The organism is Acidovorax sp., assembly GCF_016783915.1.
Lineage (GTDB): Bacteria > Pseudomonadota > Gammaproteobacteria > Burkholderiales > Burkholderiaceae_C > Acidovorax.
On record NZ_JADHVT010000011.1, the window covers coordinates 1 to 56,284 of the forward strand.

55 protein-coding genes (1 of these 55 cut by a window edge) are annotated in these 56,284 nt (G+C 62.9%); 4 read left to right on the forward strand and 51 right to left on the reverse strand.

Annotation, left to right across the window (positions count from 1 at the left end):
* Positions 1–385: 385 nt before the first annotated feature.
* The 45 genes from ISS20_RS04150 to ISS20_RS04370 all read right to left on the reverse strand — a co-directional run bounded on the left by ISS20_RS04150 (position 386) and on the right by ISS20_RS04370 (position 46,905).
* On the reverse strand, positions 386–1,162 hold the full coding sequence (locus ISS20_RS04150) for an enoyl-CoA hydratase (RefSeq protein WP_099731277.1): 777 nt from the start codon (positions 1,160–1,162) through the stop codon (positions 386–388).
* Between the two features lie 77 nt (positions 1,163–1,239).
* Positions 1,240–2,112, reverse strand: a complete 873-nt coding sequence (locus ISS20_RS04155) for a thioesterase family protein (protein ID WP_192420784.1) — start codon at positions 2,110–2,112, stop codon at positions 1,240–1,242.
* A gap of 27 nt (positions 2,113–2,139) precedes the next feature.
* Positions 2,140–3,030: an alpha/beta fold hydrolase gene (locus tag ISS20_RS04160; RefSeq protein ID WP_291433982.1), complete on the reverse strand. Its 891-nt coding sequence runs from the start codon at positions 3,028–3,030 to the stop codon at positions 2,140–2,142.
* 213 nt (positions 3,031–3,243) lie between these two features.
* On the reverse strand, positions 3,244–4,443 hold the full coding sequence (locus ISS20_RS04165) for an acetyl-CoA C-acyltransferase (RefSeq protein ID WP_291433983.1): 1,200 nt from the start codon (positions 4,441–4,443) through the stop codon (positions 3,244–3,246).
* Positions 4,444–4,455: 12 nt separating this feature from the next.
* Positions 4,456–4,965, reverse strand: coding sequence for a DUF4442 domain-containing protein (locus ISS20_RS04170; protein ID WP_291433984.1), 510 nt, complete (start codon positions 4,963–4,965; stop codon positions 4,456–4,458).
* Between the two features lie 32 nt (positions 4,966–4,997).
* Complete coding sequence (locus tag ISS20_RS04175) at positions 4,998–7,400, reverse strand: 3-hydroxyacyl-CoA dehydrogenase/enoyl-CoA hydratase family protein (RefSeq protein WP_291433985.1); 2,403 nt, start codon at positions 7,398–7,400, stop codon at positions 4,998–5,000.
* Between the two features lie 67 nt (positions 7,401–7,467).
* Positions 7,468–7,905 carry a DUF2147 domain-containing protein gene (locus ISS20_RS04180; protein WP_291433987.1) on the reverse strand — a complete coding sequence of 146 codons (438 nt, stop codon included), beginning with the start codon at positions 7,903–7,905 and terminating at the stop codon, positions 7,468–7,470.
* A gap of 45 nt (positions 7,906–7,950) precedes the next feature.
* A complete protein-coding gene (locus ISS20_RS04185; RefSeq protein WP_291433989.1) occupies positions 7,951–9,747 on the reverse strand; it encodes an acyl-CoA dehydrogenase C-terminal domain-containing protein in 1,797 nt (598 codons plus the stop codon).
* A gap of 4 nt (positions 9,748–9,751) precedes the next feature.
* Complete coding sequence (locus ISS20_RS04190) at positions 9,752–10,480, reverse strand: TetR/AcrR family transcriptional regulator (RefSeq protein WP_291433990.1); 729 nt, start codon at positions 10,478–10,480, stop codon at positions 9,752–9,754.
* 149 nt (positions 10,481–10,629) lie between these two features.
* Entirely contained in the window at positions 10,630–11,292 is a 663-nt protein-coding gene (gene slmA, locus ISS20_RS04195) for a nucleoid occlusion factor SlmA (RefSeq protein WP_291433992.1), read from the reverse strand.
* A gap of 207 nt (positions 11,293–11,499) precedes the next feature.
* Complete coding sequence (locus ISS20_RS04200) at positions 11,500–12,951, reverse strand: sensor histidine kinase (protein ID WP_291434081.1); 1,452 nt, start codon at positions 12,949–12,951, stop codon at positions 11,500–11,502.
* 76 nt (positions 12,952–13,027) lie between these two features.
* Positions 13,028–13,720, reverse strand: a complete 693-nt coding sequence (locus ISS20_RS04205; protein ID WP_291433993.1) for a response regulator transcription factor — start codon at positions 13,718–13,720, stop codon at positions 13,028–13,030.
* Between the two features lie 160 nt (positions 13,721–13,880).
* Entirely contained in the window at positions 13,881–14,771 is an 891-nt protein-coding gene (gene argB, locus ISS20_RS04210; protein ID WP_291433995.1) for an acetylglutamate kinase, read from the reverse strand.
* A gap of 76 nt (positions 14,772–14,847) precedes the next feature.
* Positions 14,848–15,951: a glycosyltransferase family 4 protein gene (locus ISS20_RS04215; protein ID WP_291433996.1), complete on the reverse strand. Its 1,104-nt coding sequence runs from the start codon at positions 15,949–15,951 to the stop codon at positions 14,848–14,850.
* Positions 15,952–16,150: 199 nt separating this feature from the next.
* A complete protein-coding gene (locus ISS20_RS04220) occupies positions 16,151–16,855 on the reverse strand; it encodes a lytic transglycosylase domain-containing protein (RefSeq protein WP_291433999.1) in 705 nt (234 codons plus the stop codon).
* Positions 16,855–17,493 (reverse strand): acyltransferase, encoded by a 639-nt coding sequence (locus tag ISS20_RS04225; RefSeq protein WP_366827604.1) that lies wholly within the window; start codon positions 17,491–17,493, stop codon positions 16,855–16,857. Before ISS20_RS04225 ends, ISS20_RS04220 begins: the two co-directional genes overlap by 1 nt.
* Before the next feature lie 24 nt (positions 17,494–17,517).
* On the reverse strand, positions 17,518–18,510 hold the full coding sequence (locus ISS20_RS04230) for a methyltransferase domain-containing protein (RefSeq protein WP_291434001.1): 993 nt from the start codon (positions 18,508–18,510) through the stop codon (positions 17,518–17,520).
* Entirely contained in the window at positions 18,507–19,415 is a 909-nt protein-coding gene (locus ISS20_RS04235) for a hypothetical protein (RefSeq protein WP_291434002.1), read from the reverse strand. The genes ISS20_RS04230 and ISS20_RS04235 overlap by 4 nt, the downstream gene beginning before the upstream one ends.
* Positions 19,397–20,617, reverse strand: coding sequence for an ABC transporter ATP-binding protein (locus ISS20_RS04240; protein ID WP_291434003.1), 1,221 nt, complete (start codon positions 20,615–20,617; stop codon positions 19,397–19,399). The genes ISS20_RS04235 and ISS20_RS04240 overlap by 19 nt, the downstream gene beginning before the upstream one ends.
* A gap of 3 nt (positions 20,618–20,620) precedes the next feature.
* Complete coding sequence (locus tag ISS20_RS04245; protein ID WP_291434005.1) at positions 20,621–21,382, reverse strand: ABC transporter permease; 762 nt, start codon at positions 21,380–21,382, stop codon at positions 20,621–20,623.
* 59 nt (positions 21,383–21,441) lie between these two features.
* A complete protein-coding gene (locus ISS20_RS04250; protein ID WP_291434007.1) occupies positions 21,442–22,362 on the reverse strand; it encodes an NAD-dependent epimerase/dehydratase family protein in 921 nt (306 codons plus the stop codon).
* Entirely contained in the window at positions 22,362–23,585 is a 1,224-nt protein-coding gene (locus tag ISS20_RS04255) for a glycosyltransferase family 4 protein (protein WP_291434009.1), read from the reverse strand. The genes ISS20_RS04250 and ISS20_RS04255 overlap by 1 nt, the downstream gene beginning before the upstream one ends.
* 2 nt (positions 23,586–23,587) lie before the next feature.
* Positions 23,588–24,565, reverse strand: coding sequence for a glycosyltransferase family 2 protein (locus ISS20_RS04260; RefSeq protein ID WP_291434011.1), 978 nt, complete (start codon positions 24,563–24,565; stop codon positions 23,588–23,590).
* Positions 24,566–24,650: 85 nt separating this feature from the next.
* Entirely contained in the window at positions 24,651–25,598 is a 948-nt protein-coding gene (locus ISS20_RS04265) for a peptidylprolyl isomerase (RefSeq protein WP_291434013.1), read from the reverse strand.
* A 15-nt stretch (positions 25,599–25,613) separates the two neighbouring features.
* Positions 25,614–26,723 (reverse strand): hypothetical protein, encoded by a 1,110-nt coding sequence (locus ISS20_RS04270; protein ID WP_291434015.1) that lies wholly within the window; start codon positions 26,721–26,723, stop codon positions 25,614–25,616.
* Between the two features lie 156 nt (positions 26,724–26,879).
* Complete coding sequence (locus ISS20_RS04275; protein WP_291434017.1) at positions 26,880–27,914, reverse strand: hypothetical protein; 1,035 nt, start codon at positions 27,912–27,914, stop codon at positions 26,880–26,882.
* 189 nt (positions 27,915–28,103) lie between these two features.
* On the reverse strand, positions 28,104–28,541 hold the full coding sequence (locus tag ISS20_RS04280; RefSeq protein ID WP_291434019.1) for a hypothetical protein: 438 nt from the start codon (positions 28,539–28,541) through the stop codon (positions 28,104–28,106).
* A 91-nt stretch (positions 28,542–28,632) separates the two neighbouring features.
* Positions 28,633–30,762, reverse strand: coding sequence for a type II secretion system secretin GspD (gene gspD / locus ISS20_RS04285; RefSeq protein WP_291434021.1), 2,130 nt, complete (start codon positions 30,760–30,762; stop codon positions 28,633–28,635).
* Between the two features lie 349 nt (positions 30,763–31,111).
* On the reverse strand, positions 31,112–31,624 hold the full coding sequence (locus tag ISS20_RS04290) for a hypothetical protein (protein ID WP_291434023.1): 513 nt from the start codon (positions 31,622–31,624) through the stop codon (positions 31,112–31,114).
* A complete protein-coding gene (gene gspM, locus ISS20_RS04295; protein WP_291434025.1) occupies positions 31,621–32,178 on the reverse strand; it encodes a type II secretion system protein GspM in 558 nt (185 codons plus the stop codon). Before gspM ends, ISS20_RS04290 begins: the two co-directional genes overlap by 4 nt.
* Positions 32,175–33,176 carry a PilN domain-containing protein gene (locus ISS20_RS04300; RefSeq protein ID WP_291434027.1) on the reverse strand — a complete coding sequence of 334 codons (1,002 nt, stop codon included), beginning with the start codon at positions 33,174–33,176 and terminating at the stop codon, positions 32,175–32,177. The genes gspM and ISS20_RS04300 overlap by 4 nt, the downstream gene beginning before the upstream one ends.
* Positions 33,173–34,087 (reverse strand): type II secretion system protein GspK, encoded by a 915-nt coding sequence (locus ISS20_RS04305; protein ID WP_291434028.1) that lies wholly within the window; start codon positions 34,085–34,087, stop codon positions 33,173–33,175. Before ISS20_RS04305 ends, ISS20_RS04300 begins: the two co-directional genes overlap by 4 nt.
* The gene (locus tag ISS20_RS04310) at positions 34,087–34,698 is read right to left on the reverse strand and encodes a prepilin-type N-terminal cleavage/methylation domain-containing protein (protein ID WP_291434029.1); all 612 of its coding nucleotides are present in this window, start codon (positions 34,696–34,698) and stop codon (positions 34,087–34,089) included. Before ISS20_RS04310 ends, ISS20_RS04305 begins: the two co-directional genes overlap by 1 nt.
* Complete coding sequence (locus tag ISS20_RS04315) at positions 34,695–35,156, reverse strand: prepilin-type N-terminal cleavage/methylation domain-containing protein (RefSeq protein WP_291434030.1); 462 nt, start codon at positions 35,154–35,156, stop codon at positions 34,695–34,697. Before ISS20_RS04315 ends, ISS20_RS04310 begins: the two co-directional genes overlap by 4 nt.
* A complete protein-coding gene (locus ISS20_RS04320; protein WP_366827608.1) occupies positions 35,156–35,647 on the reverse strand; it encodes a GspH/FimT family protein in 492 nt (163 codons plus the stop codon). The genes ISS20_RS04315 and ISS20_RS04320 overlap by 1 nt, the downstream gene beginning before the upstream one ends.
* A 44-nt stretch (positions 35,648–35,691) precedes the next feature.
* A complete protein-coding gene (gspG, locus tag ISS20_RS04325; RefSeq protein WP_291434031.1) occupies positions 35,692–36,138 on the reverse strand; it encodes a type II secretion system major pseudopilin GspG in 447 nt (148 codons plus the stop codon).
* A 33-nt stretch (positions 36,139–36,171) separates the two neighbouring features.
* Entirely contained in the window at positions 36,172–37,383 is a 1,212-nt protein-coding gene (locus tag ISS20_RS04330) for a type II secretion system F family protein (protein ID WP_291434032.1), read from the reverse strand.
* Complete coding sequence (locus ISS20_RS04335; RefSeq protein ID WP_291434034.1) at positions 37,376–39,094, reverse strand: ATPase, T2SS/T4P/T4SS family; 1,719 nt, start codon at positions 39,092–39,094, stop codon at positions 37,376–37,378. The genes ISS20_RS04330 and ISS20_RS04335 overlap by 8 nt, the downstream gene beginning before the upstream one ends.
* Positions 39,095–39,163: 69 nt before the next feature.
* Positions 39,164–40,114, reverse strand: coding sequence for a glycosyltransferase family 2 protein (locus ISS20_RS04340; RefSeq protein ID WP_291434036.1), 951 nt, complete (start codon positions 40,112–40,114; stop codon positions 39,164–39,166).
* A gap of 71 nt (positions 40,115–40,185) precedes the next feature.
* Positions 40,186–41,379 carry a DUF1972 domain-containing protein gene (locus tag ISS20_RS04345; protein ID WP_291434038.1) on the reverse strand — a complete coding sequence of 398 codons (1,194 nt, stop codon included), beginning with the start codon at positions 41,377–41,379 and terminating at the stop codon, positions 40,186–40,188.
* Complete coding sequence (gene rfbC, locus ISS20_RS04350; RefSeq protein WP_291434040.1) at positions 41,376–41,921, reverse strand: dTDP-4-dehydrorhamnose 3,5-epimerase; 546 nt, start codon at positions 41,919–41,921, stop codon at positions 41,376–41,378. Before rfbC ends, ISS20_RS04345 begins: the two co-directional genes overlap by 4 nt.
* A gap of 6 nt (positions 41,922–41,927) precedes the next feature.
* Entirely contained in the window at positions 41,928–42,812 is an 885-nt protein-coding gene (gene rfbA, locus ISS20_RS04355) for a glucose-1-phosphate thymidylyltransferase RfbA (RefSeq protein ID WP_291434042.1), read from the reverse strand.
* A 14-nt stretch (positions 42,813–42,826) separates the two neighbouring features.
* Positions 42,827–43,717, reverse strand: a complete 891-nt coding sequence (gene rfbD / locus ISS20_RS04360) for a dTDP-4-dehydrorhamnose reductase (protein WP_291434044.1) — start codon at positions 43,715–43,717, stop codon at positions 42,827–42,829.
* On the reverse strand, positions 43,714–44,808 hold the full coding sequence (gene rfbB, locus ISS20_RS04365; RefSeq protein ID WP_291434046.1) for a dTDP-glucose 4,6-dehydratase: 1,095 nt from the start codon (positions 44,806–44,808) through the stop codon (positions 43,714–43,716). The genes rfbD and rfbB overlap by 4 nt, the downstream gene beginning before the upstream one ends.
* Positions 44,809–44,919: 111 nt before the next feature.
* Positions 44,920–46,905, reverse strand: a complete 1,986-nt coding sequence (locus ISS20_RS04370) for an SDR family oxidoreductase (protein ID WP_291434048.1) — start codon at positions 46,903–46,905, stop codon at positions 44,920–44,922.
* A 227-nt stretch (positions 46,906–47,132) separates the two neighbouring features.
* Here ISS20_RS04370 and ISS20_RS04375 point away from each other — a divergent pair, with 227 nt between their 5' ends.
* The 3 genes from ISS20_RS04375 to ISS20_RS04385 all read left to right on the forward strand — a co-directional run bounded on the left by ISS20_RS04375 (position 47,133) and on the right by ISS20_RS04385 (position 49,453).
* Entirely contained in the window at positions 47,133–47,738 is a 606-nt protein-coding gene (locus ISS20_RS04375) for a phasin family protein (RefSeq protein WP_291434050.1), read from the forward strand.
* Between the two features lie 219 nt (positions 47,739–47,957).
* Complete coding sequence (locus ISS20_RS04380; RefSeq protein ID WP_291434051.1) at positions 47,958–48,620, forward strand: TetR/AcrR family transcriptional regulator; 663 nt, start codon at positions 47,958–47,960, stop codon at positions 48,618–48,620.
* A 56-nt stretch (positions 48,621–48,676) separates the two neighbouring features.
* The gene (locus tag ISS20_RS04385; RefSeq protein WP_291434053.1) at positions 48,677–49,453 is read left to right on the forward strand and encodes a hypothetical protein; all 777 of its coding nucleotides are present in this window, start codon (positions 48,677–48,679) and stop codon (positions 49,451–49,453) included.
* Positions 49,454–49,754: 301 nt separating this feature from the next.
* Here the strand turns inward: ISS20_RS04385 and ISS20_RS04390 are convergent, their stop codons facing one another.
* A complete protein-coding gene (locus tag ISS20_RS04390) occupies positions 49,755–50,522 on the reverse strand; it encodes a type III pantothenate kinase (protein ID WP_291434055.1) in 768 nt (255 codons plus the stop codon).
* A 179-nt stretch (positions 50,523–50,701) separates the two neighbouring features.
* Here ISS20_RS04390 and lysM point away from each other — a divergent pair, with 179 nt between their 5' ends.
* Positions 50,702–51,190 (forward strand): peptidoglycan-binding protein LysM, encoded by a 489-nt coding sequence (gene lysM, locus ISS20_RS04395; protein ID WP_291434057.1) that lies wholly within the window; start codon positions 50,702–50,704, stop codon positions 51,188–51,190.
* 76 nt (positions 51,191–51,266) lie between these two features.
* On the opposite strand, the gene ISS20_RS04400 is transcribed toward lysM, so the two are convergent.
* The 5 genes from ISS20_RS04400 to glyS all read right to left on the reverse strand — a co-directional run.
* The gene (locus ISS20_RS04400) at positions 51,267–51,683 is read right to left on the reverse strand and encodes a rhodanese-like domain-containing protein (RefSeq protein WP_291434059.1); all 417 of its coding nucleotides are present in this window, start codon (positions 51,681–51,683) and stop codon (positions 51,267–51,269) included.
* Positions 51,684–51,698: 15 nt separating this feature from the next.
* A complete protein-coding gene (locus tag ISS20_RS04405; RefSeq protein WP_291434061.1) occupies positions 51,699–52,661 on the reverse strand; it encodes a SprT family zinc-dependent metalloprotease in 963 nt (320 codons plus the stop codon).
* Between the two features lie 10 nt (positions 52,662–52,671).
* On the reverse strand, positions 52,672–53,445 hold the full coding sequence (locus ISS20_RS04410; RefSeq protein WP_291434063.1) for a lysophospholipid acyltransferase family protein: 774 nt from the start codon (positions 53,443–53,445) through the stop codon (positions 52,672–52,674).
* A gap of 64 nt (positions 53,446–53,509) precedes the next feature.
* Entirely contained in the window at positions 53,510–54,127 is a 618-nt protein-coding gene (gene gmhB, locus ISS20_RS04415; RefSeq protein WP_291434065.1) for a D-glycero-beta-D-manno-heptose 1,7-bisphosphate 7-phosphatase, read from the reverse strand.
* 47 nt (positions 54,128–54,174) lie between these two features.
* On the reverse strand, positions 54,175–56,284 hold the 3' portion of the coding sequence (gene glyS, locus ISS20_RS04420; protein ID WP_291434067.1) for a glycine--tRNA ligase subunit beta. It continues 32 nt past the right edge of the window; the window shows 2,110 of its 2,142 coding nt (coding positions 33–2,142); the start codon falls outside the window, past its right edge — the gene reads right to left on this strand; the stop codon is at positions 54,175–54,177.

Genomic DNA, 56,284 nt, shown 5'->3' on the forward strand with positions numbered 1-56,284 from the left:
GGGGTGAGCATGGGCGTCGGAGCGCCCATGCCTCGTGCTCTGACTCGCCGCGGATGTCTGAACGAAGCTGCACCGCAGCGCAGTGAGTTCCACGGCGCACCCCGCAACCGCCCCGCCGCAGGTCTGCCCCTTCGCACCGCGAAGGGGCCGCAGACTGGGGGTCGCCTTTTCTTTGGTGACTTTCTTTTGGCGAAGCAAAAGAAAGTTACTCGCACGCCGGGCGACTCCCGGCTCCCGCACTTCACACGGGCATGCAGTAGCCACCGCCAAAACAAGCTTCGGTAGGCCAACCCGAACGGGTGGGGCGCGAACGAGCTATAAAAACAATAGCTGCCAGCGCTTTATTTACAAGCGCCAGCAGCCAAAATACCTCAAAACTAGCGAATCAAACCGCGCTGAAATCAGGCTTTCTCTTTTCCATAAAAGCCGAGAACGCTTCCCGCGCTGCAGGCTCACGCAACATGCGCCCAAAGCTCTCGCCCTCTTCCGCCATCACCTCCAGCACCTTCGCTGTCTGCCCGCCCTTCATCAACCGCTTGGTTTCGATGAGCGACGACAACGGCTTGGCAGCCAGCTTCTTCGCCTGCGCCTGTGCGACGCCATTGCACTCGGTGGGCGGCACCACACGATTCACCAGCCCCACTTCCAACGCGGCCTCGGCCATGAAAGGCTCGCCCAGCAGCAGCGCTTCCGCAGCGCGGTGGTACCCCAGCATCTGCGGCACCAGCAGGCTCGATGCGGCCTCGGGGCACAGGCCCAAATTCACGAACGGCATGGAGAACGCCGCGTTGTCGCCCGCATAGACCAGGTCGCAATGGAAAAGCATGGTCGTGCCGATGCCCACGGCCGGGCCGCAGACCGAAGCGATCACGGGCTTGGGGAAAGTGGCGATGCCGCGCAGAAAACGGAACACGGGCGAGTCCTGCGTGGCAGGCGGCTGCTGCAGAAAGTCGCCAATGTCATTGCCCGCGCTGAAGATCGCCACGTCGCCCTGGAACACCACTACGCGCACGCTGGCATCGGCCTTGGCGGCATCGAGCGCATCGGCCATGGCGGCGTACATGTCGCGCGTGATGGAGTTCTTCTTGTCCACGCGGTTGAAGGTGATGGTGGTCACGCCCGCTTCGGAGTGGACGAGGATGTCTTGGGTGGCTTCGGTCATGGTGGAGGTGATTCCGGGTCTGATGGATGGGGACGAGAGGAACGATGCACGGCGGCGCAGAGCCACCGGTCCGCGCACTATTCCTTGTAGTAAACGATCTGGTGGCTGGTGGCGAGCATGGTGCCTGCCTCGTTCCAGAGCTGCACGGTCTGGTCAAAGAATCCGTTGCGGAACTCCTGCCCGCGCGCCTGGCCGAGCAGGAAGCCCGTGCCCGTGGCCTGCAGCTGCTCTGCTGTGGCGTGAAAGTACACGGTGATGGACACCGTGCCCGCAGGCACCTGGCGCGCACGGCGCAGCCACACGCGGGGGAAGAACACATCGGCCAATGCGGACAGCGCCACAAAGTCGAGCGGCCGCGGTGGTGTGTCGCGCATCCACAGCTGCGTCAGGCTGTGGTCGCCACTGCCGTCCCAGGTGCGCGGGATGAAGCCAGCGATGGGACGCATCTCGTAGCGGTTGAGCCATTCCACCGCACCCAAGGGGGCAACGATGGCTTTTTGCTCTGCAGGTGGGGGCACCTGCGGCATGGGCACATCGCCCACGCTCCAGGTCTCGCGGCGCACGGCCGTGACGGCGGTGGCCGTGGTAGTGACCACCTGCGCGCCGTCGGCACCGGCCTGCAGGATCGACAGCGTCCAGTGCTGGGTGGAGCGATTGGTGCGAACAGGAGTTGCCTGCACCGTGAACGCACCAGCGGTCAACGCGCCCGCGTAGTTGACTGTGAGCGACAGCGGGTCGCCCAGCCGATCGGGGTGCTGCAAGATGGCCTGCAGCAGCGTGGCAGCGGTGATGCCGCCAAACGGGCCCACCATGTTCCAGTAGCCGGGGTGGGTCTGCCCTTCGTACTGGCCGGTCGCAGCGGACGAGGCAGTCAGCTGCAGCGCCTCGTCCAGCGGGTGGGCAGCGGAGGACGAAGACGCAGACGAAGAAGTGGATGAAGAGGAAGTCATGCTGCGAGTGTGCCGCGAAACGACCGCTCAGGCCGTCGTACCGGAGACTTCGCCGTGGGGCATTCCGCCACCGCCCAGTGCGGCCAGCGCAGCCGCTGCGCGCGGCCACAGGCTCTGCTGGAACTGGTCGCGAAAGAAGCCGAAATGGCCGATGCGCCGCACCTGCAAGTCAGCCGGGGTGATGCTCTCCACCCGGCGCTCGGTGTTGGCGTACAGGTTCACCAGGTTGTGCGTGCCGCGCAAGGTCATCAGCTCGTCGTCCGCCATCGACAGCGCCAGCACCGGGAACCGCACCGCGCCATAACTCTGCGCCACCGCAGGCCCCTCAGCCCCCACGCTGTAAGCGGGGTCCAGACACCAGCGCCGCCACTGCAGGATCACCCCCGCAGGCAGGTCGCCCACCTTCTTGAGCGTGCGCCCCGGAAAGTACCCGCACAGCCGCGTGGCCAGCGGCACCAGCACCCACCAGAAATACGGAACGATGCGCTTGAGCTGCGGAGCGTTGTCACGCCAGTAGCCGCTGCCTGCGGCCACGCTCAGCAGGCCAGCCACCTGCCCAGGCTTTTTCAGCAAGCCCGGCAACTGCGCGCCCAGGCTGTGGCCCAGCAGATACAGCGGCTGCGACGGCAACGCTGCCTTGGCGACGGAGATCACCGCCTCGTAGTCCTCGGCCCAATCGAAAAGATCCGCCTTCACGTCGCGCATGGCGCCCTGCAGCGAATCGCCGTGGCCTCGGTAATCAAACGTGGTGACCCGAAACCCCTGCTGCGCCATCCACAGCGCAAAGGCCTCGTAAAACGACTGCCGCACCCCCATCGCGCCGCCAATGACAACGCTGGCGCGCGGAGCGCCCTCGGGCTCATAGACACGCAGCGCCAATGACACTGCCCCGTTCACCTGCAAGGTTTGCTTGTTCATGTCTGTCTCCTTGGTTCAATGCCGATCTGCGCCAGCTTGAATGGAAAAGAAAAACAGGCAGTGCACTTCCCCCTGCCTTCACACCCCGCCCTCAAGGGCGTAGCGAGCGGGATCAGCTGCTAGGTGGACGGAGCACAGGAACCGGAACGTACTTCCTGTACGTGAGGATTCCGAGCACCGCCCAACGACGCAGATGGCCCGCGCAGTAGCCGGTTACAAAGCCTCGATGATGCCCGCGGCGCCTTGGCCGGTACCTACACACATCGTGACCATCCCGTACTTCAGCTTGTGCCGACGCAGCGCATGCACCACCGTCGCCGCACGGATGGCACCGGTAGCCCCCAGCGGGTGCCCCAATGCAATCGCGCCACCCATGGGGTTCACGTTCGCAGGGTTCAGACCCAGCGTACTGATCACCGCCAGCGACTGGGCCGCAAACGCTTCGTTCAGCTCGTACCAGCCGATGTCATCGCTCTTGAGACCCGCATAACGCAGGGCTGCAGGAATCGCTTCGATAGGACCAATGCCCATGATCTCGGGCGGCACGCCACGCGCGGCGTAGCTCACAAAGCGCGCGAGGGGCGTCAGGCCAAACTGCTTCACGGCCTTTTCGCTGGCCACGATCAGTGCACCCGCGCCATCGCTGGTCTGCGAGCTGTTGCCTGCCGTGACACTGCCGCGTGCAGCAAACACGGGCTTGAGCTTGGCCAGGCCTTCCAGGGACGTGTCGGGGCGCGGGCCCTCATCCAGGCTCACGGTGCGGCGCTTTTCCACCACTTCGCCGGTGGCGAGGTTGGGCGAACGCTCCACGATTTCGTAGGGCGTGATTTCGTCGGTGAACTCACCGGCCTTTTGCGCCTTGATGGCACGCAGGTGGGATTCGAGCGCAAAAGCGTCTTGCGCCTCGCGGCTGATCTTCCACTGCTGGGCCACCTTCTCGGCCGTGAGGCCCATGCCGTAGGCAATGCCCACGTTCTCATCACGCGCAAAGATTTCTGCGTTGAACGAGGGCTTGTTACCGCCCATGGGCACCAGGCTCATGGACTCGGCGCCGCCAGCGATCAGCACATCGGCCTCACCCACGCGGATGCGGTCAGCAGCCATCTGCAGTGCGGTGATGCCGGACGCGCAAAAGCGGTTCACGGTCACGCCGCCCACCGGGTGGTCGAACGCCAGGCCCACTGCAATGCGGGCCATGTTCATGCCTTGCTCGCCTTCGGGGAACGAGCAGCCAATGATGGCGTCTTCAATCGCCTTGGGGTCCAGCGTGGGCACCTGCAGCATCGCGCTCTTGATGGCTGCGACCAGCAGGTCATCGGGGCGGGTGTTCTTGAAATAGCCGCGGCCCGAGCGCCCGATGGGCGTGCGCGTGGCGGCAACGATGTAGGCGTCCTGGACTTGTTTTTGAGCCATGGTGAAACTCCTTCAATTCTTGGGGGGGCGGCTGGAAGGAACCCAGGCCCACGTAAATACACATTCGACCGGCTCCACACCGGCTTCGTCGGTCACGGTGACCTTCACCTGCACCTCGCCCTTGTCGCTGGCCCGCATGGCGGCGCGCTGCTCGGCGGTGAGCGTGGCCACGGCTTTGAGGCCGCCCGTGGCGCGCTTCTTGAACGCCATGGACAACTCCTTGGCCAGCGGCAGGCAGTCGTCGCGCACGTTCATGCCCACGGCCATGCCGGTGGCCGTTTCGGCCAGCAGGTTCATGGCCGAGGCGTGCACGCCACCGATGTGGTTTTGCACGCGGTGCTCGTTGGCAAGATGCACTTCGACACGCTCAGGCGTGAGCGATACAAACTTCACCCCGGCCGTGCCGGTAAAGGGCACGGCCCGGCGCAGGATGATGTTCTGAACGAAGCCGCGCATGAAGGCGGGGGCCTCGTCCAGGCGCATCAGCGAGCGCTGCAGTTTGTTGGGGGCGTGTTCGCTCATGTCGGTCAACCGGTGATCCATCGACGCTCGGATCAGTTGCGCACCGGCTTGCCGGTGGACAACATGCCCAGGATGCGCTCGTGCGTCTTGGGCTGGGCGATCAGGTGGCAGAACACCTTGCGCTCCAGCGTGAGCAGGTATTCCTCGCTCACCAGCGCACCTGCGTCCACATCGCCCCCACAGACCACCTCGGCGATCATGGCGCCGATCTTGAAGTCGTAGGCGCTGATGAAGCCGCCGTCACGCATGTTCACCAGCTGCGCCTTGATGGTGGCCAGACCACTGCGGCCCGCCACGGGGAACAGGCGCTTGTGCGGTGCACGCCAGCCGCTGGCGGCCATGGACTTGGCTTCGTTGATGGCCACGAACAGCAGCTCATCCTTGTGGGGCACGATCACGTCGCTGTCCAGCAGGTAACCCAGCTTGCGCGACTCCAGAGCGCTGGTGCCCACCTTGGCCATCGCGGCGGCAGTGAAACCTTCCGTCAGGAAGGGCAGCAGATCTTTGCTTGTCGAAGCCGCCATGTTCTCGGCCGCACGGCGGGCGATGTAGGTCAGGCCGCCAGCACCGGGCACCAGGCCCACGCCCACTTCCACCAGGCCGATGTAGCTTTCCATGTGGGCCACGCGCTTGGCCGAATACACGGCCAGCTCACAGCCACCGCCCAGCGCCATGCCATGGATGGCTGCGACGACAGGCACCTGCGCATAGCGGATGCGCATCATCAGGTTTTGCAGCTCCTGCTCGATGCTTTCCACCGCATCGGCACCGCCGACCATGAACGCAGGCATGGTGGCTTCCAGGTCAGCGCCCACGCTGAACGGCGCGTCGCCGGACCAGATGACCATGCCCTGGTACTCGGCCTCGGCCAGTTCCAGGCCCTCCATCAGCGCTTCCATCACTTCGGGGCTGATGGCGTGCATCTTGTTCTTGATGCTGGCGATCAATACCTGGCCGTCGAGCGTCCAGGTGCGCAGCGCCCTGGACTCGGCAATGGTCGTACCGGCGGTGCGCCAGTCGGGCAGGCTGGACTCACCCAGCAGGGCCTCGGGGAAGATCTGGCGCTCGTACACAGGCAACTGGCGGCGCGGGACAAACTTGTTCTGCGATGCGCTCCACGAACCTTGCGCGGTGTGCACGCCACCGGCTTCAGCTACGGGGCCTCTGAAGACCCACTCGGGCAGCGGTGCTTTGGAAAGGGCCTTGCCCGCGTCGATGTCTTCCTGAATCATTTTCGCCACGTCGAGCCAGCCCGCTTCTTGCCACAGCTCGAAGGGGCCCTGCTTCATGCCAAAGCCCCAGCGCATGGCCTGGTCCACGTCGCGGGCATTGTCGGCAATGGTGCCAAGGTGCACGGCAGCGTAGTGAAAGCTGTTACGCAGGATGGCCCAGAGGAACTGGCCGGGCGCGCCTTCGGCGTTGCGCAGCAGGCGCAGGCGTTCGGCGGCGGGCTTCTTGAGCATGCGGGCGTATACCTCGTCGGCCTTCTGGCCAGCGGGCACGTACTCTTCGCTTTCCAGCTCGAAGCGCATCACGTCGCGGCCGACCTTCTTGAAAAAGCCGGCCTTGGTCTTCTGGCCCAGATTGCCCAGTTCCAGCAACTTTTTCAGCACGGCGGGCGTACCAAAGCTTTCGTAGAAGGGGTCGGTCTCGATGCTCAGGTTGTCCTGCAGCGTCTTGATGACGTGGGCCATGGTGTCCAGGCCCACCACATCGGCGGTGCGGAAGGTGCCGCTCGATGCGCGGCCGAGCTTCTTGCCTGTGAGGTCGTCCACCACATCGTAGGTCAGGCCGAAGTTCTCGACCTCTTTCATCGTGGCCAGCATGCCGGCGATGCCCACGCGGTTGGCCACGAAGTTGGGCGTGTCGTGCGCACGCACCACGCCCTTGCCCAGGCCGCTGGTCACAAAGGCTTCAAGCTGGTCCAGCACTTCAGGCTGGGTGGTGGGGGTGTTGATCAACTCCACCAGCGTCATGTAGCGCGGGGGGTTGAAGAAGTGGATGCCGCAAAAGCGGGGCTTGATGCTCTCGGGCAGCACTTCGCTCAATTTGGTGATCGACAGGCCCGAGGTGTTGGACGCCAGGATGGCATGCTTGGCCACATGGGGAGCGATCTTGGTGTACAGGTCCAGCTTCCAGTCCATGCGCTCGGCAATGGCCTCGATCACGAGGTCGCATTCCTTGAGCAGGTGCATGTGCTCTTCGTAGTTGGCCTGCTGGATCAGCGCTGCGTCGTCGGCCACGCCCAGGGGCGAGGGCTTGAGCTTCTTCAGGCCTTCCACGGCCTTGGTGACGATGCCGTTCTTCGGGCCTTCCTTGGCAGGCAGGTCGAACAGCACCACGGGCACCTTCACGTTGACGAGGTGGGCGGCAATCTGCGCGCCCATCACGCCTGCGCCGAGCACGGCGACTTTTTTCACTTGGAATCGGGACATGGGTTGAGTTCCTGGTTGGGGCGCGGCGCAGCGCCTCTGGCGGTGCGCGCGGCCACGGGAATGGGGTTTACTGGACGCGGATCCAGGTTTGCGTGCGGCCGAACGGGCCGATCGAGCCGCGCACTTCGAGCTTCTTGCCGCCCTCGATGGGGGTCATGCGCAGGGTGTAGTTGCGGCCATTCTCGGGGTCGAGAATCTTGCCGCCCTCCCACACCTCTTTGCCTTCTGCCTTTTTGGCGCCACGGATGATCTCCAGCCCCAGGATGGGCTTGCCCTTGCGGTCGTCCGAGCATTCGTCGCAGACATCGTCAGGCTTGGCATCCTTGGTCAGGCGCTTTTCCAGCGCTCCGTGCAGCATGCCACTGCCGATGTCGCGGATGCGGATCTCGGCCTTGGCCTCACCGGTCTTGTCGTCGATGTTGCGCCACAGGCCTTCGGGCGTCATCTGCGCCCAGGCCGGAAGCGTACCCGCTACCAAAACAATAGCTGCTACCGCTTTGAACATGTGCGCTCCCTGGCAAAAAGGCTTGAAAACCGCATCCGGCACCAATCAGGCCAAGGCCAGATCGGTGTCCATCAGCACCTTGCTGCCAGCACGTGCGGTGCGCATCAGCGTGGCGGTTTCGGGGAACAGCTTGGCAAAGTAGAAGCGAGCGGTCTGCAGCTTGGCGCCGTAGAACGGATCGGTGTTGCCAGCGGCGATTTCGCGCAAGGCCACCTGGGCCATGCGGGCAAACAGGTAGCCGAACACCAGGTGGCCGGCCACGCGCAGGTAGTCCACGGCGGCAGCGCCCACTTCATCGGGGTTTTGCATGCCCTTGAAGCCGATCTCGGTGGTGAACTTGGTCATCTGGTCGCCCAGCATGGCCACGGGGTTGATGAACTCGGCCATCCGTTCGTTCACGCCCTCTTCTTCCACCAGCTGGCCGATCAGCTTGCCCAGCTTCTTGAGCGTGGCGCCGTTATTGCCCAGCACCTTGCGGCCCAGCAGGTCGAGCGACTGGATGGTGTTGGTGCCTTCGTAGATCATGTTGATGCGGTTGTCCCGCACGTACTGCTCCATGCCCCATTCCTTGATGAAGCCGTGGCCGCCGAAGACCTGCATGCACGCGTTGGTGCTGATGTGGCCGTTGTCGGTGATGAAGGCCTTGACGATGGGCGTGAGCAGAGCGACGAGTTCTTCGGAGTCCTTGCGCACCTTTTCATCGGGGTGGCTGTGCACCTTGTCGAGCAGCAGCGTGCAATAGATCTGCAGCGCGCGGCCGCCTTCGGCGTAGGCCTTGGCCGTGAGCAGCATCTTGCGCACATCAGGGTGCACGATGATGGGGTCGGCGTCCTTGTCCTTGGCCTTGGTGCCCGACAGGCTGCGCGACTGGATGCGGTCCTTGGCATAGGCCAGTGCGTTCTGGTAGGCCACTTCGGTCAGGCCCAGCGACTGGTTGCCCACGCCCAGGCGGGCAGCGTTCATCATCACGAACATGGCAGCCAGGCCCTTGTTGGGCTGGCCCACCATGGTGCCGATGGCGCCGTCGAGCGCAATCTGCGCGGTGGCGTTGCCGTGGATGCCCATCTTGTGTTCCAGGCCGGTACAGAAGATCGGGTTGCGCTCGCCCAGCGAGCCGTCGGCCTTGACGTGGAACTTGGGCACCACGAACAGGCTGATGCCCTTGCTGCCCTTGGGTGCATCGGGCAGGCGCGCCAGCACCAGGTGGACGATGTTGGCAGCCATGTCATGCTCACCGGCACTGATGAAGATCTTGTTGCCGGTGATCTTGTAGGTGCCATCGGCCTGGGGTTCGGCCTTGGTGCGCATCAGGCCCAGGTCGGTGCCGCAATGGGGTTCGGTCAGGCACATGGTGCCGGTCCACTCGCCGCTGGTCAGCTTGGGCAGGTACAGGGCCTTCTGGGCGTCGGTGCCGTGGGCGTGCAGGGCTTCGTAGGCGCCGTGCGACAGGCCGGGGTACATCGTCCAGGCCTGGTTGGCCGAGTTCAGCATCTCGTACAGGCACTGGTTCAGCACAAAGGGCAGACCCTGGCCGCCGTAGGTGGGGTCGCAGCTCAGCGCCGCCCAGCCGCCTTCGACGTACTTGGCATAGGCGTCCTTGAAGCCCGTGGGGGTCTTCACTTCGTGCGTGGTCTTGTTGAGCACGCAGCCTTCGGTGTCGCCGCTGATGTTGAGCGGGAACGCGACTTCGGCGGCGAACTTGCCGGCTTCTTCGATCACGGCGTTGATGGTGTCCACATCCACTTCGGCGTGGGGTGGCATCGCCTTGAATTCATCACTGACCTTGAGCACTTCGTGCATGACGAATTGCATGTCGCGCAGGGGCGGCGTATAGGTAGGCATGGGTTTACTCCTTGGATGTGGTGGTTTGGTTGGAAACTTTGCGGCGCGCCACTGTGGGTGCCTTGGCGGCCGCTGTTGGCGCGCTGTAACGCGCCAGAATGTTGTGAAAGCCCACGACGGCCCGGTCGATGGAGCCCGGGGTCTGCAGGAACCGCGCCTCGTAGTGCAGCGCGAGGATCAGGCCGTGGATCTCGAAGAGCATCTGCTCTTCCTTGGTGTCGGCACGCAGCTCGCCCAGTTCCTTGCACTGCTCGATGGCGCGGCGCATGGCGGCATGCCATGTCAGCACCGAGCTGGCGAGTGCATCGCGTACTGGGCCGGTGCGGTCATCAAACTCGACCGCGCCGCTGATGTAAATGCAGCCCGAGTCGATTTCGATGGAGGTGCGCTTCATCCAGTTGTCGAACAATGCCGACAAACGCGCCACGCCGCGTGGGGCGGACATGGCGGGGTAGAACACCTCTTGCTCAAAACGTGTGTGGTACTCGCGGATGACGGAGATCTGCAGCTCTTCGCGGGAGCCAAAGTGGGCAAACACGCCCGACTTGCTCATGCCGGTGACGTCTGCGAGCGCCCCGATGGACAGGCCTTCCAGCCCGATGTGCGTGGCCAGGCCCAACGCCGCCTCGACGATGGCAGCCTTGGTCTGCTGGCCTTTTTGCAGGGCGCGGCCGGTACCGCTGCGAGCGCGCGGGATGCGGGTGACCTGACGGGATTCGGGGGTGGAAGACATGGGCACGAATAAAAACGAACGTTCGTTCTATTCTGCAGCAAATTCCCCGCAGCCCCCAAGCCCCCGAAAAAAATAGGGAGACCCACCCAAACCGGCCGTTGCAGCCGCGCAACCCCCTTCATGACGCCCTGCCTCAAGGGCTCGAGCCGCTACAGCATCAACGCCAGGCTGGCTTCCAGATGCTCAGTAGGCAGGCGCCGGAAACCCGAGCGCGCATAGCCCTGCAGGCGCCCGACCACAAAGGCCGTCAGCACACTGGCTGCCACCTGGGCATCGACCGTGGGTGTGCTGGATGCTGCCGTGGTCGCCCGCAGGCACTGGCGCAAGGTGGATTCGATGCGGTCAAAAAACTGGTTCATGCGCTGCTGCAGGCGTTCGTGCTCAAACACCAGCGCGTCACCCACCATCACCCGCACCATTCCGGGGTTGCGTTCGCCAAACTGCAGCACCAGCGCCACGATGCGCGCCGCCTGGCGAGCGCCCGCATCGGCAGGCTGTGCGGGGTCGGGCACGTCGCGCCCGGTGATCTGCTGCACCAGCGTGAACACCGATTGCTCGATGAAATCGATCAAGCCCTCGAACATCTGCGCCTTGCTGGCGAAGTGGCGGTACAACGCCGCCTCGCTGACCGACAGGCGTGCGGCCAGCGCGGCGGTGGTGATGCGCTCGGCCCCCGGCTGCTCCAGCATGGCCGCCAGGGCTTGCAGGATCTGGATGCGCCGCTCTCCGGGCTTGGGCCGCTTGCGGGCAGCCACAACATCACCCGCTTCGGCGGTACTGGCAGGCTCGGGGAGGGGCGAGATTTCAGACATGCAGGACAGGGGCTCCGGTGGGGCCCTGCTCCCGGAGCGCATGCCACGGGGCATGGTCGGATCACAGCAGGGCGTGGATCACGATGTCACATCTTGCCGCAGCCAAGAGGGGCGGGGCCGCCACCTGTTTGCACAAGTCAATCGTGTATGGAAATGATTCTCGCACAGGCCCCAGGCCGGTCCAGACAGCCTGCGGGCCACGCACGGCTAGAGAGGAAACACCACCGTCACGAGCAGCCCGCGCCCCTGGGGGCCCGTGCCCAGCGTCAGTGCGGCGCGGTGCACCCGGGCAATCTCGTCCGCAATGGCCAGGCCCAGGCCCGTGCCCTCGCCTCCCGCGCCGGGTACGCGGTAGAACCGCTGCAGCACGCGGGTGCGCTCGGCCTCGGGCACGCCAGGGCCGTCGTCCTCCACCTCCACGTAGGGCCGGGGCGGGCCCGCGCGCCCCTGGCGCAGTCCGCAGCGGATGGTGACCACACCACCGGGCGGTGTGTATTTGATGGCGTTGTCCACCAGATTGGACAGCAGCTCGCGCAGCAGCCAGCCATGGCCTGTCACGTGAACCAGCTGCACATCAAGCCCCAGGTCCAGGCCCTTGCCGGTGGCGGCGTCCAAAAAGGTTTCCAGCAGCGATTCGCACAGGTCCTTGAGGTCCACCCGCTGCGGTGGCTGCGCGTCCAGGCTGCGGGCGTCAGCCCGGGACAGCGCCAGCAGCTGGTGCGCCAGCTGCGAGGTGCGGCGCGTGGCGTTGCGCAGCTTCTCGATCTGATCAACTCCTAAAACAATAGCACCCTGAGCACGATCTTCATGCGCTAGCGGCATTTTTCTATCGAAGTCCGGGAAAGACGTGCGTGGCGGCGCTGCCGCCTTGGCCATCATGGCCCAGGCCTCCACCTGGGCCTGCAAGCCCGCCAGCGGCGTGCGCAACTGGTGCGCCGCGTCGGCCACAAAACGCCGCTGCCCTTCGGCCTGTGCGTTGACCAGCGCAAACAGGCGGTTGAGCGAGTGCACCAGAGGCCGCACCTCGTCGGGCGAAGCGGCCTCGTCGATGGGGCTGAGATCGCGCGGCGAGCGGCGCTCCACCGCCTCGGCCAGCCCCACCAGCGGCTTGAACGCCTGCCGCACCGCCCAATGGATGGCAAAACCGGCCGCAATCAGCAGTACGAGGTTGGGCAGCAGCACCCTCAGGAGCAGTTGCTGCGCCCATTTCTGGCGGGGGTCCGACCCATCGGCCAGGGCCACCACCAGTTCGCCCGCCCCCGTGCGCCCGCGTTGCGCCGCCACCCGGTAGGTCACCCCGCCGAACTCCACGCTGTGGAACTCTGGGGCCTGTGTGGTGGGCACTGCGCCGTGTACCCAGCCCTCTCCGAGCAACAGGCGTCCCGATGTGTCACGCACGCTGTAGGCCGCAAAGCCCGCGTTCTGGCGCAAAAACTCTTCGATGGGCGGCGCAAGCAGCAGCAGCGGCGGGTCGTTGTCGTGGATGGGCGGCGCCAGCACCGAATCGGCCAGCGCGGGAAGCAGCCGCACCAGACGCTGGTCGTGCTGGCCAGCCGCCTCATCGGCCGACCGGTAATCCAGCCAGACCCCCGCCAGCACCAATACGCACAGGGGCAGCACCAGCATCAGCAGCAGCCGGGTGCGCAGGTCCGACGTCATGGCGCGCAGGCCGGGCCGCCGGGAGGGGGTTTTCCAAAGCATGGCGAAGCGGCGAAGTGGGGCGGAAAATTCCCGCTCAGGTTACCTGCAGTTCAAGCCGGTAACCAAAGCCCCGTATGGACCGCAGCGCCACACCATGGGGTTCCAGCTTGCCCCGCAGGCGCGAGACATAGACCTCCACCGCGTTGGGCGTGATCTCCTTGTCCCACCCAGTCAGCGCCTGCAGGAGCTTGTCTTTGCTGGCAGGCTTGGGGGCGTTGATGAGCAGGTATTCGAGTACCGTCCACTCGCGCGGGCCCAGTTCGATGACCTGCTCGCCCGACGGCGTGCGCATGCTGGCACGGCGCCCGGCCGTGTCCAGCTCCAGGGGGCCAAAACTCAGCACGGCGGTGGTGGCGGCCTGAGAACGGCGCAACAGCGCCCGCAGGCGCGCCAGCAGCTCAGGCAGCTCGAACGGCTTGACCATGTAGTCATCCGCGCCCAGGTCCAGCCCCTGCACCCGGTCGTGCAGCGCATCGCGCGCGGTCAGGATCAACACCGGCATGGCCGGACTCGCCATGTCAGGGCGGCGCAGGCGGCGCGTCAGCTCCAGGCCATCCATGGCGGGCAGCCCGATGTCGATGATGGCTGCGTCAAACGACTCAGCGCGCAGCACCTCTTCGGCCCGCTCACCACTGCCCACCCAATCCACCGCATACCCCGCATCGGTGAGCCCCAGCTTGATGCCGCTGGCCACCATCACATCGTCTTCGACCAACAGCAGGCGCATTTTTCAGTGACCTTGTGCAACGGATACCACCCATGTGGCCTGCAACTAGCGCGATCCAGGGCAGCGGGGGCCACGCAAGGGCCACCCCGCCGCGCCGGCTGCGTCTCCCTCCCTCGCAGCGTGAGGGGGGGAGGACGCCAAGCGGCTCAGGGGAAGCATCTCAATGACTACGAATCATGGTGCCGTAGGCCTGCTCGGTCAGGATCTCCAGCAGCATGGCATGGGGCACACGGCCATCGATGATGTGCACGGCGTTGACCCCCGCCTTGGCTGCATCCAGCGCGCCCGCGATCTTGGGCAGCATGCCGCCCGAGATGGTGCCGTCGGCAAACAGCTCGTCAATGCGGCGGGCCGTCAGGTCCGTCAACAGGTTGCCCGCCTTGTCCAGCACGCCCGGTGTGTTGGTCAGCAGCATCAACTTTTCGGCCCGCAGCACCGTTGCCAATTTGCTGGCCACCACGTCGGCATTGATGTTATAGCTCTCGTTGTTCTCGCCAAAGCCGATGGGGCTGATGACGGGGATGAAGGCATCGTCCTGCAACGCCTTCACCACGCTGGGGTCGATGGAGACAATGTCGCCCACCTGGCCCACGTCGTGTTCGATGCTGGGGTCCTTGCTGTCCACCATTTTGAGCTTCTGAGCGCGGATCATGCCGCCATCACGGCCCGTCAAACCCACAGCCTTGCCGCCGGCCTGGTTGATCAGACCCACGATGTCCTGCTGCACCTCACCGGCCAGCACCCATTCGACCACTTCCATGGTCTCGGCATCGGTCACACGCATGCCCTGGATGAACTCGCCCTTCTTGCCCAGACGGTTGAGCGCAGTCTCGATCTGCGGGCCACCACCGTGCACCACCACCGGGTTCATGCCCACGAGCTTGAGCAACACCACGTCTTCGGCAAAGTCGGCCTGCAGGGCCGGGTCCGTCATGGCGTTGCCGCCGTACTTGATCACCATGGTCTTGCCATGGAACTTGCGGATGTAGGGCAGCGCCTGGGCCAGGATTTCAGCCTTGTCGCGCGGGGCAATCGAAAGAAGGTCGGTCATGGAGGCGTGCCATCCGGAGAAAACTGTGAGGCGCAAATTGTGCCGCATTCGCCGGGCTCGCGAACACAAGAAGTGGTCAGTGGCGCAGCCAGTTAGGCACTTTGAACCGCACGATGGCCAGGTAGGCCATGACATAGCTGACCACAAAAAGCCCACAAAACGCCATGAGCAGGGGCGTGTTGTTCCAGAACAGCACTGCAGGCACCACCGTCAGCAGCGTGAAACCCCACAGATAAGGCGACGTACGGTTGTTGCGCATGAGTACCCGGCGGGACTCATCATCGTGAAACACCCCGCGCACAATGCGGCGGTAGATGAGCTGGTGGAAATGCAGCGCATCGGCCACACCCGGAGAAACACCCCGTACCGCCTTGCGGTAAATGGAAAAGATCGTCTCCCACACCGGGTAGATCAGCAGCAGCATAGGAAACCAGGGTGATACGTCCGCATTGCGCTGCACCAGCGAGATGCTGGCCATGGCGATCACCACGCCCCACACATAAGCCCCCCCATCTCCGGCAAACAACATGCCGCGCGGGTAGTTCCAGACCAAGAAACCGCCTGTGGCTGCGGCAGTGGATACCAGCAGCGCCGCCAGTGCCCGGTCACCCACCTGCAGCGCCACGTGCGCCAAAGCGAGGCACACGATCAAGGCAACCATTCCCGCCAGCCCGTTGTAGCCGTCGATGATATTGAAGGCATGGGGCAGGCCTGCGACTGCCAGCACGACAATGGCGATGCCAAGCCAGGGAGCGGCAACCAGGACAGCGTCGAGCCAGGGCCAGCCGATGCGGGGTAGGGTCAGATTCAACAAAACCACAGCAAAGACACCTGATGCGCCGGTCAGGATCAGCCTGTACCGGACGGAAAGACGCTGGGTCATGTCCTCTGCAATGCCTCCTATGGCGGCAGGCAGCAACACCACCAGCCAGCCGCCCACCCATGCCCCGAGCTTGAGTGAGCCCGGATCTCCCCACTGAAGAGACTGCAGTACCCCCAGTCCCCAGCTGCAACCAATGCCCACGAGGAGGGCAGCCCCTCCCAAGCGAGGAACATCCCCCAGATGAAACCGCTGAGGCATGCCATTGCCGTACACGGAAGCGTGGCTGCGCATCCATCGCACGATGTACCCTGCAGCCAACGCTGCGACGATAAATGCCACCACAGACAACCAGATCATGAGCAGCTGATCGTACCCGCACTCAGCGCATATACCTGCGACAAAGCACTAGCCAAGGCACGGCGTGACCATCTATTGACGCGCGATGCGCAAAATGAGGCGCTCATTGCGAAAGGAAGTGACGAGCAACTACTCACAAGCTATCGCACAGGAGCTTTGAACAGGAAATGCAAGAGTGAACGCGGATCCGGCCCACTCGCTACCGAAGCAGCGCACGATATAAACGCATTACTTTTGCGACATATTGCTGCGTTTCCGGGTAAGGGGGAATCTGCCGCCCATACTTCATTACGGCCCCCTCGCCCGCGTTGTAGGCGGCCAAAGCCAGCTCCTTGTCGCCGTCAAACATGCGCAACAGATCTGCTAGGTAACGGCTTCCAATCTGCGCATTCACCTTAGGCTCCATGGCTACATGCGCCCCTTCTGATGCAGGACGGGCCGCAACGCCATAGCGCTCGGCGGTGGCAGGCATCACCTGCATCAGGCCCAGAGCACCTTTGCGCGAAACGGCCTTCTCGTTAAACGCTGACTCCGCAGCCGCAACGGCGATCACCAATGCGGGGTCCAGCGACTGCGCCAGGGCAGCAGCTTCTAGGTGAGGCTTAGCAGCGTCATAGCCAGGAAACTGCAGCGCAGAGGGGTCTCGCCCCTTACCCTTGACAACCGTATCGGCCTTGACGGATGGGATCCGGCCGAGCCATTTAACGCCTCTGGAGGCAGACGGAGGAGACCCATTGCCCATGTGCACCACCCCATCTCCATCCACAAACTCCCATACGGCGTCTGCCTTGGCTGCGGGATGCAAGGCGCCCCACAATACAACGGACAGCGCTGCACAACGCAGACGAAGTATCACCCGCAGCCAACTACCCGCCTCCACCTGCAGCCAATCCACTTTACTCATCATCGTCCTCGATGCAGCACGCCGTGCCCCACGCTTTTCAGGCGAGACCAGACCCGCAGAAACCCGACCGAGTGCGCCTGGGGCTCGGGCCAGGCGTCTCCACGCCGTGACCGGATCAGCCGAGCAGGCATTCCGGCGGCTACCATCCCGGCGGGGACATCCTGCCGAACCAGCGCCCCCGCAGCCACCACAGCACCACGGCCAATGGTCACACCTTCCAAAACTATAGCGCCAGCCCCTATCCAAGCCCCATCTTCCACCGTGATTTTTGCGCGGGTGATCCGATTGCGCGCAATGATCGCATCTCCCTCGTCAATAGCGTGCCCCGCAGACAGGAGCTTGGCATGGGGACCAATCAACACATCTTCACCAATATCAAGCCCCCCTTCCCCTGAGAGGTAGCACCCCACATTCACAATGGTACGAGCACCAATACGGATTCCCACGAGGGGATCAGCCACTACGTCGCCCAGTACCAGGCGCGTGTGCGAATACAGACTGACTCCGTCGGCTAGACACAACACCCCTGAACGCTGGCCAAAGCGCATTACAGACACGGAGGGATCGATTCGACAATCTGCGCCGAGAACATCCACACCGGCATGCGCAAGCGTGAAATCAGGAACCCCTAGCAACATATTTGCCCCACCATGACATTCGGCTCAGGCTCGGCCCACGAGCCGACGCAAACGTCCGAACCACACACTCTCGCGAGACTCTGCCTCGACCATTTTGGCCGCCAAGTCCGCCTCCACCACCTTCTTTTGCGCGCGCAAGATCTCCATCTCGGTGCGCAACTCATTAATTTCGAGCTGCATCTGACCGATGATTTCTTTGGCTTCAGAAAAGGCTTTCTGGTGCTCAAGTAGTGACGCGCGCTCGCGCTGATGAACCACCGTCAGGGCCTGCAAATCATCACGCAGCTTGTCTGCGATACCACGGGTCTCAATCAACTCCCAGGCCGATGCATCCACTGACGGGGTCACCACCACCATCCACTGGTACACGTCGAAGTCCTGCCAGCCAGCGAGCAGCGCCTGGCGCTGATCACCTGACAGCGAACTCCAGTACCAAGCGAACTCACTGCACTCCACCGGCACCCGGTTGGCCTCCCAGACCCTGGGCGCCCACCCGCAGTCCAGCAGCGCCTTTTCGATGCTGCGCTTGGTAAAGAACCGAACATGGGTTCTGTCCAGTTGCCCTTTGTCTGAATAATCGAAAATACCATTGCGCATCGCCGCCACCACACCTGCATAAGCAATGTTGGGGACAGAAATCACCAAGCGCCCCATGGGGGTGACAAACTCGCTCAAACGATGCAGCACATCCTCGGGTTTTCTGAGATGCTCCAACACATCGCAGGCCAGCACCGCATCGAAACGCCGACCAGCGAGCGCTTCCAACCAGTCCGTGCTGTCCAGATTCCCGGGGATGACTTCCACCCCTAACGTCTTGAGGACCTCCAAAGCCTCGGGGTCGTTTTCCACCACAGTCACCCGATGCCCGCGCGCCAACAAGACACGGGTCATGGCGCCAGGACCCGGGCCCAACTCCAAGACCGAGCCGCCATCCGGCGGAACACGACGTAAGATCCGTGCCGCCCACTCCTGCCCGTCTGGCTCGAAAGCGTAGTCGTAACGCTCAACGTTGGTCATAGATTCCCCTCCGCTCCTGATGTCGGCTGCCACATCTGATCCCATAATCCCCAATGCCACCATGCCCAGGGCCTGGCTATGACGTCCTGTTCCAGGCGTTGAACGACGGTATCAATAGCCTTCCCAGGATTGTCCGGCAGCCGCTCGACAACCACCTCCAGGTGGGCCGGGCTTCGCGAATATGTCACCGCATGCAGCAATGGAACACCCGTGGACTGAGCCAGGCGCTCTATGCCGGTGGGCAGATTCAGCGCCCCCCCTAAAAAAGGATGACCACGCAAACGACCAAACTCGGGTCGCCATGCGTCGGCCAAAATCACCCACCCCTGGCCCGCCCGCAGGCTCTCGTGCACCGGGCGCAGGCCGTCACTCGTGGTGTGCCATCTTCCCCCAGTGACCTGGGTATAGCCGCGTATCTTTCGCAGCAGAAATCGACGCTGCGCCGACTGAAGCTCTGCATTGTCAAGCACTGGCATCGTCAGGACATTGGTGGCGACCCCCACTCGGGCGAGCGCTACCGGCGCGGTCAGTATCCGATCGAAGTGATTGAGCACCAAGATGAACCCCTTGCCCTGGCGGGTCAGGCTTTTCGCATACTCAGCCCCTTGCAGATCGATAGCAGGCCCCCCCCAGCGGCCCAGACGGTGGAACGCCATGGCGTCCACCATCTCCTGGGCCAGCATGGCCAGATGAGCCTTTGCCCATTGGGCGTACTCAGCGTCCGTGGCATGCGGGAACACCCGAGCAAAAAGGCTTTCCAGCCAGCGCAATAGATGTTCACGTTCCGAGGGGGATTCGCGACCTATCCGTCTGGCCAGCCGCCATGGCAAGGTCGTGGGCACACGAGCAATAGAGGGAAATAGCAGGTCCAGAGACCAATCACGCGTCATTCCACCAATACCCATTCATGCTCGAGCCAGGTCACACCAAACTCTCGGTGTTTTTGGTTTAGCACGGTAAAGGGCTGAATCAGCTCTGCCATGTCCAGAACCTGGATGCCTGAATCATCCAGAACATACACACTCCACAGGTATTCCCCAGACAGCAAAGACAACCGAGGAAATCGCATGCGAATCCGGTGAGTGCCGACGCCCTGGAGCGGCTTCTCTTCCGCCCGGAACTGCGTACTAGTGCCAAACACATTGTCCTTGTCCGGACGGACGATGGCAAACAGCACATGAAATGGCGCATCGGCGTAAGACTCGATCACGATCTCCACTGACATATCCTGAAACGAGTCCACCTGCGCAGGATTGACCCCATCCCCGGTCTCGATGGTCAGCCCCCCGATCTTCACCAGCGCCAGCGCCGACAACGGTGCAATCGACTGTTCCGCATCGTCTTTTTTTACGATCTCATTCGACTCGACACGCAGATGCGCATACCGACGCCGTTCATGCGATTCGTAGGCAGTCACCACGTCCTCGGTCGCTCCAATAGCCTGTATCCGCCCGCCATGAATCCACGCGGCGCGTTGGCACAGGCTTCGCACCTGGTACAGATTGTGGGAACAAAAAAGGACCGTCGCACCACGTTCACGCAGCTCCAGAATGCGGTTCAGGCTCTTTTTCTGGAAATGCAGATCCCCCACAGAGAGGGCCTCATCCACGATCAATACGTCGGGATCGATGGCCGTCGCGGCAGCAAATGCCAAACGCATGAACATGCCAGATGAATAGGTCTTCACAGGGCGCTCCAGCGTCTCCTCTGTCAGCTCAGAGAAGGCTGTTGCCCGGACGATGAATTCCTCCATGGCATGCCCCTCCAACCCATGGAGGGCAGCCATGAAACGGATGTTGTCATAGCCCGACTCCTCGGGATGAAAACCGGCGCCGAGTTCCAGAAGTGCAGCCACACGCCCCTCTTGCGTCACCTGCCCGCACGTAGGCCGGATAGTGCCCGCAGCAATCTTCAGCAGGGTGCTTTTGCCTGCGCCGTTCTCGCCGATCAGCCCGAACGTCTCGCCGGACTTCACCTCAAAATCGATACCGGTCAGTGCCACATGCACCCGGTGGCGCTGGCTACGTGTCACCCACTCCCACAATCTGTCCTGAGGACGGGCATACACCATGTAGGTTTTCTCGATACCCTCAAAGCGGATAGTCATGATTTACAAGGCCTCGCCCAGCGCGGACTTCATCGAACGGAAGAACCACCACCCACCACCGCCGAGCAGCACCACCCACACCGCCAAAGCCACTGGTGTACCTGGAGGCACAGGCATATGCAGCACGGTTCCCTGCACCATCAACACCAAACAGGCCAGTGGATTGAACAAGAACCAACGATGAAACTGCTCCGGCACCTGCGACAGCGGATACACGATGGGCGTCACGTAAAACCACAGCTGCAAGCCAAAAGCCACCATGGACCCCACATCGCGCCACAGGAAATGCGCCATGCTGAGCAACAAAGCAAGACCATAGGTCAGCGCAATCTGGGCCAGCACCAAAGCAGGCAGCCATGCGAGCGACGCATAGGGCCCCACGCCCTGCACTACCGACAGCACCAGCAACAGCCCGTATCCAATGCACAGAACCAGCAGACTCCCCCCGACCGACACAGCGGGCAGAATCTCTGCAGGCATGGGTTGCTTACGCAAAAAGTCTTCATATGCGGCCAAGCACCCTACGCCTCGACCGATGGCATCAGTGAACGGAAGCCAAACAGCCAGCCCCGCCAGCAGGTGCAACAGATAGCCGTTGTTCACATCAAGCCCGGGCACCCGCACGGCGAGCACCAAGCCAAACAGCACATAGAAGATCGCCAGGGAAGCCAAGGGCTGAACAAACGCCCAGGCAAACCCTAGCACCGACCCAGCATAACGGGTCTTGAACTCCCGCACCATCCAGTACCGCCACAGAACCCACAACTGGCGCGCGCTCCTGGGAGCCGCCGAAGACACTGCTGTCACAGAGGATTCTGGGCGCGTCATGGCACCGTCCGCAGCCACTGCACAGACTTGGCCACGCCCTCCTCAAAAGCCATCGCCGGGGCCCACAGCAGTTCCTCCCGGGCACGTTGGATGTCCAGCACATTGACCGGAGGGTCAAACGGACGCGCCAGAAAAACTCTCCGGTCTATAGTCTTGCCCAACAACTGCTCCAGGGTATGGATGATGTCGTTCACACTGTGTCCCGTACCACCACCAATGTTGAAGATCCGCGTCGGCCCCTCGTGGCGCGCTGCACATACAAATGCGTGCCCCACATCGGCCGCATAAACAAAATCTCGCACCACGGAGCCATCGCCCCACACGTCTAACGGCTGACCATGCAATGCCCTGTGGGCAAAAACTGCAATCACGCCTTGCACTCCATGGGGCTGCTGCCACTCGCCATAAGGATTGCTTAGCCGCAAGATGCGGCATGGCAGGCCATGCTGCGTCTCCTCGATACGCAAATGGTGCTCAATCGCCAGTTTGGTGGCACCATAAGCTCCCATAGGCATGGTCGGGTGCGCTTCGCTCAGCGGGACAAATTGCGGCCGCCCATACACGGCTCCGCCCGACGAGGCAAACAACAGCCTGGGGCGAGCCTCCTTCTGGCGCAGCGCCTGCAACAGGCGCAGGGTGCCCACCAGGTTGGTCTGCGCGTCCTGCACTGGGTCTTCACTCGCCGTGGCGGGCACGGTGGACGAAGCCAGATGAACGATCACATCCGCACCGCCTACTCTGTCCCACCAGGAGGCCAAGTCAAAACAATCCGCTTGCACCTCACCCGCCAGCCAGGGGGCACTTCCCGGTTGCGGCAGCATCCGGTCCACCGACCACACCGCCATGCCCTCGACCGCCAAGGAGCGTCCGATGTGGCGCCCCAGGAAGCCAGCACCGCCCAGAATGGCGCAACGCATCAGGATTCACCTCGCGGTTTCTGCGCACGGGCGCGCTGCAAGCCCACTTCGAAATCACGGGCCACGGCATCCCAGGTCTGGCTTCGGGCAAACGCCTCGGCACGCTGGCTCATGGCGTGGCGCCGCGCATTGTCCTCCAGCAAGACACACACAGCGTCTGCAAGCTTTTCGGGCGATGACTCCGCCAGCATCACCACATCATCGTTGAGCAGCCACTCCACGTTGGCCCCCCTGTTGGACACCACGGCACAGCCGCTTGACATCAGCTCCAGAGGAAGCAGCGATGCATTGGTGAGCGACAGCACCAGCGCGGCATCGCACTGGCTGTAGAGGTCAGGCAGATCGTCCAGCGCCAACGTGCCGCAATTCAGGTGCGGAAACGGAATGTGGTAGCCCGCCGTGTCCCAGCCCGCCAGCACAAACTGCACATCGGGCAAACGCTCCCAGACGGCATTCAGCACCAGCAGGCCCAGTTCAAACGCACGCCGGGGCGTAGGAGGGCGGGCATAGAAGAACACCCTGCGGATTTCCGGCTCGCGCCGGGGCAGGCGGCGGTAACGCTCCAGCTCCACACCAAAACCCACCGGATGGGTGGTCATGCCGTATTCCTGCGCCAGCTTCTGCGCCAGCCAGCCACCAGCCGTGATGCCAAAGAATCCGAAATGGTAGGTGTTCTCGGCCAGCACCGACTCTGACCCCGCCGGGTAAAAATGGGGCTCGTAGTCCTGCACGAAATACAGTTTGTGCTGGGCGCCCGCGAATGCCCGCACGGCATAGGCCGTGTCCCAGCCCGTGGCCAGGGCAAACTCGCAAGGAGGCAGTTGGTCCAGCCCCAGCAGCACCTCGGCCTGCAATGGGAAAAAATGCTCGCGTATTTCGTCACGCGCCTCGTCTGCGTTCTGGTGCATGACGGGCTTGCCGATCACGATGGTGGACGTGTAGCCCATCTGCTCCAGATGCCAGATCGTGCGGAAAATATTGAGATGCCCTCCCGAGCCCAGGTTGAAATCGGGGATAAACCACAGAAGGGTTCCCACCCTGGCCTCGCCCGGCAAGGCATGCAGCGCATAAGGCAGTGCAAAGTCGTAATGCCGGAAAACATCGACATACCGGCCGGGCCCCTGGCGCAGGCGGCGTACCACGGCACGCAGGGCAGGGACCACCCCTTCCTTGCGCACCATCTCCTTCACGCGCCAGATTTTCTTCTTGAGGTTCAATGCCATGGTCAGGCTGCCCCTGCACGCTGCAATTGCTCATCGCGCGACACCGAGCGCAACAGCCAGGCGGGCAGACGGTCATGGCGCGTGCCCAGGTACTGCCCCACCACACGAGCCAGCTCAATGCACGCCATGTACCCTGCATTCTTGAACAATCGCCACCCGCGCAAGCCACCGCTGCGCAACCACGCAAGATCCCGCTTGGCCAAATGCGCGGCCGACCGCAGTGCCTGGGGCAGGTGATCCTGGATGCGGTAGCCAAAATAGAGGTTGAATGATCGCGCCTCGTCAAAATTGCGTTGCAACGTTTCCCACACGCCGAAATCGTGCGAGTGGTACACCACCGCATCGGGAACAAAGGCTTTGGCATGGCCCGCCTCAATGGCGCGCAAGGCCCAGGTCTGATCTTCGGCAAAAGCCACTTCGGGCAAGGGCAACTGCGCCCATACCGAACGACGGATACACGAGTTGTTGCTGGAAAAGAAATGCAACCACTGCCGATAACCGGGGTCGGCAGCAAAACGGGCGCGGTCTTCCAGGCGCACCACCGATAGCTTGTCGCCAAAACCGGCAAAGTGCTGGTTCAGCTCGCAGTGCGTGACGTGGCGGGCGTGGGGATGAGCCCGATGCGGGCCGAAAGCTCCCGCAATTGCAGGATCAGAATCGCAGCCATGCACCATGTTGGCCAACCATTGCGGGCTGGCGGGCCGTGCGTCCTGTGTGATAAATACCAGAAACTCACCAGCAGCCATCGACGCCAGAAAGTTACGTGTTCGCCCGTGGCCGAACTCCGCTGCGGGAATGGTCTCAACGCGCACGCCATAGTGGCGCGCCAACTCGACGGAGCCATCCGACGAGCCAGAGTCCACCACGATCACTTCAAAGGGCCACGGTGCCTGCTGGGCCAGCACTGCCTCCAGCACATCGCCCAGTAAGGGCCCGCCATTTTTGACTGGTATTAATACAGACGCTCGAATATCAGCCATGCGATGCAACAGCAAGTCCTAAAGAAGGCAAACCTGGGAGTCTAACAAAAGCGCCTAAAGGGACCTACCCGACGCAGCCTGGCAGCTATTGCTGCGGTTTCGCATCAACCTTGTCGTCTGGTTTGCCGTCCGCCTTATCCGCGGCAATGCTGTTGGCCCCGGTCGTAAATTCACGGATAGCTGCGCGGTCAATTTCCACCCCATAACGCTTGAACAGATCAGTGCGGATCCTGATTTGCGCCTCCTGACGACAATGACTCGCGGCACGGCTAACGGCGAAGGACTTTGACTCATCCCACGACAGTTGGCGAGCCTCGCGCTTCTGCAGCACTGAGAACAGGTACACGTAATCGCCCTCCTGCACCGGCCCCAACATCTCACCCGCCTTCACCGTCTGCAGAGCGCGCATGAGAGTGTGATCACCATCCAGCGTTAACCAACCCAAGTCACCCTGAGTATCCAGCGAATACTCCCCTTGCGCACGCATGGCCACAAGGGCAAACTTCCTCTGCCCCTGAGCCACAGCTCGGGCTTGATCCTGCAACCAAGCCATGGCAGAGCCACCGCCGATTTCGGTCGCAGCTGGAAGAATGATACGTTCGACGCGCGCCTGTGGCGGCAACACAAAAGCTTCCGGATGGGCGTCGTAGTACTGACGCGCCTCCTGTTCACTGGCGGGGGGTTCGCACGCAGGTGCCTGATTTTTATAGACCGACAGCCCGTACACATCATCAAAACGCTGAAGTACACCGTCTGCCAGCTTGCGTGGGAGCTTCAGGCGTTCACCCTCCAGCACAAGCACACGGGTCATGACCATTTCCTGCACCGTACCCTCTACCCCCCAGGCGTTGCGCGCAATCTGGCGAAGGTCGATACGACGCCCCAGGTAATCTGACAGATCCTGTCCGCTCACCACTTCGCCATTCGCCAAGCGAGCCAGGGGTTTGTCCATCAAGGCTGAAGACTGAGCCCACGCCGATATCAACGTCATTCCCACCAAAGCGAAGACAATATTTCGAATTTTCACTCTCATTTCTTTTAATCCTGTTCAAGGCATGTTGGGTTGCGCCTGCTCCCACAGAGGCCCATAAATAATTTCGACACCCATTTTTTTGGGCAGAGCAGCAGAGTTGTAGACCACCAGATCCTGCACTCCGTCCACATCTGCATCCACCAACTGCAAACCCGTGGCAAAACCGTCCACTGGCAACCAGCGTGTCTCCAGCACAGCGCCGTCACCCGCCAGACGCTGGAAGTACAAGCGCGAATCCGCAGCCCAAATCACCAGGTCGTCAGCCAACGGCAACACACTCACGGTCCCCAAAAGAGGCGCGGCAATCCACTGAAGTTCCCCGCTGTCCATGTCAAAGCGCAGGTTGCGGCCACCCGTTTCCAAAGCTACATACAGCCAGCGGCCTGAGGGGGATGGGCGGGTCTGCCGCGGGACGATACGCACCTCCCCCGGCACTGCCACCAAGTTGCGCGCCACCCCAAGAAGATCCCCTTCCGGCACAAACACCACCCGCTTCTCATCCAGGCACGCTGTCACCACCCCCCCATAAGGAGCACCGGGAGCACGATGCACACGAACCGGGTGCCACGGCGCCTCGCACCAAAGTGCGCGTTGCACCCGCGTGGCGTCGGGTTGGTCGGGCGCGTAATCCACCCAAACCACCTCCTTGCCGCTATAGGGCGTGGCCAGCAGGCGGAAACGCCCTTCGGACCCTTGCACCAACACCACATCCCGTGGCGATATCCCAATAGGTATCTGCTGGAGCAGCTGCAAACGCCCCTGCACGACCCGGAACACATCCAGACTGAAACTGCCCTCCACTGCGGCAACCACCAAATCATCGGCAAGCCAGATTGCCCCGTCCGGGTGATAGGCGACGGGCTGCCTATCCAGAAGGCGCGCTTGGCGCCCTTGCACCTCGTAAAGCACTACCGTGCTCTTTTCATGCTCCACAGCTACCAGCCGGCAGCCCTCCTTGCCACAGCGCAACTGCCCCCCCCAAGCCAATGGCACGTCAATTCCCGTACGCGCCGCCGACTGCTGCACTTGCGGCCGAGCCTTGTCAGAGCCAACGCCAAGCTGCCTCCCTTGGGACAAACCAGTGGGGGCCTGGCAAGCCGCGAGCAACAACGAGGTGGCAACCACTGCAGCCACCTGAAAAGGACGTCCAAATGTCATTCTAGAATTCCTATTTTTGACACACCAAAACAAATAGCGCCCAAAGGCGCTATTTGTTTTAGGGGTGGCATCACACCACCCTTAGTTATGCGTAAAGATGCGGACAAGCCGCATCCTCATGCATTAACGGTGTGCGCCCAGCAGGGTTTGCACAGCGCCAAAGGCGGGAGCAATGATCGTGGAGTAAGCAACCACGTCACCACCGATAGCGGCGATAGGACCTTCAACCGAAGCGGTAGCTACAGGCGCATCCGAAGGCAGAACGGATGGGTTCCACTCGATGAAACCATCGGTGAACGCAGCAGGGCGGCCAGAGATGGATTCTGGGTCAAACCACGACAGTTCGTTTTCAGCCAGAACGAAGTTCACAGACTGACGGTTTTGGGCGTTGTCATAGATGTTGACAGTGTGGGTACCCTTGTGGTTACCAGTGGACCACACGGTGATGCGGGTGTCGTTACCACCAGCTGCGCCATCGATGAAGTAACGCAGCGACAGTTGCGTCGTGTTAGCGCGACCAAACGCATTGACATTCACGCCAGCAGCAGCAGGAATGAGAGCGGGTTCAGGCGAAGTAATCGCAGCACCACCAGCACCACCCAGCACGGCAGCAGCACCAGCCACGCGCTGCAGGCTGAAGGGACCCATCGTGGTCAGGTTAGTACCGCCAGCCAACACCAGAGGACCATCGATCACGGGCGTGTAGGCCACGCTCTTGCCAGCCACGTCCACGTAGAACGCGTTGCCAGCGATTTGAGCGGTAGCAGCCACAGGAGCCAAGGTTTGGGTTGCGCCCGTGCAAACGTTAGCAGCGGTAGCACCGCCAGCAGGAATACCCACAGCAAACACCAAGTAACCACGCTTGTTTTCCATGCCAACGCCGGAAACCGCAGCCCAGTTGAAACCGGTGTATTGCTTGGCGGTCATACCAAAGCAGCCGTCCACGCCGTGGTTGGAATTCTGGTCAAAGAACGTCCAAAACACTGGGATCGTACCAGTGGACTGGTTCACGATACCAACAGCGGTCGTGTTAGCAGCACCGTTGTGGATCACGTTAGGAACCACGAAACCGTTAGAGAACGAACCAACGGTATAAGCCTGAGCCACACCACCCGTCAGCGCAGCTGCCGCAACGGCTGCCAGAGCAAATTTTTTCATCTTAAATGTCCTTAGAAAAAAGAAGGAAGCTTCCCACCCTTGCGGGCTGTGCAACCCATCCGTCAAACCGTTTGGGCTGCAGGTATCTTAGCCCGTGAACACTCCGTTTTCAATCCTTGCATCACTTTCATTTCGTTCACCCTTGTTTTGTTGCACCAAACCAACATGAAATACCATGACTGGAGAACCTTAAAGCAGGCTCTTGCGGTCCGCGTGATACCACAGCCCATCTAGCCGCACCCATTCATCTTTCAAAACCACCTCCTGGCTGTTCAGGCGCAGCAGCGGCACCGAGTAGGTGACCTTGACGTTGACAATGGCTCGATCGCCTTCCAGCGAGTGCACGTCCTGCACCTGCACGGTTTCATAAAGAATGCCTTCACGCTTAAGGTAAGCCTGCAGAGTCCAGCCGGGCTTCTTAGACACCTCTTCAAACTTCCAAGAGGTGATTGAGTCGTTGTCTTGCACCGACTTCCAGAACTCCTGGGCTCGCTGCAACAGAACCTCGCGGTCTTTGGCGGGCGACGGGCCGCTGGCGCAACCCACCAGCCCGGCCGCCAGAACTGCAATGGCAGGCGCTGCCAAGTAGCTCAGCACGCGACGGCGTTGAAACATAGGCAATTTCATGCATATTCTCCTAGAAAATTGGGGCAAACAAAGCACTCGCCCCCTGTACGTAGTGGCTATCTACTAGATTGTGGTCGCTGCAGCGCTGGGCTCAGCGTTGCAGGGGGGTTTGCGCTGGCAGTGCCGCGGGCACGGGTACCCCACGGTCCAGGGACGGCGCCGACTGCAAGGACATGCTGCGCATGCGCTGACGCATCTCGGCGCTGGCGCTGCGCAGAGCATCATCGTCTTCTAGCGCGCGGGGCGTCATCAACACCAGCAGTTCGGTGCGGTTGTTGTTGTTGGTGGTGTTGCCAAACAGGGCACCCACCACTGGGATGCTGGAGAGCAGGGGCACCCCACTACGGCCGGTGGTGTCGTTTTCACGGATCAAGCCCCCTAACACGATGGGCTCGCCGGAGCGCACGGCCACTCGGGTCTGGATCTGGCGCGTGAGGAACGCCCGCTGGCCCGTGGCGGTATCCAGGTCGCCCACATCGGTCACCTGCTGTGAAATGTCCAGGGTGATCAAGCCTCCCGCATTGACCGAGGGCGTGACGGACAGCATCACGCCCGTGTCTTTGTAGACAATGGATTCAGTCACCAGATTGCCAGTGGTGACTGAAGTGGAGCTCTTGATAGGCTGTTGTTGACCCACCTGGATGGTGGCGTTGTGGTTGTTCAACACCAGCACCGAGGGGCTGGACAGCAGGCGCACCTGGGATTTTTCGGCCAGGGCATTGAGCGTGGCGCGCACGACCCCCGCCTTGTTGAGAATGGTGTAGGAGAAGCCGGGCTGCTTGGGTCCAATGTCCCCCGTTTTGTTGAGGTTTAGCAGCGCCTGCCCCTCCCGGCCGCCCGAGAGGCTGTTTTGTACAAACCATTCCACCCCATATTGGAGGTTGCCCGTGAGGCTGACTTCCACAATGCTGGCTTCGATCAGCACCTGGGACGGCGCCTTGTCCAGCTCGCGCAGCGCCTGCTCGATGCGGCGGTACTCGGTGCGCGGGGCTCGGATGAGCAGGGCATTGCGCTTTTCATCGGCCACCACACGCACATTGCCGTCCAGCTGGCTGGCGGACGTGAGCGAGGTGTTGTTGGGCGAGGCCTTGTTAATGTTGTTTGCCATGGCCTGGAAGCTTGAGCCACCCGCAGAGCCCGTACCGGTGCTGGAGCCCCCCCCTACGCTGCCGCCCCCAAAGGGGTTGGTGCTGCCTGTGCTGCCAGAGCCAAAACCGCCGCTACCCGCGCCCGCACCCTGGGTGAATTGCGTCGGAGCGGAGCCGCCCGCTACGCCGCCGCCCGACTTGGCCTGCGAGGACTGACCGCCAAACAGACCGTTGAGCATTTCTGCCAGTTGCAAGGCCGAGCCGTTTTGCACGGGGTAGACAAACAGGCTGGCCTCCAGCGTGTCGGTGGGGCGGTCTAGACGCCGCACCCAGGTTTCGACCTGGGTCAGCAGGTGAGCGCGGGGGGTGACCACCACCAGGGCGTTGAGCCGTTCAACCGGAAATACACGGATGAGCCCGCCCAGAGGGCCGGTCGCCTGCGCCGATGCAGCACCCGCCGCAGCGCTACCGCTGGCACCAGGGGCCGCGCCCGCGGGCGCTGCAGGGCTGGCGCCGCCATAGGGGTCAGCGGATTTATCCGATCCCAGCATGGCCTGCAATGCGTCACGCACGACATTGACGTTGGCGTTTTCCAGTACGAACACCCCCAGCGACATGCCGGAGAGGAAGTCCACGTCAAAGGCTTCCACCATCTCCAGCCATCCGCCCAATTGGGCCTTGCTGCCCTGCAGCACGAGCAGGTTGCGCATGCTGTCCACGTAGACGATGGCTTCCTTCGGAGAGATGGGAGCCAGGATCTTGGCCATTTCGGCGGCCGCGATGTGATTCAGCGGCACAATGACCGTGCCCGAGCCCGACAGATCCTTTAAATTGGAAGCGCCGACTACCGGCCGCGCACCCAGGGTGACCGTGCGCTTGGTGACGTGATACACACCTGCGTTATCACGGACGATAGCCAGATCGTGGGGCAAGAGGACTGCGTCCAGCACATCAAGCACCTGGCTGCGCAGCAGCGGCTGGCGAGTGTGCAAGCTCACCACCGCGTCACCACCAGCGTCAATGGTGTAGTTGAGCTTGAGCAGATCGCCCAGCAATGCTGTAGCCAGATTGGCCACAGTAACATTCTCGAAGTTCAAGGCGACCTTGTCGCCCTGAGCCAAAACGGGGTCCACGCGTGGCGCAATGCTGCGCTTGAAGAGCCCGTCGTCTCCAGGGAACAACCTGGAGCCTGTTTCTTTCCGTTTGGTATCAGGCTCTTTTGGCGCCCCTATGGCAGTCGCGGGCTGGGTTTCGGCCACAGCGGACACCGGCGCTGGCGCTTCGCCCTTGCCGGCTGGGGCCATGCCAGTTGTTGCAGCATCCTGCACCGCTGAAGAAGGCACGTGCAGGGGTGCCGCACCTGAAGCGGGACCATTCTGTGTGTTGGCACAGCCTGCGGCTAGCAACGCCAGCAAAAGAATGGAAGGCCGAATGTTCATAAGATGTAACTCCACAATGTTGGGGGGCACTACGGTGGCTGATCTACTGGCTTGCCGCAGGGTTGCGCGCACGATCAGCCACGGGGCCCAGTTTTACGGGCGCTGCTGCCAGGCTTCCCGCCTCCAGTGGCCGCTCCACCTGCCCCTCGTCCGCCGAGGCAAAAACAGCCTTGCGGCCGTCAAACGACACAATGCGCCAGGGCTGCGTAACCGCCGTGATCTTGAGGGTGCTGCCATCCGCACGCTGCAAAATGGCCACACGCTCCCCGCCCGACTCCAGCACCGCCGTCAGCCGCGACTGGGTCAACTCACGCGCCACACTGCCCTTCTTGTCGTCCACATCCAGAGGTCGACGCGACACCCAGAACACCGGGCGCTCCAACGCCTGCCTGGCACGCATAGAAGCAGTCTGCGGGATGGGCTCCACCTTGGGCAGGTCGGGCCGACGCGCCTCCGGAGGTGCCCAGCGGTCTTTTTCGGCCTGCCACCAATAGGCGCTGGCAACCAGGGCAACAGCGGTCAGGACAGGGCCAAGATACCAAGGCTTGAGCATCATGGGGTGGCCTTTTCTGGCGCAAGGGGCGCCTCCAACTGCAAGGCCAGACGCCCAGCTTGCGGCCCAGCGCCCGAGCTGCCGCCTTCGCGAGTGATGCTAGCCGTGCGCACCCAAAACGGCGGACGGTGCATTTGCAGGCTCTCCATGAAAACTACTAGCTTGGACCAGTCACCCGTAACTGTGGCCGTGAGGCGTATGCGCGCCAGCTTACCGTCCACACCCGGCTCCAGGGCAATCTGGGAGGACACCAGGGTACTGCCTGAGGCCACGATCATCTGGCGCAACTTCTGCTGCACATCGTTCTGTGCGGTCTCTCCCGCGGGATGAAGCCATGGAGCCACTGTGCCGCTTGCTGTGCTTAGCAGGGTTTCTATGTCTGCTCCCGCGTTCACCACGCCCTCCAGCCTCTCACTGCGAGGTTCCAGCTGTTGCAATGCGTTGTCATAGCGTGTCCACATAGCCTGGTACACCAACGCAGCACAAACAAGTCCGCCAAAGAACAACAACATCACAACGACCACCGAGTGGCGCAACCACGGATTCATCGGTTTCATGGCTTTGCTCCTTCGCCGCGCCAGCGCATCTCGAAGGTGAAACGCTCCTTGTTCGACTGGCCATCACGCACATTGGCTCCCGTGGCACGCACGTCAGCCAGCGAGGCATGGCGCCCCAACTGCCCAATGAGCTCAGGCGCATTGGACGTCAAACCCGTGATGCGGATCTCGGAGCCATTGATTTCAATACGATCGAGCCAGGCATCCGCCGGCAAGGCCGCCGAAAGGACGTCGACCACACTGGCGAGCGGCAAATCCGTGCCAACGCTCTTACGCAACTCCTCGGCAATGTCGGCCTGGCGGCGTAGCTCATCCATCTTCTGGCGAAGGGGCGCTGCCTTGGGCACCAGCATGTTGACATGCTCGACCGCCCTCACCACCGCCTGGCGCTTCAACACCAGAGGCATCACTGCAGAAAGGGATAGCGCCACCAGCAGCAGCAAGAGCAGCACCCAGGCGCCACCATCCATCCACCGCTGGCGGCCGCTCTGCTTCCGCCAAGCCACATTGCGCACCGGTACAGCGCACCCCTGACGCACCAGAAACATTGGGGCGCCTTCGCCCAGTCGGTACTTGGTCAGCAGTTGGTCGCGCTCGCTGCGCCTGCACACTCCCCACTGAACGGACCAACCCCCATTGTTATTCGGCTCGGCCTTCCAAGCAGCGACAATCTGGTCCGGCGGGAGAGGGGATACACGCCAGAGCGCCTCATCCACAGCGTCGCTCAAAGCTTTGCGTGGCATCGTGGGAAGTTGCACCGTGCCCCAGAGGCATTCAGATTCGGGCACTAACAACCCCACAGCCTTACGGCTGCCGCGAAGCTTGCGCAAGCGCCCTCCGAGCACCGACCAACACTCCCCGTCGGGTGCTACAACAACGCTCGCGCTGGCGGGCCAAGCACCATGTTCCAGCAACAACCGCTTAAGGTCACCAAAGCCCCAAACAAGGCGGTCAAGCGTGGCTTGCACACGAAGAGATAGCTGCCCCTGACTTGTCATGGCTTGAATTCCTGTTCCGGCTTGGTAAAGCGGCGTGTTGGCTCAACCGAGCGCGTTGTCCAAGGTGTCAGTGCGTCCGGACGTTCGCTGAGGTCAATCCACACCTCGCGCTGCCACCAGCGGTCGCCCTCGGCCTGAGCAAATGCCCGCAAACGCACGGTCTGCCCCCCTGATGAGCGAGCAGGCGTGAAGAACTCGGCAGCTGCTCCCGAAAGAAGCACACCAGCCCGCATTTCCGGTGGAGATTTGTGAATACGCGCACCAAGACCCTGCTGGCCCGTCAGGGCGTCGATCAGCGCAGGGGGAGCGGAATCGATTTCGATGCGTTGCTGCCCGTTGGTACCCAAATGGGGCGCGATTATCTCATAGAGCCCCGCAGTCATTCCCAGCACCGACTTCAGGTCGGACAGGTCTTCCAGCGCCGCATTGCGGGGCATGGAGGGCCAACCAGCTGCGCGGTACTGCGCCGCTTCAGCCCCCCCCACACCGCCGGGGGTATCGTCGGGGTCGATGTAGTCCCTCACACGCGAGACAAGGATAGCCGCCTCACCCGGCGAGAGTCCTCCCGCCCTTTGGAAAAGCGCCTGGAGCAGAGCCTCACTGGCGACGTTCACGTCCACCAGCCCCCCAGATGGAGTGATCTCCACCCATGTGTCGGTTTGACCCAAAGACAAGCGCTTAATCTGGTATTGACTGTCCTTGCCCCTGTCCAACAGCAGGCGCTGGGCGGTCAACTGTATCGCTGCATCCAGAACGGATTCCGCTCGCAGGCGCTCCAGATCAAGCGCTGTCCGCTGGATTTGTTGCCGCACCCCTTGCGCACCCGCCAGCACCACCAACGACAGCGCCGCCACCAACCAGAGCACCATGATGAGCGCCGCTCCCCGAGCATTGCGTAACGACCAGACCATCACCGGGCCCTCGCCAAAGTAAACACCAGGGGCGGCCAGACGCCGCGTTCGTCGGCGATTTCGACCCGAACCCTGGCGGGATACCCCGATCTGGACGCGTCCCACTGCTGCGCCCATTCGCCCGTGCGGCCATCTTGGTAGTACCACTGCAAAGCACGCACATCCCGCAGCAGCGTCTCACGGAGGGCCTTGCTCCAATCTAGGGCCATGAGCGCGCCGTCGTAGGGAACGGCCTCTACGGAAAGATCGACACGGCCACTGTCATGGCGCAGAGGGTTCATGCGAAACACATAAAGCCCACCCGCATCACCGCGCTCCGGCAAGGGCGCCACCCAAATGACGCCCGCAGCGTTGCCACTGAAGAAATTGACAAAAGTATTCCCATCACGCCGGCTGAGCAGCCGCAATGTATCGAATTTGCGTCCAAGCCACTGACTGACCACCAGCATGTGCTCGGAACGATCCATCACGCGCTGATTGCGCTCCTCAGAACGGCCGATTACGCCGAAGCCCGCAAACATCAGAGCAACCACCGCCGCAGTGACAGCCAGTGCAATCAGTAACTCCAGCAGAGTGAAGCCGTGCGACCGGCTTTGGAGAACACGACTCATGGCTCGGACCGGTAAGGCTTCCAGGTGGTCCAGGTCATGACCATCGGACCGTCTTTGCCACGCGTGACTTCGACAGTGAACTTGGCGGCACGCAACGGTGCACCTGGCGCGGGCCGCCCATCCTCTTCACGCAAGGGGATCTGCTCCGCCTGCATCTGGACATGCCAGTGCCAAACCCCTGCAACGCCGCTTGGTTGGCGCTCAGCCTCTTCGGCAAACGTGCTGCTGGCCAGCACCGAGCGGGCCACCAGTGCCGCCTCGATCCGTGACTCGACATCCACCACGCCTTTGGAGCTTTGCCCCACCGTTCGATAGAGGCTGGCAAGCGCAATGGAGGCAATGGACATGGCGACGAGCGCCTCCAGCAGGCTGAAACCCTGCTGGCGCTGCCCATGGAAAGCCTGTCTGCAACTGCCGAAATGAGGGGCCAGGCAGCGCAGCAGGCGACGCAGCCCCATCATGATGGGGCCACGGCGGCGTCTTGCTCGACCGTGCCTAGCAACCAGTTCACCCGAAATGCCACGCCCTGCCCTCCCCGCAACACCGCCAAACGCCCTCCCTGCGCTCCGCCATCGGCATTGAACACAAAGACCGGAACACCCGGCCCGGACGCCACCCCGGCACTGCGCGCAATGGCGTCCCATTGGACCAACAACGCAGCGGGGATGTCGAGGTATAGCCGCCCATCGATCAGGAGCTTGCGAATTTCGGGCTGGTAAGTGACAACCACAGACCGCCCCTCCCGCACGCTGAGTGCCCGCGCCTGCTGAAGCTGGCTGGCAACATCGCGCACGGTCTGGTGATAGCGGGATCGCTCCATGAACGATTGCCCCCCCACCCCGACCACCGACACCGCAATAGCAGCCACAACCAGTACTACCAGCAGCTCCAACAAGGTGAACCCTTGACTCGCGGGGCCTGTAGGGTGCGCCCGAAAACGCCCCATCATGCGATGCTTGTCACTGAATAGCCATCCTGTGCTGCAAATGCTCTTCAGTTGTAGACATCGGCGTTCTCGCCGTCGCCGCCAGGCTTTCCGTCCGCCCCTAGGGAAAACACATCTGGCCCCCCATGACGGCCGGGGTTCTTGTACAGGTAGGCAGCACCCCAGGGGTCGGTAGGCAGTCCCTTTTTCAGATAGGGTGCCGTCCACCCCTGGGCAGTGGCAGGCCGCTCAACCAAAGCCCGCAAGCCTTCCGCATCGGTGGGATAGCGCCCGACATCCAGCTTAAAGAGATCCAGGCTTTGTTCGATCTCGGAAATCTGGACCCGGGCCGTCTTGGACTTTGCACCACCGAGCTGGTCGAGCACCTTGGGGCCAACCAAACCAGCGAGCAGCGTCAGGATCACCAGCACCACCAACAATTCGATCAGGGTGAACCCCGAGGAACGACGGATTTTCAAAGCACTTCCATTACTGCAAATTTTTGTAATATTCATGACGAACTTTCTCAGACAATCAAATATTCAATATCAAATAGTGTCATTGATGGATAACACACCACCCAGAATGGCAATAATAATGAAAGCCACCAGCGCCCCCAACACGATGATAATCAATGGTTCCATGGCCGCCAGTACGCGCCCCATGGTCCGCCGACCTTCATCTTCATAACGGTCTGCCAAGCCAAGCAAGGTAATATCAAGCTGCCCGGTTTCTTCAGCAACACGAATCAGCTGCGGCGTGCTGGATTTGCCCAGATAGGGAGAAACAAAACCTGTGGACAGCCGTTTGCCAGCCTTCACCAATCCCACCAGCGGCTCAATGTCCTTGCGCAAAGCGGTATTGGTCAACGTATCTATCGCGATTCGCAGGGCGTCGACCATGGGCACGCCGCGCTGCAACAGGATGCCAAAGGTTCGAAAGTAGACCGCGAACTGCAGGTTGCGCAGGACCTTCCCAAACAGGGGGATGTCCAGCAGCAGGCTGTCAAGACGCAACCGCCCGTCCGCAGACGCAGTCCAGCGCGAGCCCAGAAACAGCATCACCGTCACGCCAGAAAGAAGAGCCATCCAGTGCGAACGGATCATGTCGCTCAGGTCCACAACGAGGCGCGTCGAATACGGCAACTTGTCGCCCATCGAGTCGAAAATCTCCCGGAACTGTGGCACGACGAACGCCAACAGCAGTATCACGGAGAGCACCGCCACCACTAGCAGGATGACGGGATATGTCATGGAAGAGATGACGTAATTGCGTAGCTTATCGTCAGCCTCCAGTTGAACCGTCAGCTCCTTGAGCACCACGTGCAGCGAGCCCGATGTTTCCCCGGCACGGATCAGCACCAGGTACTGGCGGCCAAGGTCGCTCTCGAACGGAAGCAGGGACTGGTAGAGCGACTTGCCGCCCCGCACGCCTTCTTCCACCTTGGAGATAAAGACCTGCAAACGGGCCGTGTCGGCCGTCTCCTTGAGCATGGCCAGCGCCTTGTCGAGCGGCATGTTCGCCTGCTTCAAGTGCGCCATTTCACGGCTGAACAGCAGGATGTCGGCTCGCTTGAGTCGGACGCCGCCGCGGCCCCGTGGCACATCCTGGGACGACTCTCCGCCTGCGCCAGCGATGCGCACGGGCGTCACGCCCTGGCCGATCAGGCGCAACCTCGCAGTTTCTTCATTCGGCGCGCGGATGGACCCCTGGCAGGCCTTGCCGTCTGCCATCACACCATCGTATTGAAAATCAATCATTTTGACGAGCGACGCGCAACACTTCCTCTGCAGTTGTCAAACCCTTGAAGACCTTGGTGGCTCCATCGTTCAACAAGTTCCCCCCGGCGTAGGCGCCAACGTCGCCGCCAAGGGAAGAGCCTCGCTCCAGCACGACCTTCTTGACCTCGTCGGTCAGGACCAGCAGCTCATGGATGGCCACCCGCCCCCGATAGCCCGTACCACGGCATGCGGAGCACCCCACGGCTCTGTACAGCGTCTGCCCTTCGGGCGCTGCCATGCCGAGGGAGGCTGCAGCGGCTTGCGCCTGGTCGGGCGTCAGCGGCACCTTGCACTCGCCGCACAGCTTCCGCACCAGGCGCTGCGCCAGCACACCCACGACAGAGGCGGTGATGAGGTAGGGCTCCACGCCCATGTTGATGAGGCGAACAATAGCGCCCAGGGCGCTGTTGGTGTGCAGCGTGGAGAGGACCAGGTGACCTGTCAGTGCGGCCTGCACGGCGATTTCGGCGGTTTCCCCGTCGCGCATTTCACCAATCATGATGACGTCTGGATCCTGGCGCAGGAAGGAGCGCAGCACTTTGGCGAAGGTAAGGCCAATTTGTGGCTGCACCTGCACCTGGTTGAGCCACTGGAGGCGGTATTCCACCGGGTCTTCTACGGTCAGGATCTTGAGGTTCTCTCCCTCCAGCTCCTGCATCGACGCATACAGTGTGGTGGATTTTCCGGACCCCGTCGGACCCGTCACCAGAAAGATGCCGTGCGGCACGCTCAGCATCTGGCGCATGGCCCTGAGCGTGGGCGGCGTGAAGTTCAGGCTCTCCAGCGAGAGCAGATCGAAGTTCTTCTCCAACAGCCGCATAACCACCGATTCGCCGAACATGGTAGGAATGGTGGAGACCCGTGCATCCATCTCCTTGCCGTGCACCCGCAGCTTCGTGCGGCCGTCCTGAGGCATACGGCGCTCGGCGATGTCCAGCTGCGACAGAATCTTGATGCGTGACACGACCGCAGGCGCGTCCTTGTTGTCGATCTCGTCGATGGGAAAAATCTCCCCGTCAACGCGGATGCGCACCACCGACTTTTCTTCGTAAGTCTCGATGTGGATGTCCGATGCCTGCGCTGCCACGGCCTGCGCCAGGATATGGCTCACTCGCTGGATGATGGGCGCCTCGGACGCCATGTCGCGCAGGTGCTCGATGAACTCCGACGCCTCCGGCCGGTCGCCACTGCCTTCGTCATCCTGCGACGCATCCTGCAAATACCACTCGCTCAACTGGCTAGATATTTCCGATTCGAGTCCGAAAACGATGCGCGGTACGTCACCGAATACCAGCCGAAGCGCGCTCTGGAGCTGAGGGTCTCGGGGATCCACCGACGCGAAGTCGGGTGGCGAGCCCTCGTCCTCGGCGTCGCCTAGTGGCAACAGGTTGTGGGCCAGCAGGAAGCTGGTGTTCAGACGCGATGTCGTCGGCTTGTCCTTGGGAAACGCCTCCTGGCGCACCAAAGGGAGCCCCGCCTGGCGGGAAAGGGCGGAATACACATCAGCCTCGGACACCAACCCGAGGCTGATGATTAGCCGGCCAAGGCGCCCACCCATGGAGCGCTGGACCTCCAGCGCCCGGTCAAGGTCGTTGCGGGTGAGCTTCTGGTCGGCCAGCAGCATTTCCCCCAGCTTAGGCGCGGCGGCTTCAACGCTTTCCATATCGATTGTTTCAGCCGAAGATTTCATTACCAACGCCTTTGCACGTTTGCGAACCAGATACACTGGAATTTTTAATATCCACCCGGCAGAGTGTTGCTAAAACCAAAGCAAACAGCGGCTCAGCCGGTCCAGCTCGGGACCGAAATAATAATGGCGGTAGCGTGCGAGCCTCGCCCACAAAGGCCGGGATCTCCAAGACAGATATTCTGACACGTAGCCCTCGTCGCCCCCTTGCAGGTGCAGCCGCTGCCGCAAGGCCTCCGCCTGCAGCCGGGTGGCACGCCCCAGCATTCGAACCCTCTGCACCACGCCGCGGCCATCGGTGAGCATGCGCAGCAACCGGGTCTTCAGTCCACGGTCCTTGGCGCCAAGTTGGTTTGCGCCATGCTGGCGGTACAGGATCAGGGGTTGGTCGATGAAAGACCTGCGCCCGCTGCCACTGATCAAGGCGCACCACCAGTCGTGCATGATGGTTTCGGCGGGCAGCGGCAGGGCCTGCGCCAGCAGTGCCCGGTTGACCATCATTGTGCAGCCCGTTACCTGGTTCACGCTCAGCAGCGACAGCTGCGAGCAACCGGCAGGGTCCATCCTCTGATACCGGGCGAAGGACGGGGACAGCACCGCCAGGAATTCATCTACGACCGTGAGATCCGAATGGACCAGGCAGGGCACCGCGTGTGCGTCGCCGCCTTCGATACGCGCCATCTCGCGCAGCTGCGAGGCCATCTTTTCAGGCAGCCAGACATCGTCCTGATCGGCAAAGACCGCCCACCGTGCAAGGCCGTCGTTCAGGCTGGCCTGCATGAGGTTTTCGAAGTTGCGGACCACCCCCCTCCCGGCATCGGGGTTGGGCACCAGAACCAGCCGCTCGCCCAGCCGGGCTTCATACCGCCGCAGGATCGCAAGGGTTTCGTCCGATGACCCATCATCGCTCACGAGGATGCGCCACGAGGTGTGGGTCTGGGCCAGTATCGAGTCGAGCTGCTGCGCGAGGTACCGGGACCCGTTGTAGGTGGCCAGCAGCACATCAACCAGCACCGACTCCATGGAGGACGTCAGCGAAGTCACGGGCGCGGCACCCCTAGGCCCTGCAAGCGTGGACGCATCGGAATCGGCACTCACGGTGTGGCCGCTCCGGCAGGACGGCGGGGCTGGCACTCGGCACGCATAAGGGCTTCATAGGCATCTGTGATGCCCTCCCACGTGTAGTGTTTCGCGACGATGTCACGTGCACGCCGGGCACGCTGGGGCTGCAAGGCCGCTCCCTCCCTCACCACGCGGTCAAGGCTCTGGGCCAGCTGCTGCGGGGTGCTGAAATACTCGGCCGCATCGCGCGCCACCTCGCGGTTATAGGGGTTGTCATGCGCAACCACCCAGTTGCCGCAGGCCAGCGCCTCCAGCAGCGATGGGTTGGTGCCGCCTACCGAGTGCCCGTGCAGGTAGCACGCGGCATGCACGCGCAGACTGTTGAGCTGCGCCGCGTCGTAAATACCGCCCACGAAGCGCACCCTGTCGCTGGCCATCGCCTTCAGTTGCTGCTGGTAGGCCGTGCCACCCGACACATCGCCCACCACCACCAAAGGCCAGTCGCCACCATGCAGCACGTGGCCCTGCACGATCTCCAGGATGTGGTTCTCCGGCTCGGGCCGCGCCACGACCAGCATATAGCGATGGGCCAGCAGCCCCCAAGCCGCCAACAGCGAAGGATCTGTCTGGTCCGCGTGGACCAGCTCCGCGCCATAGGCAATGAAGCTGCTCGGCGCGCCACTGGGGTACGTCTGCCGGAACCTCAGCGCTATGGCATCGGCATCCGCGATGAGGCGGGTGGCCACCTTGGACGCAACCCACTCCATGCAGCGCAGATACGTGCGCGCGCCCCAGCCCCATTTGCTGCGGGCCCACTCGAGGCCATCCACGTTGATCCAGACCGGCACGCCGAAGACGCGCGGCCACCAGCAGGCCCACGCCGCCCCGTAGCCCAGCATGTAGACCAGGTCATACCCGCGGCGCGCGTCCCACAGGCACGCGCTGTCGTAGGCCAGCACCGAAGCCGCCCCCCAACGGGGCCGGCGCCGGGAACGGACCCGCACGCCCTGATACACAGTATCTGCAACCGGCTGGTCGCCACACTCTGCATAGACCGTGACCTCGTGCCCACGCGCGGCCAGACGGGTGGCGAGCTGCTCGGCAAAGGTCTCGAAGCCTCCGTAGCTCGCGGGAATGCCCCGCGCGCCCAGCAAGGCTACTCGTAATGCAGTCCTGGGGGCCTCAGGCACCAGCGCATCGGGCGCATGCGCCGCCAGGGGGATCAAAGGTCCGCCTCGGCCAGCCAGCGCCCCGCCTGGTCCTTGGCCGACAGCTGGATGGCTACATCCAGGGATGGCCAGGCGATCGCCAACTGGGGATCGTCCCAGCGGATGCATCGCTCGTACTCGGGGCTGTAGTAGTCGGTGGTCTTGTAGAGAAAATCTGCCGATTCAGACAACACCAGAAAACCATGAGCGAGACCGGGCGGTACCCACAGCTGCCGGTGGTTGTCTTCCGTCAGCAATATGCCCACCCACTGCCCAAACGTGGGGGAGTCCTTGCGGATGTCCACGGCCACGTCGAACACGGCGCCCCGCACCACCCGCACCAGCTTGCCCTGGGCCCGGGGCGGCAGTTGGTAGTGCAGGCCGCGCAGCACGCCCTGGGTGCTACGGCTATGGTTGTCCTGCACGAACGCGGCCTGCACGCCAGTGGCCTCGCGAAAGGCCTTCTCGTTGAAACTCTCGTAGAAAAAGCCGCGGCTGTCACCGAACACCTTGGGTTCGATCAGCACCACGTCTGAAATAGCTTGCCGTATTGCTTGCATGGAAGATCAATAAACTTTGTCGTTCAGCAGGCGCTGCAGGTATTGCCCGTAGCCATTTTTGGCCAAGGGCTGTGCCAGCCGCTCCAGTTGGGCGCTGTCGATCCATTGGGAACGCCAGGCGATTTCCTCCGGGCACGCGATCTTCAGGCCCTGGCGATGTTCCAGGGTGGCAATGAACTGACTGGCTTCCAGAAGGCTCTCGTGTGTTCCTGTATCAAGCCATGCGTAGCCACGCCCCATGATTTCCACACTCAGTTGCCCTTGATCCAGATACAACCGGTTCAGATCGGTGATTTCGAGCTCTCCGCGCGGCGATGGTTTGAGACTCTTGGCAAGGTCCACCACTTGTCCATCATAAAAATACAAGCCAGTCACCGCATAACTGCTCTTGGGCTGCGCAGGTTTTTCCTCCAGAGAAAGCACTTTGCCCTGGGCATCGAACTCGGCTACGCCATAACGTTCGGGGTCCTGCACATGGTAAGCAAAAACGCTGGCGCCCTCAGCGCGCTGCTGGGCATTGCCCAGCAGTTCGTGGAAATCGTGGCCATAAAAAATGTTGTCACCCAGCACCAGCGCGCTAGGCGCCCCGTCCAAAAAGGACTCGCCGATTAAGAACGCCTGCGCGAGACCGTCGGGGCTTGGCTGAATCGCGTACTGCAGGTTCAACCCCCACTGGCTGCCGTCGCCAAGCAGTTGCTCGAAACGTGGCGTGTCCTGCGGCGTGCTGATGACCAGGATGTCGCGGATACCCGCAAGCATCAATGTGCTCAGCGGGTAATAAATCATGGGCTTGTCGTATACCGGCAGTAGCTGTTTACTGATAGCCAGTGTGGCCGGGTGCAACCGGGTGCCGGAGCCTCCCGCGAGGATGATGCCTTTGCGTTGTGTCATGGTCTGGGGCCCGTTCAGAGAATTTCCGTGAGCATGCGCGCCACCCCGGCCTGCCAGTGGGGCATCTGCAAGCCAAAAGTGGACTGCAGCTTGTCGGTGTTCAGGCGCGAATTGCGAGGGCGCACGGCAGGTGTCGGGAATGCGCTCGTGGGAACAGGCGCCACCTCTTTTGCTTTTATTTCGATAGCATTCTGCACTTTCTGTGCCTGCGCCAGCACGTATTTCGCGTACTCATTCCAGTTGGTCTCGCCAGCGGCTACGCAGTGGTACAACCCGGCATCCTGCGGGCGCTGCTGCAGGTGGCGCAGCGCGTGGGCGGTCACATCCGCCAGCAGGTCGGCGCCGGTAGGTGCTCCCCATTGGTCATCGATCACCGTCAGCCGTTCACGCTCTTGCGCCAGCCGCAGCATGGTCTTGGCAAAGTTGCCGCCGCGTGCTGCATAGACCCAGCTGGTGCGCAGGATGAGGTGTTTCGCGCCGGATCGCGCGATCAACTGCTCGCCCTCGAGCTTGGTACGCCCGTAAACGCTCAACGGTGCAGGCGTATCAGTCTCCACCCAGGGGCGGCTACCACTGCCATCGAAGACATAGTCGGTGCTGTAGTGCACCAGCCAAGCACCCAGCTTCGCGGCCTCCTGCGCAAGGGCTCCGGGCGTGGTGGCGTTGAGGGTGCGGGCAAACTCGGCTTCGCTCTCAGCTTTGTCCACGGCCGTGTGGGCGGCGGCATTGACGATGACATCGGGGTGCAGGGCGCGCACCGTTTCGGCCACGCCGGCGGGGTTGGAAAAGTCACCGCAGTGCTCGGTGCTATCGAAGTCCAACGCCGTTACAGTGCCCAGTATCGACAGGCTGCGCTGCAGCTCCCAGCCGACCTGGCCACCCTTGCCAAACAGCAGGATGTTCATGCAGTGGCGCCCGTCACAGCCGCAGCGGAGGCCTCCTGCGCATACTGGGTCTGCACCCAGTCGCGGTAAGCCCCCGTCTGAACGCCGGCCACCCAGTCGGCATTCTCCAGATACCACTGCACGGTCTTGCGGATGCCGGTATCGAAGGTCTCGGCGGGCTTCCAGCCCAGCTCGCGTTCGATCTTGCGCGCATCGATGGCATAGCGGCGATCATGGCCCGGACGGTCCTTCACGTAGGTGATCTGGGTTCGGTAGCTCTGGCCGTCGGCGCGCGGGCGCAGCTCATCGAGCAGGCTGCAGACCATGTTCACGATATCGATGTTGGGCTTCTCGTTCCAGCCGCCCACGTTGTAGGTCTCGCCAGGGACGCCCGCATCCAGCACGCGGCGAATGGCGCTGCAATGGTCCTTCACGTAAAGCCAGTCGCGCACCTGCATGCCATCTCCGTACACGGGCAGGTTCTTGCCGGCCAGCGCGTTGACGATCATCAGCGGGATGAGCTTTTCGGGGAAGTGGTAGGGCCCGTAGTTGTTGCTGCAGTTGGTGGTGAGCACCGGCAGGCCGTACGTGTGGTGCCAGGCGCGCACCAGATGGTCGCTGGCGGCCTTGCTGGCGCTATAGGGACTGTTGGGCTCGAAACCACGGGTCTCGGCGAAGGCCGGGTCGGTAGGGGCGAGCGAGCCGTACACCTCGTCGGTGGACACGTGCAGGAAGCGAAACGCCGCACGTTCTCCCTCGGGCTGGGCACTCCAGTAGGCGCGCACTGCCTCCAGCAGGCGGAACGACCCGACGATATTGGTCTGGATGAAATCCTCGGGGCCGTGGATGGAACGGTCCACATGCGATTCGGCCGCAAAGTTGACCACGGCGCGCGGCTTGTGCTCCGCCAGCAGGCGGGCCACCAGCGCGGTGTCGCCGATATCGCCCTGCACAAAGATATGGCGCGCGTCGCCCTGCACGCTGTCCAGGTTATGCAGGTTGCCCGCGTAGGTGAGCTTATCGAGGTTGACGACGGGCTCGCTGGAGGCAGCAAGCCAGTCAAGAACGAAGTTGGCGCCGATGAAACCCGCGCCGCCAGTAACCAGAATCATAGGGAGGGCCGTGTGAAATGCCAGCTCGGCAGAGCCCACGATTATCCCACCCCGCCCGGCCCCCGGGTAACAGAGTTCAACGCGGGTATTTCTGCCCGGGCCAGAGGGTCATCAAAAATGGATGCCACGCATCATCTGCTGCAGGGCCACCGCCTCGGCCGACAGCTGCGGCTTGGCGTCCTTGCTGCCCTTGGCGGCGGTGGAGTCCGGGAACATGCGAAAGCTCGTGTTCATGGTGATCTGCGCCACGCGTGGCACCAGCGCGTGCAGCAACTGGCCGGTGATGCCCAGGCGCGTGGCAATACGCACCGGCTTGAAGATGCACGCCTGGGCGATCATGTCCGCCGCCTCTTCAGGACTCAGCGTGGGCACGTTGTTGTAGATCTTGGTGGGCGCGATCATGGGTGTGCGCACCAGCGGCATGTTGATGGTGGTGAAGGTGATGCCCTGGTCGGCGAACTCGCTGGAGGCGCAGCGCGTCCAGGCGTCGAGAGCCGCTTTGCTGGCCACATAGGCTGAAAAGCGCGGCGCGTTGGTGAGCACACCAATGGAGCTGATGTTGACCACATGGCCCTTGCGCTTTTCGACCATGCCGGGCAAGAAGCCCATGGTCACACGCAGGCAGCCGAAGTAGTTCAGCTGCATGGTTCGCTCGTAATCGTGGAAGCGGTCGTAGCTCGACTCGATGGCGCGGCGGATGGAGCGGCCTGCGTTGTTGATCAGGAAGTCCACACCGCCATGCTTGTCGATCAGAAGCTGCACGAAGCGATCGCAGTCGTTCATGTCGGCAATGTCGGCCGAGTACGCGATGAAGCTGTAGCCTTTCGCCTTGGCTTCGGCACAGGCCTCGTCCAGCTTGTCCTGGTCGCGCCCGCAAATGATGGTGGTGGCACCCGCCTCGGCAAACTTGTGCGCCGCCGCCAGCCCGATGCCAGACGATCCACCGGTGATCAGCACCACCTTGCCCGCCACCGTGCCCTTGAGGGTGCGATCAATGAACAGCTCAGGGTCCAGATTGCGCTCCCAGTAGTCCCACAGCCGCCAGGCGTAGTCCTTGAGATTGGGGCAGGTGACGCCGGAGCCCTTGAGCGCGGCCAACGTTTCGCGGCAATCAAAGCGCGTGGGGTAATTCACGAAGGTGAGCATGTCCTCGGGCAAGCCCAGGTCCCTCATCACCGCGTTGCGTACGCGGCGCACGGGCGCCAGCGCCATCAGGCTCTTCTTCACGCTCTTGGGGATGAAGCCCAGCAGCGCGGCGTTGACAAACAGGTTCATGCGCGGCGCATGGGCGGCGCGGCTGAAGATGTCGAGCACATCGCCCACGCGGTAGCCCACTGGGTCCACCAGGTGGTAGCACTTCTTGGAGATGTCCTTCTGGTGGCTGATGACGTAGAGTGCGTTGACCACGAAGTCCACCGGCACGATGTTCACGCGCCCCCCTTCCAGGCCCACGGTGGGCATCCAGGGCGGCAGCAGCTGGCGCAGGCGCTGGATCACCTTGAAGAAGTAGTAGGGGCCATCGATCTTGTCCATCTCGCCCGTGGTGCTGTCGCCCACCACCATCGCGGGGCGGTACACCGTCCAGGGCACCTTGCAGTCCTGGCGCACGATCTTTTCGCTCTCGTGTTTGGTCTGGAAGTACGGGTGGTCCAGGCCCTCGGCTTCCTCGAACATGTCTTCACGGAACACGCCTTCGTATAGACCTGCGGCCGCGATGGAGGAAACATGGTGAAAATGCCCGGCATCAATGGCCTTGGCCAGGTCCACCGTGTTGCGCGTGCCCTCGATGTTCACGGCCACCTGGGTTTCTTCGTCAGCAGAAAGGTCGTACACCGCAGCCAGGTGGTAGAAATGGTCGATCTGGCCTTTGAGCTTCTTCACGTCGTCTGCCGCCACGCCCAGCTTCTTCGTGGTGAGATCGCCAAAGACAGGGACCGCACGCGTGGGCCCGACACCCCAGAAGCTGCGCAGGTCGGCCACCTTGTCCGCACTTTCCTTGCGGATCAGGAAATGCACCACCGCCCCCTTGCGCTCCAGCAGCTTCTTGACCAGCCGCTTGCCAATGAACCCCGTTGCCCCCGTCACGAAATACTGCATGGATAACTCCTCTGAGATAGCTTCATTCTTGCCCAAGGCCTGCGCGCACCGATTCAGCAGAAACCCGCGCCGATGCTAGGCGGCCAGCGAACGCCCCCGCTAGGTGGCACGCTCTACATTTTTAGGAGCGCGCGCCTACACCTGTCGCGCCGTGCGGCGTACAGTGCGGCCATGCGTCGAAGGCAACCCGCCCCGGCAAACCCAACCAACCGCACAACGGAGGCCCCATGGTCAAGAAACTGCAGAAACTCAGCGCCGACAAAAAGAAGAGCAACGCCCAACTGTCCAGCACCGTCAAGGACTCCGCCCAGCAGATCTGGCTGGCAGGCCTGGGTGCCTTCTCCAAGGCGCAGGAAGAAGGCGGCAAGGTGTTTGAAGCCTTGGTCAAGGAAGGCCTGACTATCCAGCGCAAGACCCAGGCCGTGGCCGAAGAAAAGATCACCGAAGCCACCAGCCGCGTGACCACAATGGCCAGCGACATCGGCTCCAAGGCCCAAGGCCAGTGGGACAAGCTCGAAAACATCTTTGAAGACCGCGTGGCCAAGGCCTTGGCCAAGCTGGGCGTGCCCTCGGCCCGCGACCTGGAAGCCCTGAGCGCCCGAGTGGACGCCCTGGCCAAGAGCAGCAAGGCCGCACCCGCCAAAGCTGCTGCCAAGGCAGCAGCCAAGCCTGTTGCTAAGGCCCCCGCCAAGAAGGCAGTGGCAAAGAAGGCTGCTCCTGCAAAGGCAGCCGCCAAGCCTGCAGCCAAGGCCCCCGCCAAGAAGGCGGCTGCAAAGAAGACCGCGACACGTGCCGCTGCCGACGCAGCCACCAGCACGCCATCGGCCAGCTGATCACGGCTTGCCACCGGCAAGCACCCAGCCCGCTCAAAGCGGTCCACGCGCCACGGCGTTTGGACCGCTTTTCTTTTTTTGGTGAAACCCATGAAGTGCGCTACAAGCAGCCTAGGCACTGCATACGCACCCCACCTTCATGTCGCACTGCAGCATGACCGCGTGGGTTAGAGTAGCCATCAGAGACAACGAAACAACGACGCGAAGGGGCCCGCACACATGGTGAAGAAAGCGCCACGCCGCACCGCAGAACGCATTCTGGAAGTGACGCTGGACCTGTTCAACCGGTTCGGTGAACCCAACGTCTCCACCACCCTGATCTCGGCCGAGCTACGCATCAGCCCCGGCAACCTTTACTACCACTACCCGGCCAAGGACGAGCTGATCAACGCGCTGTTTGATCGCTACGAAGGCTCGCTCACCGAACTGCTGGCCGCAGCAGAGGGTGTGCGCAATGTGGAGGACGCCTGGTTCTTCATGCACTCGCTGTTCGAGCTGATCTGGCAGTACCGCTTCCTGTACCGCGATCTCAACGACCTGCTGTCCAAGAACCGGCGCCTGGAAACCCACTTCCAGTCCATCCTCAAGAACAAGACCCGCGCCGTGCGCGCCATGCTCGACGGCATGGGACGCGCAGATGCGCTGCACATCGACTCGCGCGAGCTGGAGGCCACCGCCACCAGCATGGTCGTGGTGCTGACCTACTGGCTCAGTTTTGAGTACGTTCGCGACCCACGCCGCGCGCTGGAGCCTGAAAGCGCCCAGGCCGCGCTGTTGCGTGGTGCCCACCATGTACTGAACCTGCTTATGCCTTACCTCGAAAGCGGCCAGCGGGCCCATCTGCTGCAGCTGGTCGGCGCCTACGCAGCAGCGCCAGGCTGATACACAGCCCACCCGCCACAGACACCCACCAACAAGAACTTCCGGAGACACACACCATGGCCAAATGGACCCCCTTCCCCCACGCCGGCGACTACCAGTTCGACGCAGCAAGCGTCAAGAAGCATTGGGCACGACTGCATGGGGGCGATGCCGAACCCTGCCCCAAGGACGTTGCCGCCCTGGAAGCCTGGGCGCTGTTCCACAACGGTGATTTTGAGAAAGCTGCGGCAGCAGGCCTGGCAGCCGGTGGCGCGGGCATCACTGCAGTCAACAAGGCCACCTCCATCTATGCCAACTACCTGGAGCCGAAGGAAAAGGCGCGCCTGGACCTTTTCATGCAGGTAGCTGAACGGGCGGAAGCCCAGGCTGCCAAGGAGCCCGATAACGCCAACGCCTGGTATTGGCATGCCTATGCGCTGGGACGCTACAGCCAGGGCATCAGCGTGGCCAAGGCGCTGGCGCAAGGGCTGGGTGGCAAGGTGAAGGACTCGCTGGAGAAGGCCATCGCCCTGTCGCCCAAACACGCGGATGCGCGCATTGCGCTGGGTGCCTTCCATGCCGAGGTGATCGACAAGGTGGGTTCACTGATTGGCAGCATGACCTATGGCGCCAAGAAGGACACGGGCCTCAAGCTGTTCCAGGAAGCCCTCAAGCTCAATCCGGGATCGGCCATTGCGATGATTGAGTACGCCAATGCCCTCGTCATGCTGGAGGGCGACAAGAAAATGAAGGAAGCCACCGCGCTCTACGAAAAAGCCGCCACTGCCGAACCCATGGACGCCATGGAGCGGCTGGATGTGGAGATGGCACGGGCGGAACTGGAAGAGGAATAAGGGAGCATCCCCCCGAGGCGCTTCGCGCCTTCCCCCTTCTCTCGAATCACTGCGTGATTCTGGAAGGGGGACGCCGCCAGCGCCCGCAAGCGAAGCGCCGCCTTTGCGGCTAGGCAGCCCTTGCGCGGCGGTCGCTGGTGTTTTGAGCAGCGACCGTTTCAACCCTCTGTGACGAAAGAAGTCCCACCAAAGACCGCGCAGTGAAAGGTTGGCTGGAGCGGTTTCCGATTTCCGGTTTCCGTTTTCTGGCGGGCGAATACCCGCTGCAAAACCCTCGCACTGCCATCTGCAGCCGCAGCCCTCAGCCCCCAAACCGCTGCGCGGCAATCTCCAGCAGCCCATCAAAAATCAGGTTGTCCACCAGCTCGAAGGGCCGCGTCATGCTAGGCGCCATCTTCCAGCCGGCGCCGCCCGTCATGATGCAGGCAGGCTCCTGGCCGCAGTGCTGCAGCAGGTGCTGGTACATGCGCTCCACGGCACCGGCGATGGCGTAGGTGCCGCCGCTGGTCAGCGCGTCGCTGGTGTTGGTGGGGAACGGGCGCACCTCGCCCGTGGGCACGTGCAGACCGGCGGTGCCGGACTCGAGCGCGCGCAGCATGATGCCGTGGCCGGGCAGGATAAGCCCGCCCATGAAACGGCCCTCGGTGTCGATGCATTCCACCGTCACTGCGGTGCCCACCATTACCACCACCAGCGGCCGTGCGGGGCCGCATGTCAGCACATGGTGGCGTGCACCGATCATGGCCACCCACCGGTCCGAGCCCAGGCGCGAGGGGTGGTCATAGCCGTTGGTCAGCCCCGCCTCCTGTGCCGAGGACACCACCCACGAGGGGGTGACGTCCCAGATTTCCATCTGCTCCTGCACGCGGCGTTTGACGGCATCGCCCGCCACCACACAGCCCAGCATGCGCTCCGGGTGGGGCAGCGACGCCCAACTGCCTTCAGCCAGGCGGTCGATATGGTCGAGGAACTCGGCGCCATGCGCAATGAGCGCAGCCCCGGGGCGGGGAGCGTCGTACAACGCCCATTTGAGACGGGTGTTACCGACGTCGATGGCCAGAAAAGTCATGCGGCGGATTATCCCGAGTTTTGCAACATGCCCCTGCCCGAGGGCGACAGTCACCGGCGCATCCGCCCTCCCGGCCCACAAATTGTGAAAAATCGTGTCGCGCGCCTGTCCGACACAACGCAGCCGTCCATTGCAGCTACAGTGACCTTTCCTGTTTCTGCAACATTAGGAGGTACGACATGGGTCTTTTCAGTTTCATCAAGGAAGCCGGCGAAAAACTGTTCGGCGGCAAAGAGGCGCAGGCCGCCACGGCAGCCGCCCCCACGCAGGATGAACTCAACGCCAAGGCATCCAAGGCCATCGAGACCTACATCGCGTCCCAGAACCTGGGCGCCAGCAACGTCCAGGTGGCCTTCGACGGCACGCAAGGCAAGGTCACCGTCAAGGGCACCGCCCCCACCCAGGCCGCCAAGGAAAAAGTTACCCTGTGCTGCGGCAACGTGGCCAGTGTGACCAGCGTCGAGAACCTGATGGATGTGACCAACCCCGAGCCCGAAGCCCAGTACCACGACGTGGTGCGCGGCGACACTCTGAGCGCCATCGCCAAGAAGTTCTATGGCGACGCCAACAAGTACCCCGTGATCTTCGAGGCCAACAAGCCCATGCTGAGCCACCCCGACAAGATCTACCCGGGCCAGAAGCTGCGGATTCCGCCGTTGGCCAAGTAATCTCTCGCAGATTCAAGCCCGCAGAGCTGCCAGCGCTAGTACAAAAAGCGCTGGTAGCTCTTTTTTTGATAGCAGATCAGCCTTGCCTCCATGGCAGACCGTGCAAGCGCCAGCCGCCGCGTTTGCCGCGCTGGCCCTGCGCATCGGCATCGCCCTCAAAACCCTCCAGGATGTTGTAGGCCGTGATCCCCAGTTCGGTGGCGCGGCGCGCGGCGGCAATGGAGCGCACACCGCTGCGGCACAGCAGCACGGCCCGTCCGCCCTCGGGCACAGCAGCGCGCATCTGGGCATCAAAATCGGCGTTCATAGCCATGCCCGGCCATTGTTTCCAGGCCACAGCGGCGGCGCCGGGCACATGGCCCACCCACTCACGTTCGGCGTCGCTGCGCACGTCCACCAGCACGGCCTGCCCGGCCTGCACCCATTGCCAGGCCTGTTGGGGCGTCACGTCACCGGCGTAGCCTTCGGCGGGGGAAATCTTGGCTTCGGTCATCGTCAGGGTCCTTCTTCAATCCCACAAGGGGGCGGGTTCGTCACGGAGATGGCTGCGCAGCTGCGCGTAGTCCGGCACCACGGTGGCCACGGTGTCCCAGAAGCGGGGGCTGTGGTCCATCACGCGCAGGTGGGCCAGTTCGTGCGCCACCACGTAGTCGATGATGGCCGGGCGGTAGTGCAGCAGGCGCCAGTTCAGGCGGATGGAGCCGTCGGCCTTGGCGCTGCCCCAGCGGGTGTTGGCGCTCGACAGGCGCAGGCTGGCCCAGCGCACACCCAGCAGCGGGGCAAAGTGGTCCAGCCGCTCGGTGAAGTGGCGGCGCGCGTCGCGCATCAACCAAGCCTGCACAGTGTCGCGGACCTGCGCAGCGCTGGCGCTATGGGGCAAGCCGATGTGCAGGCTGGGCGTGGCAGAGCCGCCCTGCTCCACCGCCACCACCAGCGCTCCGCCTTTGCCCGCGAAACTGTGGCTGGGGTCGAGCACCAGCCTCAGCGGCTCACCCAGATAGGGCAGCTCTGCGCCATGGGCCCAGACGATGCGGCCGCCTTCCATGCGCTGCTGGCGCTCGCGCGCCTCCGACAGCTTGCGCAGGATCCAGTCGGACTTCTCGCGCAGCGCGGCATCCACCGCGCCCAATGTCACCCAGCTGGGGGCCCGCACCGACAGGCCGTCAGCCCCCACAGTAAAGCCGATGCTGCGGCGGCGCGCGCGCTGCAGCGCATAGGCCACGACGGCATCTCCCAGCAGCACCTCGCGGCTGGCCTGGGGGTGGCGGAACTCGGCGGGGGACAACAGCGAGGGCAGCGGCACCGCTGGCGCTGCAGGCCGGCTCACTATAGTTTTAGGAGCTACCGGCGCTTGATCGACTAGCGCTTGTGGCTGATTGGGCTTGAAACCTGCAGCCACAGGACTGGGGCCTGCTGCAGGTGCCCCGGGTGGGTCAAACAGGTCCAGCGCCAGTTGCACAAGCCGCTGCATCACGGTCGGTTTACTTCCCGCTGGGTGCCGTGGTGTTGGCCGCCAGGGCCGGGTAAGCCTCTGGGTCCAGGCGGCGCATCTCGGCCTCGATCCAGGCCTCCACCTCGCGCATCAATTCGTCGGGCTGGCGCCCCACGCTGGAGATGGGCTTGCCAATCGACACATCCACCACGCCAGGGCGCTTGACGAACGCCTTGCGCGGCCACACCTTCGCCGAGGTGACGGCAATCGGAATCACCGGCGCACCAGTGTCAATCGCCAGGCGCGTACCGCCGGTCTTGTAGTTGCCCTTCTGCCCCCGCTCGATGCGCGTGCCCTCGGGGAACATGATGATCCAGATGCCCTTGGCCAGCAGGTCCTTGCCCTGCTGCACCACCTTGTTGAAGGCCTGCGTGCGCTGGTTGCGGTCAATGTGGATCATGTCCAGCCGCCCGATGGCCCAGCCGAAGAAGGGCACATGCAGCAGCTCCTTCTTGAACACGTAGGCCAGGGGGTGCGGCATGATCACCGGCATCAAAAAGGTCTCATACGTGGACTGGTGCTTGACCAGCAGGATGGCGCCTTCGTTGGCGCCCTGCGGCAGGTTCTCCATGCCGGTCACCTCGGCGCGGATGCCCAGGACTACCCGGGCGCCGCTGATGCACAGCGACAGCCAGGCCCGCGCGATGCGGTACAGGGGCACACCGCGCACGCCCAGCAGCGTGCCCAGCATGATGGCCAGCGCGTAGGGCACCACGGTGATGCCCATCCAGAGAAGGTGAATGACGGAGCGGAAAAAGGCCATTTTGGAGTCTCAGGGGCCACAAGCGCTAGTGAATCATGCGCCAGCAGCTATTAATTACATAGCATCAGGAACCAGCAGGGCCATGACCGGCGAGGGGCAGCGGTGCCGCAGCCACGGCAGACGCAGCACCCTGCACCACCGGCAGCAACTGGTCCACAAAATCGGCCAGGCTGGCGTGCACTTGTGTGCCCGGCGGCACACCCGCAGGCAGTGCCCCGCCCTGCCCCAACGAAGCAGACCGGCCGGTGCATACCAAGTGCAACTGCCCCCCCAGGGCGGCGCCCGCCTGCAGGTGGGCCTCGCAGTTGCCGACCACGCGGACCTCGTTGCGCTCTACGCCATAGCGGTCGCAAATCTGCTCCAGCAGGCCCGGCGCGGGCTTGCGGCAGCTGCAGTCCTCGTCGGCCGCATGGGGGCAATAGAACACCGCGTCAATGCGCCCGCCCACCGCTGCCACCTGCCGGTGCATCTTGGCGTGGATGGCGTTGAGCGCCACCACGTCAAACAGGCCCCGGCCCAATCCGGGCTGGTTGGTGGCCACCACCACATGCCAGCCCGCATGGTTGAGGCGGGCAATGGCCTCGAGCGCGCCCGGCACCGCCGTCCACTCGTCGGCCGAGGTGATGTAGTCATCCCCCAGCGGGTTGAGGGTGCCGTCGCGGTCGAGGATGGCGAGTTTCATAGGAGGTGTTTGCCTTGTGAGAACCACCAGCCTAACAGTTCCGGGGGTCAGGCAGCCAGCCGGGACAGGTCGGCCACGCGGTTCATGGCTTCGTGCAGCGTCTTGAGCAGGCCCTGGCGGTTCAGGCGCAGGTCCAGTTGCTCGGCGTTCACCATCACGTCGTCAAAGAACGCGTCCACGGGCGCGCGCAGCACGGCCAGGGTCTGCAGGCTGGCGGTGTAGTCGCCAGCGTCAAACTGGGCGTTGGCCTCGGGCACAAAGCGCTGCAGTGCGGCGTACAGGTCCTGCTCCGCCTTTTCCTGCAGCAGGTTGGGGTTGACGTGGGCATCCACCGGGCCTTCGACCTCGGCCTTCTTGAGGATGTTGCCCACGCGCTTGTTGGCGGCTGCCAGTGCGGGGCTTTCGGGCAAGGCGGCAAAGGCACGCACTGCGGCCAACTGCTTCTCGACCAGGGCCAGGCGCTGCGGGCGCAGGGCCAGCACGGCGTCCACTTCTTGCGCGCTGTAGCCTTGCTCACGCAGGCTGCCGGCGAGGCGGTCGTAGATGAAGTCAGCCAGAGCGGGCGTGGCGTCGGTGATCTTGTCGCCAAACGCAGGCACGGCACCGGCCAGCAGCGCGTTCAAGTCCAGCGACAGGTCCTTCTCGACCAGCATGCGGATCACGCCCAGTGCATGGCGGCGCAGTGCGAACGGGTCACGGTCGCCGGTGGGCAGGTTGCCGATGCCGAACATGCCGACCAGGGTTTCCAGTTTGTCGGCCAGCGCCACCACCACACCAGCGGTGTTGCGCGGCAGCGTGTCGCCCGCAAAGCGGGGCTTGTAGTGGTCTTCAATGGCGTGGGCCACGGTGTCGCCCAGGCCGTCGTTGAGGGCGTAGTAGCCACCCATGATGCCCTGCAGCTCAGGGAATTCGCCCACCATATCGGTCACGAGGTCGGTCTTGGCCAGCTGCGCGGCCAGATCGGCATCCTGCACCAGTTGCGCGTCGCCCAGCTGGGATGCGATCGCCTTGGCGATGGCGCGCACGCGCTCCACGCGCTCGCCCTGCGTGCCCAGCTTGTTGTGGTACACGACCTTGCCCAGGCCCTCGACACGCGAGGCCAGGGTCTTCTTGCGATCCTGGTCAAAGAAGAACTTGGCATCGGCCAGGCGGGGGCGTACCACGCGCTCGTTGCCGCCGGTCACAAAGCTCGTGTCTTCGGGGCTGATGTTGCTGACCACCAGGAACTTGTTGGTGAGCTTGCCCGCGGCGTCCAGCAGCGGGAAGTACTTCTGGTTGGCCTTCATCGTGAGGATGAGGCACTCCTGCGGCACACCCAGGAACTGCTCTTCAAACTGGCAGATGACCACGTTGGGCCGCTCGACCAGCGCGGTCACTTCGTCCAGCAGCGCTTCGTCTTCGATAGGGCGGGCGCCGTTGCCCACCTTCGCAGCAGCCGCAGCCAGCTGGCGCGCGATCTCGGCCTTGCGCTCGGCAAAGCTGGCGATCACGGCGCCGTCCTTCTTCAGGGTGGCGGCGTAGCTGTCGGCATCGGCCAGCACCACGGGCGACACGGCGGCTTCAAAACGATGGCCAGTGGTGCTGTTGCCAGCGGTCAGACCCAGCGCCTTCACGGGCACCACCGTGCTGCCATGCAGCGCGACCAGGCCGTGCGCAGGGCGCACAAAGTTCACGCTGGTCCAGCCGGGCAGCTCGCAGTCGGTTTCGAGCTGGTAGCTCATCACCTTGGGGATGGGGAGCTTGGCGATGGCTTCATCCAGCGCCTTTTGCAGGCCAGCCGCCAACGTGGCACCGGGCACCACGCTGTCGTAGAACAGGGCTTCGGCCTTGCCGTCCTGCGCGCGCTTCAAGGCGGCCACAGCGGCTGCGGGGTTGGACACATCGGCGCCCAGCGCCTGCAGCTTTTTCAGCAGCGCGGGCGTGGCGTTGCCGTCCGCTTGAAGGCCCACGGTCACGGGCATCAGCTTTTGCTGCACGGCCTTGTCAGCGGCCTTGTCGGCCACCGCCGTCACATGCGCAGCCAGGCGGCGGGGCGAGGCAAAGGGCGTGACCACCGAGGCAGCCGTCGCCAGGCCCTGGGCCTTGAGCTGGTCGCCCAGCACGGTGGCGAAGGCATCGCCCAGCTTTTGCAGCGCCTTGGGGGGCAGTTCTTCGACA

What these genes read in the sequence shown, in the direction of transcription:
- ISS20_RS04150 (WP_099731277.1), bottom strand. Translation starts at nt 1,162, where the DNA reads ATGACCGAAGCCACCCAAGACATCCTCGTCCACTCCGAAGCGGGCGTG.
- ISS20_RS04155 (WP_192420784.1), bottom strand. Translation starts at nt 2,112, where the DNA reads ATGACTTCCTCTTCATCCACTTCTTCGTCTGCGTCTTCGTCCTCCGCT.
- ISS20_RS04160 (WP_291433982.1), bottom strand. Translation starts at nt 3,030, where the DNA reads ATGAACAAGCAAACCTTGCAGGTGAACGGGGCAGTGTCATTGGCGCTG.
- ISS20_RS04165 (WP_291433983.1), bottom strand. Translation starts at nt 4,443, where the DNA reads ATGGCTCAAAAACAAGTCCAGGACGCCTACATCGTTGCCGCCACGCGC.
- ISS20_RS04170 (WP_291433984.1), bottom strand. Translation starts at nt 4,965, where the DNA reads ATGAGCGAACACGCCCCCAACAAACTGCAGCGCTCGCTGATGCGCCTG.
- ISS20_RS04175 (WP_291433985.1), bottom strand. Translation starts at nt 7,400, where the DNA reads ATGTCCCGATTCCAAGTGAAAAAAGTCGCCGTGCTCGGCGCAGGCGTG.
- ISS20_RS04180 (WP_291433987.1), bottom strand. Translation starts at nt 7,905, where the DNA reads ATGTTCAAAGCGGTAGCAGCTATTGTTTTGGTAGCGGGTACGCTTCCG.
- ISS20_RS04185 (WP_291433989.1), bottom strand. Translation starts at nt 9,747, where the DNA reads ATGCCTACCTATACGCCGCCCCTGCGCGACATGCAATTCGTCATGCAC.
- ISS20_RS04190 (WP_291433990.1), bottom strand. Translation starts at nt 10,480, where the DNA reads ATGTCTTCCACCCCCGAATCCCGTCAGGTCACCCGCATCCCGCGCGCT.
- slmA (WP_291433992.1), bottom strand. Translation starts at nt 11,292, where the DNA reads ATGTCTGAAATCTCGCCCCTCCCCGAGCCTGCCAGTACCGCCGAAGCG.
- ISS20_RS04200 (WP_291434081.1), bottom strand. Translation starts at nt 12,951, where the DNA reads ATGACGTCGGACCTGCGCACCCGGCTGCTGCTGATGCTGGTGCTGCCC.
- ISS20_RS04205 (WP_291433993.1), bottom strand. Translation starts at nt 13,720, where the DNA reads ATGCGCCTGCTGTTGGTCGAAGACGATGTGATGGTGGCCAGCGGCATC.
- argB (WP_291433995.1), bottom strand. Translation starts at nt 14,771, where the DNA reads ATGACCGACCTTCTTTCGATTGCCCCGCGCGACAAGGCTGAAATCCTG.
- ISS20_RS04215 (WP_291433996.1), bottom strand. Translation starts at nt 15,951, where the DNA reads ATGATCTGGTTGTCTGTGGTGGCATTTATCGTCGCAGCGTTGGCTGCA.
- ISS20_RS04220 (WP_291433999.1), bottom strand. Translation starts at nt 16,855, where the DNA reads ATGAGTAAAGTGGATTGGCTGCAGGTGGAGGCGGGTAGTTGGCTGCGG.
- ISS20_RS04225 (WP_366827604.1), bottom strand. Translation starts at nt 17,493, where the DNA reads ATGTTGCTAGGGGTTCCTGATTTCACGCTTGCGCATGCCGGTGTGGAT.
- ISS20_RS04230 (WP_291434001.1), bottom strand. Translation starts at nt 18,510, where the DNA reads ATGACCAACGTTGAGCGTTACGACTACGCTTTCGAGCCAGACGGGCAG.
- ISS20_RS04235 (WP_291434002.1), bottom strand. Translation starts at nt 19,415, where the DNA reads ATGGGTATTGGTGGAATGACGCGTGATTGGTCTCTGGACCTGCTATTT.
- ISS20_RS04240 (WP_291434003.1), bottom strand. Translation starts at nt 20,617, where the DNA reads ATGACTATCCGCTTTGAGGGTATCGAGAAAACCTACATGGTGTATGCC.
- ISS20_RS04250 (WP_291434007.1), bottom strand. Translation starts at nt 22,362, where the DNA reads ATGCGTTGCGCCATTCTGGGCGGTGCTGGCTTCCTGGGGCGCCACATC.
- ISS20_RS04255 (WP_291434009.1), bottom strand. Translation starts at nt 23,585, where the DNA reads ATGGCATTGAACCTCAAGAAGAAAATCTGGCGCGTGAAGGAGATGGTG.
- ISS20_RS04260 (WP_291434011.1), bottom strand. Translation starts at nt 24,565, where the DNA reads ATGGCTGATATTCGAGCGTCTGTATTAATACCAGTCAAAAATGGCGGG.
- ISS20_RS04265 (WP_291434013.1), bottom strand. Translation starts at nt 25,598, where the DNA reads ATGAGAGTGAAAATTCGAAATATTGTCTTCGCTTTGGTGGGAATGACG.
- ISS20_RS04275 (WP_291434017.1), bottom strand. Translation starts at nt 27,914, where the DNA reads ATGAAAAAATTTGCTCTGGCAGCCGTTGCGGCAGCTGCGCTGACGGGT.
- ISS20_RS04280 (WP_291434019.1), bottom strand. Translation starts at nt 28,541, where the DNA reads ATGAAATTGCCTATGTTTCAACGCCGTCGCGTGCTGAGCTACTTGGCA.
- ISS20_RS04290 (WP_291434023.1), bottom strand. Translation starts at nt 31,624, where the DNA reads ATGATGCTCAAGCCTTGGTATCTTGGCCCTGTCCTGACCGCTGTTGCC.
- gspM (WP_291434025.1), bottom strand. Translation starts at nt 32,178, where the DNA reads ATGAAACCGATGAATCCGTGGTTGCGCCACTCGGTGGTCGTTGTGATG.
- ISS20_RS04300 (WP_291434027.1), bottom strand. Translation starts at nt 33,176, where the DNA reads ATGACAAGTCAGGGGCAGCTATCTCTTCGTGTGCAAGCCACGCTTGAC.
- ISS20_RS04305 (WP_291434028.1), bottom strand. Translation starts at nt 34,087, where the DNA reads ATGGTCTGGTCGTTACGCAATGCTCGGGGAGCGGCGCTCATCATGGTG.
- ISS20_RS04310 (WP_291434029.1), bottom strand. Translation starts at nt 34,698, where the DNA reads ATGAGTCGTGTTCTCCAAAGCCGGTCGCACGGCTTCACTCTGCTGGAG.
- ISS20_RS04315 (WP_291434030.1), bottom strand. Translation starts at nt 35,156, where the DNA reads ATGGGGCTGCGTCGCCTGCTGCGCTGCCTGGCCCCTCATTTCGGCAGT.
- ISS20_RS04320 (WP_366827608.1), bottom strand. Translation starts at nt 35,647, where the DNA reads ATGATGGGGCGTTTTCGGGCGCACCCTACAGGCCCCGCGAGTCAAGGG.
- gspG (WP_291434031.1), bottom strand. Translation starts at nt 36,138, where the DNA reads ATGAATATTACAAAAATTTGCAGTAATGGAAGTGCTTTGAAAATCCGT.
- ISS20_RS04330 (WP_291434032.1), bottom strand. Translation starts at nt 37,383, where the DNA reads ATGATTGATTTTCAATACGATGGTGTGATGGCAGACGGCAAGGCCTGC.
- ISS20_RS04335 (WP_291434034.1), bottom strand. Translation starts at nt 39,094, where the DNA reads ATGAAATCTTCGGCTGAAACAATCGATATGGAAAGCGTTGAAGCCGCC.
- ISS20_RS04340 (WP_291434036.1), bottom strand. Translation starts at nt 40,114, where the DNA reads ATGGAGTCGGTGCTGGTTGATGTGCTGCTGGCCACCTACAACGGGTCC.
- rfbC (WP_291434040.1), bottom strand. Translation starts at nt 41,921, where the DNA reads ATGCAAGCAATACGGCAAGCTATTTCAGACGTGGTGCTGATCGAACCC.
- rfbA (WP_291434042.1), bottom strand. Translation starts at nt 42,812, where the DNA reads ATGACACAACGCAAAGGCATCATCCTCGCGGGAGGCTCCGGCACCCGG.
- rfbD (WP_291434044.1), bottom strand. Translation starts at nt 43,717, where the DNA reads ATGAACATCCTGCTGTTTGGCAAGGGTGGCCAGGTCGGCTGGGAGCTG.
- rfbB (WP_291434046.1), bottom strand. Translation starts at nt 44,808, where the DNA reads ATGATTCTGGTTACTGGCGGCGCGGGTTTCATCGGCGCCAACTTCGTT.
- ISS20_RS04370 (WP_291434048.1), bottom strand. Translation starts at nt 46,905, where the DNA reads ATGCAGTATTTCGTGACGGGGGCAACGGGGTTCATTGGCAAGCGGCTG.
- ISS20_RS04375 (WP_291434050.1), top strand. Translation starts at nt 47,133, where the DNA reads ATGGTCAAGAAACTGCAGAAACTCAGCGCCGACAAAAAGAAGAGCAAC.
- ISS20_RS04380 (WP_291434051.1), top strand. Translation starts at nt 47,958, where the DNA reads ATGGTGAAGAAAGCGCCACGCCGCACCGCAGAACGCATTCTGGAAGTG.
- ISS20_RS04385 (WP_291434053.1), top strand. Translation starts at nt 48,677, where the DNA reads ATGGCCAAATGGACCCCCTTCCCCCACGCCGGCGACTACCAGTTCGAC.
- ISS20_RS04390 (WP_291434055.1), bottom strand. Translation starts at nt 50,522, where the DNA reads ATGACTTTTCTGGCCATCGACGTCGGTAACACCCGTCTCAAATGGGCG.
- lysM (WP_291434057.1), top strand. Translation starts at nt 50,702, where the DNA reads ATGGGTCTTTTCAGTTTCATCAAGGAAGCCGGCGAAAAACTGTTCGGC.
- ISS20_RS04400 (WP_291434059.1), bottom strand. Translation starts at nt 51,683, where the DNA reads ATGACCGAAGCCAAGATTTCCCCCGCCGAAGGCTACGCCGGTGACGTG.
- ISS20_RS04405 (WP_291434061.1), bottom strand. Translation starts at nt 52,661, where the DNA reads ATGCAGCGGCTTGTGCAACTGGCGCTGGACCTGTTTGACCCACCCGGG.
- ISS20_RS04410 (WP_291434063.1), bottom strand. Translation starts at nt 53,445, where the DNA reads ATGGCCTTTTTCCGCTCCGTCATTCACCTTCTCTGGATGGGCATCACC.
- gmhB (WP_291434065.1), bottom strand. Translation starts at nt 54,127, where the DNA reads ATGAAACTCGCCATCCTCGACCGCGACGGCACCCTCAACCCGCTGGGG.